Origin of the sequence: Nonomuraea africana (genome assembly GCF_014873535.1) — a bacterium.
In the GTDB taxonomy this organism is placed as follows: domain Bacteria; phylum Actinomycetota; class Actinomycetes; order Streptosporangiales; family Streptosporangiaceae; genus Nonomuraea; species Nonomuraea africana.
On sequence record NZ_JADBEF010000001.1, the window covers coordinates 1,596,291 to 1,652,971 of the forward strand.

Annotated in this window: 48 protein-coding genes (2 of these 48 cut by a window edge); 30 read left to right on the top strand and 18 right to left on the bottom strand. The window is 71.4% G+C overall.

What is annotated here, in order from left to right; genetic code table 11:
- The 13 genes from H4W81_RS07265 to H4W81_RS07325 form a co-directional block, all read left to right on the top strand.
- Window positions 1-1,464, top strand: partial view of an immune inhibitor A domain-containing protein gene (locus H4W81_RS07265; protein WP_318781581.1) — the 3' portion only. Its footprint begins 1,215 nt before the window's first position; the window shows 1,464 of its 2,679 coding nt (coding positions 1,216-2,679); its start codon lies beyond the left edge, outside the window; it ends in the stop codon at window positions 1,462-1,464.
- A 47-nt stretch (window positions 1,465-1,511) separates the two neighbouring features.
- On the top strand, window positions 1,512-2,450 hold the full coding sequence (locus tag H4W81_RS07270; RefSeq protein WP_192774074.1) for a diacylglycerol/lipid kinase family protein: 939 nt from the start codon (window positions 1,512-1,514) through the stop codon (window positions 2,448-2,450).
- A 108-nt stretch (window positions 2,451-2,558) separates the two neighbouring features.
- Window positions 2,559-3,296, top strand: coding sequence for a class I SAM-dependent methyltransferase (locus H4W81_RS07275; protein ID WP_192774075.1), 738 nt, complete (start codon window positions 2,559-2,561; stop codon window positions 3,294-3,296).
- Complete coding sequence (locus tag H4W81_RS07280) at window positions 3,293-3,439, top strand: hypothetical protein (RefSeq protein WP_192774076.1); 147 nt, start codon at window positions 3,293-3,295, stop codon at window positions 3,437-3,439. The genes H4W81_RS07275 and H4W81_RS07280 overlap by 4 nt, the downstream gene beginning before the upstream one ends.
- A 36-nt stretch (window positions 3,440-3,475) precedes the next feature.
- Window positions 3,476-3,871, top strand: a complete 396-nt coding sequence (locus H4W81_RS07285; protein ID WP_192774077.1) for a phage holin family protein — start codon at window positions 3,476-3,478, stop codon at window positions 3,869-3,871.
- The gene (locus H4W81_RS07290; protein ID WP_192774078.1) at window positions 3,868-4,578 is read left to right on the top strand and encodes a DUF3618 domain-containing protein; all 711 of its coding nucleotides are present in this window, start codon (window positions 3,868-3,870) and stop codon (window positions 4,576-4,578) included. Before H4W81_RS07285 ends, H4W81_RS07290 begins: the two co-directional genes overlap by 4 nt.
- Window positions 4,579-4,582: 4 nt before the next feature.
- On the top strand, window positions 4,583-5,476 hold the full coding sequence (locus H4W81_RS07295) for a YihY/virulence factor BrkB family protein (RefSeq protein WP_192774079.1): 894 nt from the start codon (window positions 4,583-4,585) through the stop codon (window positions 5,474-5,476).
- Window positions 5,473-5,817, top strand: coding sequence for a hypothetical protein (locus H4W81_RS07300; RefSeq protein ID WP_192774080.1), 345 nt, complete (start codon window positions 5,473-5,475; stop codon window positions 5,815-5,817). The genes H4W81_RS07295 and H4W81_RS07300 overlap by 4 nt, the downstream gene beginning before the upstream one ends.
- A gap of 34 nt (window positions 5,818-5,851) precedes the next feature.
- Window positions 5,852-6,565 (top strand): DUF1838 family protein, encoded by a 714-nt coding sequence (locus H4W81_RS07305; RefSeq protein ID WP_192774081.1) that lies wholly within the window; start codon window positions 5,852-5,854, stop codon window positions 6,563-6,565.
- A gap of 17 nt (window positions 6,566-6,582) precedes the next feature.
- On the top strand, window positions 6,583-7,083 hold the full coding sequence (locus H4W81_RS07310) for a MaoC family dehydratase (RefSeq protein ID WP_318781582.1): 501 nt from the start codon (window positions 6,583-6,585) through the stop codon (window positions 7,081-7,083).
- A gap of 426 nt (window positions 7,084-7,509) precedes the next feature.
- Window positions 7,510-8,658, top strand: coding sequence for an acyl-CoA dehydrogenase family protein (locus tag H4W81_RS07315; protein WP_192774082.1), 1,149 nt, complete (start codon window positions 7,510-7,512; stop codon window positions 8,656-8,658).
- Window positions 8,655-9,056, top strand: a complete 402-nt coding sequence (locus tag H4W81_RS07320; protein ID WP_318781583.1) for an HIT family protein — start codon at window positions 8,655-8,657, stop codon at window positions 9,054-9,056. The genes H4W81_RS07315 and H4W81_RS07320 overlap by 4 nt, the downstream gene beginning before the upstream one ends.
- Before the next feature lie 245 nt (window positions 9,057-9,301).
- Window positions 9,302-10,480 carry a sensor histidine kinase gene (locus H4W81_RS07325; protein ID WP_192774084.1) on the top strand — a complete coding sequence of 393 codons (1,179 nt, stop codon included), beginning with the start codon at window positions 9,302-9,304 and terminating at the stop codon, window positions 10,478-10,480.
- Here H4W81_RS07325 and H4W81_RS07330 read toward each other — a convergent pair.
- Genes H4W81_RS07330 through H4W81_RS07345 form a run of 4 tightly spaced genes read right to left on the bottom strand, consistent with a single transcriptional unit; the run spans window position 10,440 to window position 19,892 of the window.
- Window positions 10,440-11,441 carry a hypothetical protein gene (locus tag H4W81_RS07330; protein ID WP_192774085.1) on the bottom strand — a complete coding sequence of 334 codons (1,002 nt, stop codon included), beginning with the start codon at window positions 11,439-11,441 and terminating at the stop codon, window positions 10,440-10,442. The two genes, H4W81_RS07325 and H4W81_RS07330, sit on opposite strands and share 41 nt — an antisense overlap.
- Complete coding sequence (locus H4W81_RS07335; protein ID WP_192774086.1) at window positions 11,438-16,828, bottom strand: hypothetical protein; 5,391 nt, start codon at window positions 16,826-16,828, stop codon at window positions 11,438-11,440. The genes H4W81_RS07330 and H4W81_RS07335 overlap by 4 nt, the downstream gene beginning before the upstream one ends.
- Window positions 16,825-18,801: a CHAT domain-containing protein gene (locus tag H4W81_RS07340; RefSeq protein ID WP_192774087.1), complete on the bottom strand. Its 1,977-nt coding sequence runs from the start codon at window positions 18,799-18,801 to the stop codon at window positions 16,825-16,827. The genes H4W81_RS07335 and H4W81_RS07340 overlap by 4 nt, the downstream gene beginning before the upstream one ends.
- Window positions 18,798-19,892: a M48 family metalloprotease gene (locus tag H4W81_RS07345; RefSeq protein WP_192774088.1), complete on the bottom strand. Its 1,095-nt coding sequence runs from the start codon at window positions 19,890-19,892 to the stop codon at window positions 18,798-18,800. Before H4W81_RS07345 ends, H4W81_RS07340 begins: the two co-directional genes overlap by 4 nt.
- Window positions 19,893-19,981: 89 nt before the next feature.
- Between H4W81_RS07345 and H4W81_RS07350 the strand changes: the two genes are divergently transcribed.
- The 5 genes from H4W81_RS07350 (at window position 19,982) to H4W81_RS07370 (ending at window position 24,676) form a co-directional block, all read left to right on the top strand.
- On the top strand, window positions 19,982-20,719 hold the full coding sequence (locus tag H4W81_RS07350) for a LytR/AlgR family response regulator transcription factor (protein ID WP_192774089.1): 738 nt from the start codon (window positions 19,982-19,984) through the stop codon (window positions 20,717-20,719).
- Window positions 20,720-20,750: 31 nt separating this feature from the next.
- The gene (locus H4W81_RS07355; protein WP_225958497.1) at window positions 20,751-21,092 is read left to right on the top strand and encodes a hypothetical protein; all 342 of its coding nucleotides are present in this window, start codon (window positions 20,751-20,753) and stop codon (window positions 21,090-21,092) included.
- Window positions 21,089-22,579: a sodium/solute symporter gene (locus tag H4W81_RS07360; protein ID WP_192774091.1), complete on the top strand. Its 1,491-nt coding sequence runs from the start codon at window positions 21,089-21,091 to the stop codon at window positions 22,577-22,579. The genes H4W81_RS07355 and H4W81_RS07360 overlap by 4 nt, the downstream gene beginning before the upstream one ends.
- A gap of 208 nt (window positions 22,580-22,787) precedes the next feature.
- Window positions 22,788-23,078, top strand: coding sequence for a DUF485 domain-containing protein (locus H4W81_RS07365; RefSeq protein WP_192774092.1), 291 nt, complete (start codon window positions 22,788-22,790; stop codon window positions 23,076-23,078).
- Window positions 23,075-24,676, top strand: coding sequence for a solute symporter family protein (locus H4W81_RS07370; RefSeq protein ID WP_318781585.1), 1,602 nt, complete (start codon window positions 23,075-23,077; stop codon window positions 24,674-24,676). The genes H4W81_RS07365 and H4W81_RS07370 overlap by 4 nt, the downstream gene beginning before the upstream one ends.
- Window positions 24,677-24,728: 52 nt before the next feature.
- Here H4W81_RS07370 and H4W81_RS07375 read toward each other — a convergent pair whose 3' ends face one another.
- Window positions 24,729-25,655 carry an aldo/keto reductase gene (locus H4W81_RS07375; RefSeq protein WP_192774094.1) on the bottom strand — a complete coding sequence of 309 codons (927 nt, stop codon included), beginning with the start codon at window positions 25,653-25,655 and terminating at the stop codon, window positions 24,729-24,731.
- 35 nt (window positions 25,656-25,690) lie between these two features.
- Between H4W81_RS07375 and H4W81_RS07380 the strand changes: the two genes are divergently transcribed.
- The gene (locus tag H4W81_RS07380; protein WP_192774095.1) at window positions 25,691-26,650 is read left to right on the top strand and encodes an alpha/beta hydrolase; all 960 of its coding nucleotides are present in this window, start codon (window positions 25,691-25,693) and stop codon (window positions 26,648-26,650) included.
- Here H4W81_RS07380 and H4W81_RS07385 read toward each other — a convergent pair.
- On the bottom strand, window positions 26,634-28,136 hold the full coding sequence (locus H4W81_RS07385; protein WP_192774096.1) for an MFS transporter: 1,503 nt from the start codon (window positions 28,134-28,136) through the stop codon (window positions 26,634-26,636). The two genes, H4W81_RS07380 and H4W81_RS07385, sit on opposite strands and share 17 nt — an antisense overlap.
- A complete protein-coding gene (locus H4W81_RS07390; protein WP_192774097.1) occupies window positions 28,133-28,693 on the bottom strand; it encodes a TetR/AcrR family transcriptional regulator in 561 nt (186 codons plus the stop codon). The genes H4W81_RS07385 and H4W81_RS07390 overlap by 4 nt, the downstream gene beginning before the upstream one ends.
- 121 nt (window positions 28,694-28,814) lie before the next feature.
- On the opposite strand from H4W81_RS07390, the gene H4W81_RS07395 reads away from it, so the two are divergent.
- Window positions 28,815-29,417, top strand: coding sequence for a TetR/AcrR family transcriptional regulator (locus H4W81_RS07395; RefSeq protein ID WP_192774098.1), 603 nt, complete (start codon window positions 28,815-28,817; stop codon window positions 29,415-29,417).
- A gap of 21 nt (window positions 29,418-29,438) precedes the next feature.
- On the opposite strand, the gene H4W81_RS07400 is transcribed toward H4W81_RS07395, so the two are convergent.
- Window positions 29,439-30,227 (bottom strand): SDR family NAD(P)-dependent oxidoreductase, encoded by a 789-nt coding sequence (locus H4W81_RS07400; RefSeq protein ID WP_192774099.1) that lies wholly within the window; start codon window positions 30,225-30,227, stop codon window positions 29,439-29,441.
- Between the two features lie 95 nt (window positions 30,228-30,322).
- Here H4W81_RS07400 and H4W81_RS07405 point away from each other — a divergent pair, with 95 nt between their 5' ends.
- A complete protein-coding gene (locus H4W81_RS07405; RefSeq protein ID WP_192774100.1) occupies window positions 30,323-30,832 on the top strand; it encodes a MarR family winged helix-turn-helix transcriptional regulator in 510 nt (169 codons plus the stop codon).
- Here H4W81_RS07405 and H4W81_RS07410 read toward each other — a convergent pair.
- The 4 genes from H4W81_RS07410 to polX all read right to left on the bottom strand — a co-directional run bounded on the left by H4W81_RS07410 (window position 30,829) and on the right by polX (window position 35,980).
- Window positions 30,829-32,280 (bottom strand): WS/DGAT/MGAT family O-acyltransferase, encoded by a 1,452-nt coding sequence (locus H4W81_RS07410; protein WP_192774101.1) that lies wholly within the window; start codon window positions 32,278-32,280, stop codon window positions 30,829-30,831. The genes H4W81_RS07405 and H4W81_RS07410 overlap by 4 nt on opposite strands.
- 151 nt (window positions 32,281-32,431) lie before the next feature.
- A complete protein-coding gene (locus H4W81_RS07415) occupies window positions 32,432-33,487 on the bottom strand; it encodes a sulfite oxidase (protein WP_192774102.1) in 1,056 nt (351 codons plus the stop codon).
- A gap of 36 nt (window positions 33,488-33,523) precedes the next feature.
- Window positions 33,524-34,252 (bottom strand): class I SAM-dependent methyltransferase, encoded by a 729-nt coding sequence (locus tag H4W81_RS07420; protein WP_225958498.1) that lies wholly within the window; start codon window positions 34,250-34,252, stop codon window positions 33,524-33,526.
- 45 nt (window positions 34,253-34,297) lie between these two features.
- On the bottom strand, window positions 34,298-35,980 hold the full coding sequence (gene polX / locus H4W81_RS07425; RefSeq protein WP_192774104.1) for a DNA polymerase/3'-5' exonuclease PolX: 1,683 nt from the start codon (window positions 35,978-35,980) through the stop codon (window positions 34,298-34,300).
- A gap of 124 nt (window positions 35,981-36,104) precedes the next feature.
- Between polX and H4W81_RS07430 the strand changes: the two genes are divergently transcribed.
- On the top strand, window positions 36,105-38,624 hold the full coding sequence (locus tag H4W81_RS07430) for a M14 family zinc carboxypeptidase (protein WP_318781586.1): 2,520 nt from the start codon (window positions 36,105-36,107) through the stop codon (window positions 38,622-38,624).
- Between the two features lie 89 nt (window positions 38,625-38,713).
- On the opposite strand, the gene H4W81_RS07435 is transcribed toward H4W81_RS07430, so the two are convergent.
- Window positions 38,714-39,685 (bottom strand): aldo/keto reductase, encoded by a 972-nt coding sequence (locus H4W81_RS07435; RefSeq protein WP_192774105.1) that lies wholly within the window; start codon window positions 39,683-39,685, stop codon window positions 38,714-38,716.
- 67 nt (window positions 39,686-39,752) lie between these two features.
- Here H4W81_RS07435 and H4W81_RS07440 point away from each other — a divergent pair, with 67 nt between their 5' ends.
- Window positions 39,753-40,823, top strand: coding sequence for a class I SAM-dependent methyltransferase (locus H4W81_RS07440; RefSeq protein ID WP_192774106.1), 1,071 nt, complete (start codon window positions 39,753-39,755; stop codon window positions 40,821-40,823).
- Window positions 40,824-40,832: 9 nt separating this feature from the next.
- Here H4W81_RS07440 and H4W81_RS07445 read toward each other — a convergent pair whose 3' ends face one another.
- A complete protein-coding gene (locus H4W81_RS07445) occupies window positions 40,833-41,858 on the bottom strand; it encodes a zinc-dependent alcohol dehydrogenase family protein (protein WP_192774107.1) in 1,026 nt (341 codons plus the stop codon).
- A gap of 1 nt (window position 41,859) precedes the next feature.
- Window positions 41,860-42,690: a helix-turn-helix transcriptional regulator gene (locus tag H4W81_RS07450; protein WP_192774108.1), complete on the bottom strand. Its 831-nt coding sequence runs from the start codon at window positions 42,688-42,690 to the stop codon at window positions 41,860-41,862.
- Window positions 42,691-42,792: 102 nt separating this feature from the next.
- Here H4W81_RS07450 and H4W81_RS07455 point away from each other — a divergent pair, with 102 nt between their 5' ends.
- From H4W81_RS07455 to H4W81_RS07465, 3 genes are all read left to right on the top strand, one after another.
- Window positions 42,793-43,500, top strand: coding sequence for an SDR family oxidoreductase (locus tag H4W81_RS07455; RefSeq protein WP_192774109.1), 708 nt, complete (start codon window positions 42,793-42,795; stop codon window positions 43,498-43,500).
- Between the two features lie 36 nt (window positions 43,501-43,536).
- Complete coding sequence (locus H4W81_RS07460) at window positions 43,537-44,916, top strand: glutamate-cysteine ligase family protein (RefSeq protein ID WP_192774110.1); 1,380 nt, start codon at window positions 43,537-43,539, stop codon at window positions 44,914-44,916.
- A 63-nt stretch (window positions 44,917-44,979) separates the two neighbouring features.
- A complete protein-coding gene (locus H4W81_RS07465; RefSeq protein WP_192774111.1) occupies window positions 44,980-46,002 on the top strand; it encodes a hypothetical protein in 1,023 nt (340 codons plus the stop codon).
- 146 nt (window positions 46,003-46,148) lie between these two features.
- Here the strand turns inward: H4W81_RS07465 and H4W81_RS07470 are convergent, their stop codons facing one another.
- Complete coding sequence (locus H4W81_RS07470; RefSeq protein WP_192774112.1) at window positions 46,149-46,865, bottom strand: PaaX family transcriptional regulator C-terminal domain-containing protein; 717 nt, start codon at window positions 46,863-46,865, stop codon at window positions 46,149-46,151.
- Window positions 46,866-46,895: 30 nt separating this feature from the next.
- On the opposite strand from H4W81_RS07470, the gene H4W81_RS07475 reads away from it, so the two are divergent.
- From H4W81_RS07475 to H4W81_RS07485, 3 genes are all read left to right on the top strand, one after another.
- Window positions 46,896-48,596, top strand: a complete 1,701-nt coding sequence (locus tag H4W81_RS07475) for an acyl-CoA dehydrogenase family protein (RefSeq protein ID WP_192774113.1) — start codon at window positions 46,896-46,898, stop codon at window positions 48,594-48,596.
- Between the two features lie 118 nt (window positions 48,597-48,714).
- Window positions 48,715-49,236: an RNA-guided endonuclease InsQ/TnpB family protein gene (locus H4W81_RS48395; RefSeq protein ID WP_318782493.1), complete on the top strand. Its 522-nt coding sequence runs from the start codon at window positions 48,715-48,717 to the stop codon at window positions 49,234-49,236.
- Between the two features lie 112 nt (window positions 49,237-49,348).
- A complete protein-coding gene (locus H4W81_RS07485; protein ID WP_318781587.1) occupies window positions 49,349-51,439 on the top strand; it encodes a TerD family protein in 2,091 nt (696 codons plus the stop codon).
- A 292-nt stretch (window positions 51,440-51,731) separates the two neighbouring features.
- Here the strand turns inward: H4W81_RS07485 and H4W81_RS07490 are convergent, their stop codons facing one another.
- Window positions 51,732-54,239, bottom strand: coding sequence for a polysaccharide lyase family 8 super-sandwich domain-containing protein (locus H4W81_RS07490; RefSeq protein ID WP_192774114.1), 2,508 nt, complete (start codon window positions 54,237-54,239; stop codon window positions 51,732-51,734).
- 313 nt (window positions 54,240-54,552) lie between these two features.
- Here H4W81_RS07490 and H4W81_RS07495 point away from each other — a divergent pair, with 313 nt between their 5' ends.
- On the top strand, window positions 54,553-54,813 hold the full coding sequence (locus tag H4W81_RS07495; RefSeq protein WP_192774115.1) for a hypothetical protein: 261 nt from the start codon (window positions 54,553-54,555) through the stop codon (window positions 54,811-54,813).
- Between the two features lie 361 nt (window positions 54,814-55,174).
- Here H4W81_RS07495 and H4W81_RS07500 read toward each other — a convergent pair whose 3' ends face one another.
- Window positions 55,175-56,681, bottom strand: the 3' portion of a protein-coding gene (locus H4W81_RS07500) for a 3-keto-alpha-glucoside-1,2-lyase-like domain-containing protein (RefSeq protein ID WP_192774116.1). 959 nt of this gene lie beyond the right edge of the window; only the last 1,507 of its 2,466 coding nucleotides appear in the window; the start codon falls outside the window, past its right edge; it ends in the stop codon at window positions 55,175-55,177.

The window sequence follows — 56,681 nt, forward strand, 5'->3', positions numbered from 1 at the left end:
CTCTACCAGTCGATGCCTGCCCACCTGGGCCTCTGGGCCAAGTGGGTGCTCGGCTGGGCCGACCCCGAGATCCTCGACCCCGGCGACAGGACCAGGCACGTGGCGGTCGGGCAGTCCTCGCGCACGCCCCGCCTGACCGAGGACGGCGTCCGGGTCAACCTGACCAGCTCGCCGCTGAAGATGCTCGACCCGCACGGCGGCACGAAGATGTGGTGGTCGGGCATGGACCAGGAGTGGGCGAACGTCACGGTCACCAGGGACCTCACGGTGCCGGCCGGCGGCGACGTGCGGTTCTGGATGTGGAACAGCTACGACATCGAGCCCGGCTACGACTACGGCTTCGTCGAGGTCTCCATCGACGGCGGCGTCACCTGGACCCAGCGCCGGGTGTTCGCCGCGTCGGGCGCCGAGGTCAGCACCCCCGACGGCTACCCCGACCCGCACAAGGCGCTGCGCGGCAGGCGCCACGGACTGACCGGCGCCACCAGCGGCTGGCGGCACGACTACGTCGATCTCACGCCCTTCGCCGGCACCACGGTCAAGCTGCGCCTGCTCTACACCACCGACGCAAGCACCACCGCGCGCGGCTGGTTCGCCGACGACTTCGCCCTCACCAGCGGCGGCGCGACCGTGTGGAGCGACGGCGCGGAACAGGGCGCGGGCGGATGGACGGCCACGGGCGGCACCTTCACCAACACCAGCGGGCAGGGCTGGACGGTCAGCACCGGCTCCCGCGAGATCTCCCGCTTCTACCTGGCCGAATGGCGCAACCTCGACGGCTTCGACAGGGGGCTGGCCCACGCCTACGACACCAGCTACCTGCGCGGCGGCTCGTGGAAGGTGGAACGGCTGCGGTACAACGCGCCGGGGCTGCTGGTGTGGCTGCGCGACTCCACCTACACCAACAACGTGCTGGCCCCGACGCTCATGGAGGGGCCGAGCCTCGGCGTGAAGGGCGGGCTGCTGCTCGTCGACTCGCACTACGAGCCGCTGCGCCGGACGGGGCAGGCGGCGGCCGTGGACCCGAGGGAGCGCAAGAACCTCGACGGGCGGGTGCAGAGCTCGAACGCGGCCTTCTCCTTCGGCAGGACACCACCGTTCAGGGAGTGCCTGGAGGGCGAGCCGTTCACCGAGCACTGCGCCACCTACCCCGCGCTGAAGGGGGTGCCCGCCTTCACCGACGCGAAGACCTGGTACCCGGGGCTGGACCTCGTCGACGGCGCGCTCGACTACCGCGACTTCGACGCCTCGGTGGTGATCCCCGCCAAGGGGCCCTACTCCACCAGGGTCGTCGGCGCCGACGGCAGGCCCGCCACCGACCTGTACGGCACCGAGCTGGGCGGCGGTCACGTCCTCGGCTCGGGCGACCCCGGCGACCAGGCGCTCGGCGTGCGGTTCGGGCTGGTCACCCCGCTGCCGGGCAACGTGGGGGCCATCGTGCGGGTGACCCCGCCGAAGAAGTGATCATGCGCCGCCGGGGCGACCGTCCCGGCGGCCCTACGATGTCATCCATGACCGAGCTCCGCAGCAAGGCCGAGCACACCGAGGCCATTCGCAGGGACCGGCGGATCGCCGTCGTGATCAACACGCGTTCCCGCCGTGGCCGCCGCCACTACTTCGAGGTGCTGGACCAGATCCACGCGCTGGGCTTCGAGCCCTTGGCGGAGTACTCCGTCGTCAACCCCAAGCGGCTGCGCGCCCACCTGGACAAGGCCCTGGAGACCAAGCCCGACCTGCTGGTCGTGGGCGGTGGCGACGGCACGCTGTCCTCGGCGGTGCGCCACGTCGCCCACCGCGACGTGGCGCTGGGCGTGCTGCCGCTCGGCACCACCAACAACTTCGCCCGCAGCCTCGGCCTGCCGCTCGACCTGGCCGGCGCGATCAGGGTCTTCGACACGGGCAAGGTCGCCGACATCGACCTCGGCATGGCGGAGGACCGGCCCTTCGCCAACCTGGCCAGCTTCGGCGTCTCCGTCGAGGTCGCCGGCACCGTCAAGCCGTGGCTCAAGCGCGTCCTCGGCCGCCCCGCCTACCCCCTGACCGCCCTGACGATCCTGCCGGGGCACAAGCCGTTCCGCGCGATCCTCACCGTCGACGGCAAGCGCCACGAGCTCCTCACCGACCAGCTCAACATCGCCAACGGCCGCTTCCACGGCGGCTGGCAGGTGGCCAGGGACATCAGCATCGACAACGGCCTGCTCGTGGCCTACCAGCTCGGCTCCGGCAAGAAGCTGCGGCTGCTCGGCGAGACGCTCGTGCGCGCGACCACCGGCAGGTGGCGCAGCCTGGCGGGCGGGCCGTTCGTGATGGGCCGCGAGATGCTGCTCGAGACCGAGCCGCCGATGGCGGCCGACGTCGACGGCGAGGTACGGCTGCGCACCCCCATCAGGCTGCGCGTGGTGCCGAACGGGCTGCGCGTGATGGTCCCTGCGGACTTCCACGACAGCTGACCGGCCGTCACGCGTGGTCGCGGTACCAGGCGTAGGTTCGGCGGACGCCCTCGAACAGCGGAGTTTCACTTCGGTTCCTCCGCGGTTTCCCGCGGATAGGCTCCGATCATGAGATTCGAGGGCGCCGAGGGGCGGTGGCGCGCCGGGCTCGGGGCGCTGCGGAACGTGGTCAGGCAGGAGCTGGTCACCAGGCAGCTCGACCGTCACCTGCCCAAGGCCCCCGCCCGTGTGCTGGACGCCGGATGCGGTCAGGGCACCCAGGCGCTGCGGATGGCCGAGCGCGGTCACGACGTCACCGGGGTCGACGCCTCGGGCGAGCTGCTCGACCTGATCGAGCCCGGCCGGATCCGCACGATCCGCTCCGACCTGTCGGAGCTGTCGTCGCTGTTCGAGCCCGCCTCCTTCGACGTGGTGCTGTGCCACGGCGTCCTGATGTACCTCGACGACCCGGGCCCGCTCCTCACCGACCTCGCGGCGCTGGTCAGGCCGGGCGGCTTCCTGTCGCTGCTGGTGCGCAACGGCGACGCGCTGGCCATGCGGCCCGGCCTGATGGGCGACTGGCAGGCCGCCCTGCGGGCCTTCGAGGGCACCGGCTACACCAACCGCCTGGGCGTGCGCGCGCGGGCCGACCGCCGCCTCGACCTCACCGCGGCCCTGTCCGCCCGCGGCCTGGAGGTCACCGACTGGTACGGCGTGCGCGTCTTCACCGACCTCGACCAGGGCGGCGCACCCCCTCCCGCCGACCTCGACGCGCTGCTCGCCTGCGAGGAGCGCGCGGGGAGTACGGATCCCTATCGTTCGGTGGCCGCGCTGACCCATCTCATCGGTGGTAGACAGGAGAGATGAAACGTCCCGGCTCCTGGTGCGAAACGCCGCGCCCGCCCCAGCCGTGGTGCGAGCGCCCGTCCCCTCCCGCCCCCTGGTGCGAGAGCGCGGAGTCTCCCGTGCTCAACGTGCTCGACAGGCTGCTGAAGGCCGCCAAGCGCTGAGGTTTCCGTGCCGTGGGGTGGGTAGTCGCCATACCCATGAACTCCAAGCAGGGCCTGTCCACGGCTGAGCTCGTCAGCGATCTGTCCGCACAGCTCTCGCAGCTCGTGCGCAGCGAGATGCGCCTGGCTCGCCTGGAACTGGCCGAGAAGGGCAAGCGGGCAGGGTTCGGGGCCGGCCTGTTCGGCGGCGCGGGCGTCGTGGCCTTCTACGGCGGCGCGGCTCTGGTGGCCGCCGTCATCCTGCTGTTGTCATCCGTGCTGCCGGCCTGGGCCGCGGCCGGAATCGTGGCAGGCGTCTTGCTCGTGCTTGCCGCCGTTCTTGGTCTCATCGGTAAGAAGCAGGTCAAAAAGGCGACGCCACCGACACCCGAAGCGGCGATCGAGAGCGTCAAGACCGACATCGACGTGGTGAAAGAGAGGGCACGACGATGACCGAGAGCGATCCTGGCTTCAGTCAGTCACACGCGGGCGACGTGGGGTCGCGCCGGGCCACCGTGGGCGAGCCGACCGATCACGAGTCCATCAACGTCCCGCCGACCCTGGCGGGCGCGGTGCAGAACGCGCGAGACGCGCAGGAGGCCCGCGCACCGCACGAGGAGTTCGTGCCCGAGGGACCGGTGCCCGACGAGCGGGTCGGCTCCGGTGAGGTCCACCAGCCGCCGGAGATCCCCGGCTCGGGGAAGACCCACCGCCCTGGCCGTACTCCGGGCCGGACGGCCGCCTCGCAGGAGGCCGAGGACCCGCGGGAGACGGCGGGCTTCGTGGAGGGCGCGGGACGCGGCGCCCCCCGCCCGGTGACCAGGCGCTCACACGGCGCCGCGGGTTCGACGTCGGCAGGGACCACAGCGGCTTTCGAGGAGGAGCAGGTGCGCAAGGACATCACCGAGACCCGCAAGGAGATCGGCGACACGGTCGAGGCCATGGTGAACAAGGCGGATGTGAAGGGCAGGGCCACCGAGGTCGCGGGCGCGGCCAAGGACAAGGTCGCCGCCGTCGCCGAGAAGATGCCCGACCAGGTGAAGGAGGCGGCCGACAAGGTCGGCGCCGAGGCGAAGCGCAGGCCCGCGCTCATGATCGCGGCCGCTGGGGCGGTGGCGCTGCTCGTGATCCGCAGGATGATGAGGCGGAGCCGGAAGTAGGCGCATGTGGTGGGGCGCGCTCAGCAGGGCGTTCGCCGAGTTCAGGCATGACAGCGTGCAGGACTGGGCGGCCGCCCTCACGTACTACGGGGTTCTGTCGATCTTCCCCGCGCTCATCGTGCTGGTGTCCCTGCTGGGTATGGTCGGGCGTGACGACGCGGCGGCGGTCATCGGCAGCATCGCGGTGCTCGCTCCGGCGGAGGTGCGCGACCTGCTGGTCCAGGGGCTGGCAGGGGTGCGCAGCACCGGCGCGGGCGTGCTGGCGATCGTCGGCCTGCTCGTCGCGCTCTGGTCGGCCTCCGGCTACATCGCGGCCTTCGTCCGCGCCGCCAACGCGATCTACGACATCGAGGAGGGGCGGCCGTTCTGGAAGCTGACCCCGCTCAGGCTCGGCCTGACCCTGCTGGTCATGGTGCTGCTGGCCGCGGGGGCGATCGCGGTCACCCTCACGGGCAGGGTGGCCGAGGTCGCGGGCAGCAGGCTGAGCCTCAGCGACCCCCTCGTCACGCTCTGGGACATCGTCAAGTGGCCGGTCCTCGCCCTCATCGCCGCCGGGCTGATCATGGTTCTCTACTGGGCGGCGCCGAACGTGCGGCAGCCGGGCCTGCGCTGGATCACGCCGGGAGGGCTGCTGGCGGTGGTGCTGTGGGTGCTGGTCTCCGCCGGCTTCGCGCTGTACGTCGCCAATTTCGGCTCCTACAACAAGACGTATGGCACGCTCGCCGCGGTCGTGGTGTTCCTCGTGTGGCTGTGGCTGTCGAACATGGCCCTGCTGTTCGGCGCCGAGTTCGACGCCGAGCTGATCAGGGGCAAGCGCATGGCCGAGGGCCACCCCGCCGACGTCGAGCCGTACGCGGTGCCGAGAGATCCACCCAAGCCCGATACGCTGCTGGGATGACTCGTCGCGCGATGGTGACCCCGATGCTGGCACTGGGCCTGGCCCTGGCCGGCTGCGGAGGGGGCACGGCCGTCAGCGACCTCGGCAAGGTCGTCGAGGGCGCCCCCGGCGCTACCACTCCTGTCGAGGTCGGCAAGGGGCAGCGCTTCTCGCTGTCGCTCACCGAGGGCGAGTGGGACCTCAAGGCGGTGCCCGACGCCAAGGTGGCCTCCTTCATCAGCGAGGAGCACCTCGACGGCCGCACCTACTTCGTCTTCAACGCCAAGCACCCGGGCACCACGCGCGTCGACGTCACGGGCAGGGGAGAGGCGAGTTTCTCGATCACGGTGAAGAACTCCTAGCGACGGGCGGGCCCGTCATGAGTAGGGTGCGCCCATGAGCGATCTCCGAGACTTCATGCGAGTGCGGGCCAGCGCCGACGGCGCCGAGACGGTGACCTGGTGGACGGGCGACGTCTACGCCTACGGGCTCGACGAAGGACCGCACCACCTGTTCGGGTTCGAGGGCGTCAACGTGGCGAGGGCGCTCGAGCGCGACGGCGGCTGGGAGCTGCTGACCAAAGAGGCGGCGGCCTACCTCGACCCGGCCTCGCGCGACCCCCTCGACACTTGGGACAACCCCTTCACCGGCCGGCGCGTGGACGTTCAGCACGTCTACAACGACCCCGTCAACCAGCGGCTGCGCGGCTTCCAGGTGCCTGCCACCCGCATGGGCGACACGGTCGTGCTCAACACCGACATCCTGCTCGCCTACCCCTCCCCGCTGAAGGTGGCCGACTACCCAGAGAACTCCTTCAGCGACACCTACCGGGCGATGGAGCTGTTCCAGTTCTTCGCATCCGCCGCCGCGCTCGAGGGCGACGCGCCGTCGGTGCCGAGCACGCTGTCGTGGTGCAGGGTCTCGCCCTGGCTGCCGTGGATGGCGATGGGCCAGCGGCCCGGCGCGCTGGTCTACCACTGCAGGGGCGCCAAGGTCGGCGAGGTGCCCGGCAACCTGGAGGCGCTGTTCGGGCCGCTCAACGCGCCTGCCGAGTGGAGCGCGCCCAACCAGACGAGCTGGACGACGTTCGTTGACCGAAGAAAGTTCTGATAGTTAGCCTTGCCCAGGTGACGCTTGGCAGGTACTACGAGGACTTCACCGTCGGCGACGTCTACCAGCACCCGCTGGGCAGGACGATCAGCGAGGCGGACAACACCTGGTTCACGTTGCTGACGATGAACACCAACCAGAACCACTTCAACGCGCACTTCGCGGCCAGAGCCCCGGCCGGGAAGATCATCGTGAACTCCGGCCTCTCGGTGGCGATCGTGCTCGGCCTCTCGGTGATCGACGTCAGCCAGAACGCGATGATGAACCTCGGCTGGGAGGAGATCAGGCTCACCCACCCGGTCTTCATCGGCGACACCCTCTACGCCGAGTCGAAGGTGCTCGCCAAGCGCGAGTCGGGGTCGCGGCCGTACGCGGGCATCGTCACCTGCGCCACCCGCGGCCTCAACCAGGACGGCGACGAGGTCATGTCCTGGCGCAGGACCGTCATGGTCTACAAGCGCGACGCGCCGCACGACAAGGGTTACTTTCCCGCCGCGAAGAACGGACCCATGTGGTGACTCCTCCGCTCCCTGAAGAGAGCGGCTTCTCGCTAAGCCGCTTCCGCAGCGTCGCGAAGGGCAAGCCCTGCCCTGAGGATGTTGATCGCCGCGTTCACGTCGGCGTGCGGAACTTGAACGACCTACGCACGGATCTGCCGGCCGTGCTCGCTTGCCTTGGCACGATCTGGTTCCTCAAGGATGTTCTTCGCCCGCTCGACGAGGACCGGACGGCGATACTTCGGGCTCCACACGAGGTGGTATGCCGCGCCAGGGGAGGTGCGCACCCGAGGAGTCACACCATCATCATGACGCTGGCATGTGTCCAGCGCACAGAAAACGGAGACCTCTGATGTGCAGACCGGCCAGGTCACTGCAGGCTCGGGACTTGACGGTCCTCCCGATTCCCCCGTCGCCCCACGGCGACGGTCCCCTCGGGAGGAACTGATGGACTTCGAGCTCAACGAGGACCAGCAGCTGTTCCGCGCCACCCTGCGGGAGTTCGTCGACAAGGAGATCGTGCCCGTCGCCGCCGAGTGGGAGCGCTCGGGGCGCTATCCCACGGAGATCGTCGAACGGTTCAAGGAGCTCGGGCTCTTCGGCATGACGATCCCCGCCCAGTACGGCGGGCTCGACCTCGACCGCGTCTCCTACGCGCTGGTCTTCGAGGAGATCGCGCGCGGCTGGATGGGCGTGGCGGGGGTGCTCGGCTCCCACTCGCTGTCGGCCTGGATGATCAACCAGTACGGCACGCAGGACCAGAAGGAGCGCTACCTGCCCGAGCTGGCCAGCGGCGCCCGCCGTACCGGCATCGCGCTGACCGAGCCGGGGGCGGGCACCGACCTGCAGGGCATCCAGACTCGCGCCGAGCGCGACGGCGACCACTACGTGATCAACGGCACCAAGACGTGGATCACCAACGCCCGCCACGCCGACCCCATGCCGGTGCTGGTGAAGACCTCCGACGAGACGCCCGCCCACAGGGGCCTGTCGATGCTGCTGGTCGAGGCGGGCACGCCCGGCTACACCGTCAGCCGCGACCTGCCCAAGCTGGGCTACAAGGGCACCGAGACCTGCGAGATCGCCCTGCAGGACGTGCGCGTGCACAGGGACCAGCTGCTCGGCGGCGTCGAGGGGCGCGGCATGCAGCAGGCGCTGTCGGCGCTCGAGCTGGGCAGGGTCAACATCGCCGCCAGGGCGGTCGGCGTCTCGCAGTGCGCCTTCGACGCCGCGCTCGCCTACGCCGGGCAGCGCGAGGCGTTCGGCAGGCCGATCGGCGACTTCCAGGCCATCCAGCTCAAGCTCGCCGACATGGCCACCGAGATCCAGGCGGCCAGGCTCATGACGTACTGGGCGGCGTCCAGGTCGGCCAAGGCGGAGGCGGCCATGGCCAAGTACTTCGCCTCGGAGGTCGCGCTGCGGGTGACGATGGAGGCCATGCGGGTACACGGCGGCTACGGCTACTCGCAGGAGTTCGTGCTGGAACGGCTCTACCGCGACGCGCCGCTCATGGCGATCGGCGAGGGCACCAACGACGTGCAGCGCATGGTGATCGCCAGAGACCTGCTGAAGGGAGCGGTTAAGGTCGGGTGGTGAGCTGTCTGTTCTGCGAGATCGTGTCAGGGGAGCGACCCGCCTTCGTGGTCACCTCCGACGAGGTGGCGCTCTCCTTCCTCGACGCCAGGCCGGTGTTCAAGGGCCACCTCCTGGTCGTGCCGCGCGCGCACGTGGAGACGCTGACCGACCTCGACGGCGTCGGCCCGTTCTTCGAGCGCGTCCAGCACCTGGCGGGAGCGGTCGAGAAGGGGCTGGAGGCGGCGGGCACGTTCGTGGCGATGAACAACCGCGTCAGCCAGAGCGTCCCGCACCTGCACGTCCACATCGTGCCGCGCAACAAGAAGGACGGGCTGCGTGGCTTCTTCTGGCCACGCACCAGATACGACTCCGACGAGGAGGCCGAGGCGTACGCCGCGGCGATCAGGCGAACCAGCTGAGCCACTGGCCGTGCGGCCCGGCGAAGGCCAGCGGCCTGCCGTCCAGGACCAGCGCCATCACCGCCCGGTCGGCGGGCGGCGGGTACGGCAGGCGCACCCACGGCTGCCGGTCGGGCCCCTCGTTGGCCCACCGTGCGGGCCGACAAACCGCTCAACTGGCGGCTGGCGTCCTCGACCGCTACGCGAACCGCTCGTAGCGCCGTGCGAGATCGTTCACGCCCGCAGCATAGGGGTAGGCTCCGCCCGTGGAACCCGTGGTCGTCGTGCTGCTCCTGGCCCTCATCGTCGGCGGCCCCGCGCTCGTGCTGTGGCGCGTGCTGCGGGGCAGGCGCGAGCTGGGCGCGGGCCCCGCGGAGCGGGCGACGTTCGAGACCCTGCACACCGCCTCGCTGGCGGCGCCTCCGCTACGGGCAGGGCTGAGCGAGGAGGGCGCGCAGAAGGCCTCGCGGCACCTGCGCGAGCTGCTCGGCTCGCCCGCCATCGCGATCACCGACGGCGAGCGGCTGCTGGTCTACGACGGCGCGGGCGAGCACCACGCGGCCGAGGCGTTCGGGCACGCGGCGGGCACCCTCAAGGACGGCCGCACCCAGGTCCTGAACCTCGACTGCGACCTGCTCGAATGCCCGATCAGGCACGCCGTGGTGGTGCCGCTCACCACCGACGACAGGGTGGTCGGCTCGCTGGCCGCCTACGGGCAGGAGACCTCCGCCGGGCTCGTCAGGGCCGCCCAGGAGGTGGCCCGCTGGGTCGACTCCCAGCTGGAGCTGGCCGAGCTCGACCGCAGCCGCACCCTGCTGATGGAGGCCGAGGTGCGGGCGCTGCGCGCGCAGATCTCCCCTCACTTCATCTACAACTCGCTGACCACCATCGCCAGCTTCGTCCGCACCGACCCCGAGCGGGCCCGCGAGCTGCTGCTGGAGTTCGCCGACTTCACCCGCTACAGCTTCCGCAGGCACGGCGACTTCACCACCCTGGCCGAGGAGCTGCGCTCCATCGACCGCTACCTGATCCTGGAGCGGGCCCGCTTCGGCGACCACCTGCGGGTCACGCTGCGCATCGCGCCGGAGGTGCTGCCCGTCGCGGTGCCGTTCCTGTGCCTGCAACCCCTGGTCGAGAACGCGGTACGGCACGGCCTCGAATCCAAGAACGGCGTCGGCCGCATCGCGATCGTCGCCGAGGACGCCGGCGCCGAATGCCACATCAGCGTCGAGGACGACGGCCTCGGCATGGACCCCGAGCACCTGCGCCGCATCCTCGCCGGAGACGTCTCCACCGAGAGCGGCGTGGGCCTGGCCAACGTCGACGAGCGGCTGCGCCAGGTCTACGGCGACGAGTACGGCCTGGTCGTGGAGACCGCGGAGGGCGCCGGCACCAAGGTCAACATCAGGGTGCCGAAGTACCACCCCGGCGTCTCGGCCCGCTGACCAGGTCCTCCAGCCGCAGCCCCTTCAGCTCGGGCGAGTCGCGGGAGACCATCCTGGCCGCCAGCCGCTCCACCGGCACGACGCCGAGCGGCCTGGCCGCGTCGATCTCGTCACGGATCAGCATCGCCACCCGCCGCTGGTCCTTGGGCACCAGGTCGGGCGAGGTCCACGCCTTCACGATCGCCTCGGTCCTGATCGCGTTCATCGACTCGGCGTTGCCGTGCAGGCCGTCCTCGACCGCCCGCCTGATCAGGTGCTCCAGCTCGGGCGTGATCGGGTCGTCGCGCTCCTCGCGGCACTCCACGCGCAGGACCAGGTAGTCGAGGAGCACCGGCCGGCCGTCCGCGCGGAGCCGGCCGTCGACGATCTCCAGCTTTCCCGGCGGCGCTGGGGCATCGAGCACCACCAGATGCCCCGCCTGCACGGGCCTGCCGCCGCCGCCCGGAGCCACCATGCTCCAGTGCACGCCCAGCCTCGGCTGGTCGCCCGTCGCCTCCAGCACCGCCTCCAGTCCCTCGGACATCTTCTCCGCGATGGTGGCCGCGGTCGCCAGCGGCGGGCCCACCAGGCCCGCCAGCTTCCCCAGCACCTGGACGGCGGCGCCCAGCGGCCCCTGCTGCGTGGCCTGGTAGAGGCCCGCCTCGACGGTCACGACCCCTCCGTTGTACGGCACCAGCGGCGACACCTGCAGGTCGAGGTGGACGCCCGGCGTGGACCACGCGGGAGTGCTGACCGCCTTGAACCCGACGGGCTGGGTGCCGAGGAAGTTGAGGGTGAGCCCGCCGTGCACCGCGGGGAAGTGGTCGTTCCCCCACGACCTGCGCTGCGCGAGGAACCCCTCGGCCAGCCACAGCCGCACGTACCCTTCGCGGGGGAGCAGCGGCCTGGACCCCGGGTCGGGGATGAACTCCAGGTGCGTGTGGTCGGCTCTGGCGCTGAACCACTGGGAGAGACGGCTCATCGAACCTCCGCGTCGTCGGTGGGCAGGAACAGGATCAGATCGCACAGCACCTCGGGACCGGCATTGATGATCTCACGCAGGTGCCCTTGCAACGCGAGCAGCCTCCTGGCGTCGATCACGTCGCCCTTGCGGAGGATCGGCCAGGTCGCGCACGCGCCGATCACCCGGGCCGCGACGTCGTCGGGCAGGGGCGGCACGACGAGCGCGGCGGGCGTGCCGCTCTCGCAGACGGTCCTGGCCATGGCCACGAACCCGGCCCGCTGGTCGCCGAGCGGCTCGGGCGGTCCGTCGACGGGCTCGGCCTGGAAGACCTGGAAGACCGGGTACGGCTCCGCCCCGACCAGCCGCTCGCGCGCCTTCGACATGGACGGATGCTGCTCGGTGAGGCGCAGGCGGGGTCCGTCGGCGGTGCCCACGAGCGCGCCGACCCAGAGCAGCCGGTGCGGAGACACGGCCTGCCCCGAGGGCTCGAGATGCCTGGGACCCTCGTAGCGGCCCGTCGTCGCCCGCGCGACCGACGCCGCCCGGTGGACCGAGCGGAACAGCGCGGGAAGCTGATCGGCGGGGAGATGTCCGAACAGCCGGAACTCCAGGCCGTCCGCGTCGAGGTCGCGTCCCGACCTGAGCCTGACGGCCTTCACCCTCGCGCTGATCCGCGCCTCGCCCGCCGCCGTCCGCACGGTGGAGGCCCGCGACGGCGCCGGCCACCTCGGGACGCCCCGCCCCCACGCCGGGCCCCGCCATGCCCCTGACCCGTGCCGGAGGAGGACGGTGGAGGTCTCGCCGACGTCGGCGGTCATCGCGGTGGCCGGCACGCCGCTCCAGTAGAGCGCGCAGGCCCCCGCGACCAGGGCGGCTCCGGCCAGGACGGCGGCCGCGCCGAGGCCGCTCATGGCCTGGGGGACGAGCACGAAGGCCGCGACCGTGGCCACCGCGACGATCGCCGTCACCACTCCGGCCCCGACGAGGCCCGATGCCTGCCCGGCCGGGGCCGCTTCCGCCTGTTGCGGGCTCCCATGGACCTGCGGCCACGGCTTGTAGGGCTGCGGCTGCAATGGCGGCGGCTGCTCGGAAGGCCACGGGGGGAGATCCCACTGCGGGGTTTGCGGCTGTGGAGATGGCGGTTGCGGGGATTGCCGCTGCGGGCTTTGGCGCTGTGGAGACGGCTCCCTGGAGCTGGGGAGGGTGAGCTCGGGCAGCTCCGCGTCCTCGGACGTCCAGGGCAGGCGGCTCAGCGCGGCCGTTCGCACCGTCCAGCCGCCCGGCAGGGGATGTGACGGCACCCCGCCGCTCGCCTCCAGTGTCCGACCCGAGCGGATCGCGGCCATCGTGGCGAGCAGCTCGGCCTGCCGTCCGAGCACCGAGTCGCGGCCGAGCAGCAGGGCCGCCTCGGTCAGTAGCCGCGCCGCCTGCCCGGGGAAGCGCAGCGCCAGCACCTCGGCCCGGGTCAGCAGCGCGCGCCCGCGCACCCAGCCGAGGCGGGGCTCGAGCGGATCCGGCGGCTCTGTGGGCGCGTCGAGACCCAGGGTCAGGTGGTCGGCCTCCTCCGCGACCCTGCGCAGGAGCGCGGGCGGAATGCCTTCCTCTGAGCGCGGCGGGGGCCGGAAGCCGTCCCGGAGCGAATTCAGATCCTGGCAGCGCCACCAGCCGTACCAGGAGCCGGCCTCGGTGATCGAGTGGGGCTGCTCGCCCTCCACCAGCGTCAGTGTCAGCCACGCCGCCGCCCGGCACACCGGCGAGCCGCGCAGCGCCAACTCCCTGATGCCCGGGTAGTGGCGCAGATCCCGGTCCCTGCGGCAGACCATGAGCAGCGCGAGCTGGCACTCCTCCACCGTCGAGGGATCGTCTCCGGCGGTCAGCGCCTCCTGGAGGCGGGCGTGCAGAACGGCCGTCGCCTCGTCGTACTGCCCGAGCCACACCCAGCTCTCGGCCAGTCCGACCGCCAGCGGCCGGACGTGCCCGTGCACCCACGCGCTCCGGCCCCGCCACAGCGGGTACCTGGCGGCGGTCAGAGTCCTCAGCTGCTCCTCGCTCATCCTGCCGCGCGCCTGGAGGACGAGCAGAGCGAGAGAGAGCCACCTGTCACCATCCACGGACGTGGGCGCCCCCGCCGCTTCCAGCATCGGAAGCGCAACCCCATCACCCTTCGACCCGCTCTCTCGACGCCCGCTCGCTGCCTCGCTCTCCCGGCGCCCGCCCGCTGCCTCGCTCTCGTGTCGCTCGCTGGATGGTGTGCTTTCGCGTTGCCTGTCCGCTGGCTCGGGCTCGTGTGGCTCATCGGCCGGTGTGCTGTGGCGCCGATCGTCGGTCGGCCCGTCCCCTGGGGTGGTGAGGTCGATGAGGAGGCTGATCAGCTGGGCGCGCGCTCGGGCGTCGCAGCCCGGCGGGTAGTCGGCGGACACGGGGGAGGGGCTCGGCTGCTCCACGCCCTGGACCGCCTCCACGGCAAGGGCGGCCAGCGCTGGAGGGTCGAAGGCCGCTTCGGGACCGGCCTGGGCGAGGAGAGCGGCCTGACCGTAGGCGAGGGACCGGACGGCGGGGTCCGCGCTCGCCCCGGCGACAATGACGAGATCCTGGACGCGCAGCTCACGCCAGGACTCGTCGAGCATCCACCGATCCACCGCGGCGACGATCGATCCCGCGAGGGCCCCGATCGACCCCGCCAAGGTCGCGGTCGAGCTCCCGACATCCGCACTCGACCCCGCGAAGTTCTCGGTCGACCCCGAAGAGGGCGCGGTCGGCTCTGCGAGGTTCGGGTTCGGGGGTGGTGAGGCGGTGGCTGGCCTCGCGATCGGGCTTGTGGTGTGGGCCGTCACGATCCTGTGCAGCTCGGCGGGGAAGTCGATGTCCTGTTCGCCGGCGGACACCAGGCCGAGCAGGGCGCGGTCGCGCTGGGCGGGGTTGCCGAAGCGCAGGACGTGCCGCCACAGCGCTGCCACGCCCCCGCCACCGGTCTGGACGCGGGTGGCCGCCTGGGTGGACAGCACCGCCGCCAGAACCTCCCGCAGCCCAGCGAGCACACTCCCGCGTGACTCGGCGCCATCCTCTTGGCCGATCCGGTCCCCTCGCCCGGTGTGGTCGTCCCGCTCGGCGGCGCTCTCTCGCCTGTCATCCTCCCGTCGCCCCGTGGGGCCTCTTCGTTCGGTGGCGCTCCATCTGGAGGTTCGGGTGCGCACGGGCTCGGCGGGGGTCGTTTGGGTGGGCAGCGCCTGCGTCGCCTCGAAGTCCGATGGCGAGCCCGCACCCTCGGATGGCGAGCCCGCACCTTCGGACGGGTCACTCTCGCCCGCTTCGCCCCTGCGCGGGTCGTTGTCGCCCGCGACGTCCCCACGAGAGACGGTGGTGCGGCGGTCGTCCCCTGGTGAGCTGGGTGAGCGGTCGCCGGCGGAGCGGCCGGCTTCCGCAGGGGCGTCGACTGCGCCGGGGGCGGCCGATCGGCGGTCATGGGTGCGTGGGTCGTTCAGGTGGTCAGGTGTGCGGCGATCGGGCAGGTCGGTGCCGGCGGAGGGGCTGCGGGCGAGGAGGCGGTCGGCGGTGTCGGTGAGGTCGGCGGCGGCGCGGGCCGTGACGTGCTCGGCCCACCCCCACGCCTGCTCGGCCACCACCCGGTCCTCCACCTCCCGCCACAGCACGATCGCCTCGGCCGCGGGCAGCAGGCGGAGCGCCGGCAGCAGCGTCGCGAGCGGCACCTCGGCGACCGATTCCGCGCCGGTGACGAGCCCGGCGGCGGTACGGCCCAGGCGCCGGCCGTCCACCGGAAAACGATCGGGGTCGGCGGCGGTCACGGCGCGCAGGCGGGCGCACAGGTGCTCCTCCAGCTCCACCACGGCAGGACGCCCGTCGGGCGTGTGGGCGCGCACGCGAGCCCACTCCTGGGCGGCCAGCCCGCTCAGGACGGCGTCGGCGTCCACGCCGAGGGCGGCGAACTCCGCCCCCGCCAGCGTCCTGTCGAGGGTGCCGAGCTCGGCGGCCACGCCCAGGCAGCGCACCAGCGCCGGGTCGTGGAGCCGGCCGATCACGCGGCGCTCGACGTAGGGATCGCCGACGTCGGTGACCAGCGCCGAAGGGTCGAGTGACGGCTCAGCGAGCACCCAGTCGGTGTAGACCGCCAGGTCGAACGGGTTGTAGCCCTCGTCGCCCGCCGCGCGCGCCAGCACCGCGGAGGTGAAGCGCCGCGGCAGGTCCCGGGCGGTCAGGTAGCGCTCGGCCTCGGCCCTGGTGAACCCGCCGACGGGCAGCACCCGCAGGTACGGCCGCGGCCGCAGCAGCGGACCCGACGGCGCGTCCAGGGGCGGCGGCACCAGCCACCGCCGCCCGGCCAGCACCACGCGCACGGACGGCACCAGCGCGTGCAGCCGTTCCAGCAGCGAGAACGTCATGTCGATGCCCGGCGCGGGCTCGCCGGACGGGTAGAGCTTGGCCAGTTCCTCGCAGGTGTCGAGCACCAGCGTGACGTCCAGGTCGAGTGTGGTCAGCAGGTCGGCGAAGGCGGCCACCATCCGCTCCAGCAGCGGCCGCGCCCGTGTCTCCAGCCGGTACGGCCTGGCCAGCTCCTCGTGCAGCTCCTCCACCGCGTCGAGGAAGCGCCGGTAGGCCGCCTCGCCCGCCCTGCTGCCCACCCAGCCGAGCAGGTCGACGGCGAGCGCCGTGAACATCTCGCCGGGACGGGTCTCGGGATAGCGGGGGTCGAGATGGTCGAAGTCGACCCTGGCCGTGGTGATCCTGGTGGCCAGGTGCCTGATGAGCATGGTCTTGCCCGCGCCGCCCGCGCCGAGCAGGTGCACCGCCCAGTCGGGCCCGCCCACGACCTGCTCCTCGAGCTCACTCCTGGGCTGGTAGTGGCGCAGGTGGTGGGCGTCCTCGGCCTCGCGGGTGGCCCGTGCGAGGCGCCAGGCCGCCCGGCGCGCCGACCCGGCGAGATGGCCGCCCAGCACCTCGGCCAGCGCCTCGGCGGTCGCCACAAGAGTCGCCGCCGCGGGCAGCCGTCCCGCCTCGACGCGGTCGGAGACCTCGCGCAGCAGCCGCAGGCCCGTGGGGTCCTCCGCGTAGACGGCGGCGACGGCGAACCATTCGTGATCTACCCTGTAAAGGCGCTTGGTCAGGTACCGCAGCTCGCGCCGGAGGATGCCGCCGTGCTCACGGCGAAGGTAGCCGCCGAGCTCGGCCCTGACGCTTTCGCGCACCCAGAAGGCCCGCTCCTGGCCGCCGTCGCCGAGGAGCAGCATGGTGCTCTCGACCAGCTCGTCGGGGACGTCTCCCAGTCCGGCCCGCCTGGCGAGCGACTCCGTCCACTGCGGCACCAGCGCCAGCCTGGCCAGCGTCTCGGCCGGGTAGGCGGCGAAGCGCTGGGCGCGCAGCCGTTCGAGCTCCTCGCGCAGCCCGGTCACGGCGCGAGCCTGTTCAGCTCGGCGTAGGCGCGCCAGGCGGCCTCGTCGTCGTGGGAGAGGAAGATCTTCGCCGAGGCCAGCGCGTGCGCGACGAGGTAGAGCTCGTAGTCGACCATCGCGGGCCGCCCCTCCAGCGTGCTGAACGCCTCGCGCAGCATCTCCCTGTCGTGGCCGGGGGCCGCGACCCACACCTTCTTGTAGCGGTCCTGCTCGTGCCAGGGCTGCAGCAGGACCCACTGGTAGCCGAGCGTGGCCTCGTCCTCGGGCAGCGCGGCGAGCGGGACGAACCGGTAGGCGGCCATGCCCGCCCGCTCGGCCTTGAACAGGCCCAGCTCGACGCTCTCGGCGGTCGTGGCGATCACGGGGGCGGGCCGTTCGGGCGGGCCGAGGCCGCTGGGCGTGAGCAGGTCGAGCAGGCCGGGCGGCCGGCCCGAGATCCAGCCCAGCGCGCCGTCCCACAGGTGCAGGCCCTCGGCCAGGACGACGGCGCGGGTGTGCGGGCCGAACGGCTCGCCCAGCGCCTGCGCCGCCCGCGCGAACGACGACAGGTCCTCGGCGAGCGACTCGCGCAGGTCGTCCACGTCGAGAGGGTCGGGGGAGGTGGAGAACGCGGCGATCGCCTTGCGCAGGCCGCGCCGTACGGCCGACTGGGGGGCGTCGGCGGGTAGGGCGGCGTGGACGGTCTCCAGCGGGGGAGCGGGCAGCGACAGGCGCTCGCAGGTGTCGACCACGGCCTGCAGCACCTGGGCGGCGACCTGCCGTAAGGAGTGCGGCGCCGTGGGGTGGGCACGCGGGGCCAGCAGCAGCGGGACGTGACCGTCGTGCAGCAGCCTGAAGCCGATCTCGCGCAGCAGCCTGGTGGCGCCGAGCCTGCGGAAGTCGCCCTCGGCGCAGGCGACCAGCAGCGCCCTGCGCGCGCTGAACAGCGCGTCCACCTCGTCGAAGAGGCTGCGGCGGCCGATGTAGAGGGGCTGCTGGGCCAGTTCGAGCTGCTCGGCCATCCGCAGCAGCGCGCGGGCGGGGGCCGGGTCGACGGGCCGGAAGGCCGGGGGCAGCGAGGCGGCGGTGTAGACGGTCGGCCTGGCCCAGTCGTCGCCGTCGGCGGGATCCCGCTCGCCCATCAGCGCGGCCCTGCGGCCGTGGGCTGCGGCCTCGGCGACGCCGTCGCCGTTGAGCAGCGCCCGCACCAGGCGTTTGGAGAACAGGCGGCAGGCGGGCTCGGCGATCTCGCCGTCCATCGCCACCACGATCGGCACGCCCGCCGCGATCAGTGAGGCGGCCAGCGACGCGGGTGACAGGCGGGCGGTGTGGCAGACGCTCAGCACGACGGCGATCGGCGGGCGTCCTCCCGCCAGCAGCGCGCCGACCAGCTGGTCGGGCGCGGCCATGGCGCCCGCCAGCTCGACCAGCACCCTGCCGTCCTCGTCGGGCCTGCCGTGGGCGACCAGGTGGACGAGATCGGGCTCGAAGGCGGCGCAGCGGCGGGCCAGTCCGTCGAGGGTCAGCCCGTCGGCGACCCTGGCCAGCGCCAGCCCCGCGGACTCGCACTCGCGCAGCAGCCCGAGGAACATCGCGCCGGGCAGGATGACCTGCTCGGTCAGCTTGGCCCCCGAGGCGAACAGCACCCTGGGCGCCCCTCTGACCTCGGGTGGCGGGCCGGCGCCCGAGGGCACCAGCCTGGTGACGGCGACGAGCAGGCCGGGGTTGGCGCCGAGGGGGTGCGCGCCGTCGTGCATCGCCTCCCACATGTGGTCCTGCAGTTCGGCGGGCAGGTCGAGGGCCAGCTCGACGCCTCTTCCCGCGTTGGCCGCCAGCACGCGCGGCCACAGCGGGCCGAGGAGCGCGGCGAACAGCGCCTTGCCGTACTCGTGCGGCGGCGCGCCGAGCGCGGGGAGCGGGCCGAGCGGGCGGGCGCCCACGGGGGTGGTGACCAGGCCGTCGGCCACTCTGACGACCACGCGGGGCAGCGTCACAGCAGCCTCCTGGTGAGTTCGCCGGTCAGCTCGCGAAGGGAGGGGGCGGAGGGGGCGGCGCCCATCGTGCCGTCGGGGCCGCACCGCGGCAGCTTCTCCAGCAGCCTGGCGTGCACGCCGGCCGGGTCCGAGGGGAAGGCGGCCACCCCCGCGGCGACCAGTGTCCTGGCGGCGGCGCGCGAGCGCACCTTGGTGATGGCGGCGTCGTCCGCGGCCAGCGCGGCGGTCCAGCGACGGGCGAGGTCCTCGTTGAAGCCCTGCCCGAGCTCGCGCAGCGGGCGGCCGTCGACCTGGAGGTCGAGCATCCCCGAGGACGAGGGGTCGGCGAGCAGGGTCAGGCGCTCGGCGGGCGGCGGGTAGTAGAGCGTGTCGACGCTCAGCCCGTGCTGCAGCTCCTCCACCATCCACGTGGCCGCGCCGCCGACCATCAGCACCGAGTAGGCGTCGGCGAACATCTCGTCGGCCCAGTCGCCCGCCAGGAGCCTGGCGTCGTAGGTCAGGCCCAGGTCGTGCAGGACGAGGTGGCCGGTCTCGTGCGCGGCCACCACCAGCCACCACGCCTCCGTCGCCGCCCAGGCGGGCAGCGAGATCACCGGGATCGGCAGTTCCCGCACCAGCTCGTCGACCAGATCCCTCGGCACGTCCCCGCGGGGTGTGGCGAAGGCGTCGAACATCGGGTCGAGGTACGGCAGCGGGCCGGCGGGCGGGCGCCTGCCCAGCACGTCGAACGGCTGCCACCAGCAGCTGCGCACCACCTCGTCGGCCGCCGCGAGCACGGGGCCGCGCAGCGGGTCGAGCCGCTGGTCGTATTTGGGGACGTACCACTCGAACAGCCGCTTGACGGTCGACAGGCTCGCGTCCAGATGGAAGCAGCGCGCGTAGGCCGCCTCCGAGGTCGTGCCCGTCACGGCGAGCAGTTGCTCCCTGATGCCGGTGAGCATGCCGTCCAGGATCTCCCGAAGCACCTCGAAGTGGTGGCCGAACCGGCGGAATCGCCCGTCGGCGGCGCGGGCGGCCAGCCACCGGGAGATCTCTTCGCGCAGCAGGTCGGCGGCGGTGAGGGAGCGATCCACTCGGTTCTGCACGCGCACGCAGAAACCATACTCGGCTGTGATCCGGGCGTGACAGGCTTGACGCCTCATGTCTGTTTCATCACTCTCAACGATGGAAGGGGAGAGCCGTGAACGGGCTGCGGGTGCTTGCGGTGGACGACGAGCTTCCCGCGCTCGAAGACCTGTCGTACCTGCTTCGAGCCGACCCGCGGATAGGCGAGGTGTCCACCGCCCGGGACGGCGCCGCCGCGCTGCGGCTGCTCGACCGGGCCATCGCCGAGGGACGGCCGATCGACGCGGTCTTCCTCGACATCAGGATGCGCGGGCTCGACGGCGTCGTGCTCGGCCGGCTGCTGTCGCAGTTCGCCAACCCGCCCCGGGTCGTCTTCGTGACCGCCTACGAGGAGCACGCGGTCGACGCCTTCGAGATCAAGGCCGAGGACTACCTGCTCAAGCCGGTACGGCCGGAACGGCTCGCCGAGGCGATCAGGCGGGTGTGCGTCTCGGCCGACGTGCCCGTCGAGAGCGCGGAGTCCGACACGATCCCGGTCGAGCTGGGCGGCGTGACCCGGTTCGTCTCCACCGCCGACGTGATCTACGTGGAGGCGCAGGGCGACTACGCCCGCCTGCACACCGCCGCGGGCAGCCACCTGGTCCGCATCCCGCTGGCCACGCTGGAGGAGCGTTGGGCCTCCTCGGGCTTCGTGCGCGTGCACCGAAGCCATCTGGTCGCGGTCAGGCACATCGAGGAGCTGCACATCGACTCGGGGCGCTGCACGGTCAGGGTCGGCGACACCGAGATCCCGGTCAGCCGCCGCCACACCCGCGAGCTTCGCGACCTGCTGTTGCGCAGGGAGAGGCGGTGAACGCCGGATGACCAGGCGCAGAGTCACTGTCATGAGCCCGCGCACCGCCGCCGCGCGCCGGCCCCGCTACCCGGTCAGCAGGGAGATCGACGAGCAGACCCGCCTCGGCGAGGTCTACATGCGCTCGCTGCTGCGCACCCAGTTCCGGCTGGCGTTGTTCGTGTGCACCGTGCTGGCCTGCGTGGTGCTCGGCCTTCCGCTGCTGTTCCTGCTCGTGCCCGAGCTGCGCGCGGTGGAGCTGGCCGGGGTGCCGCTGCCGTGGGCGGTGCTGGCGGGGCTGATCTACCCGCTGTTCGTGGCCGGGGCCTGGCTCTACGTACGGCAGGCCGAGCGCAACGAGCGCCACTTCGAGGACCTGGTCGAGCGGCAATGAGCGTGGCCGCCGTCGTCATCGTGGTGGTCGCGGCGATCCTGATCGGCGCGTTCGGCCTGCGCCTGTCGCGCACGACCTCCGACTTCTACGTGGCCTCCCGTACGGTCACCCCGCTGTGGAACGCCTCGGCCATCGGCGGTGAGTACCTGTCGGCCGCCTCCTTCCTCGGCATCGCGGGCCTCATCCTCACCCACGGCGCCGACATGCTGTGGTTGCCCGTCGGCTGGACCGGCGGCTACCTGGTGCTGCTGGTGCTGGTCTCGGCGCCGCTGCGCCGCTCAGGCGCCTACACGCTGCCCGACTTCGCCGAGTCGCGCCTGGAGTCGATGGCCGTGCGCAGGACGGCCAGCGTGCTCGTGGTGCTCATCGGCTGGTTCTACCTGATGCCGCAGTTCCAGAGCGCGGGCATCGTGCTGCGGGCGATCACGGGGGCGCCCGGCTGGGTGGGCGGGCTGCTCGTCGCCGTGGTGGTCGCGGTCAACGTGCTGTCGGGCGGGATGCGGTCGATCACGTTCGTGCAGGCCTTCCAGTACTGGCTCAAGCTCACCGCGCTCGCCGTCCCGCTGGTCTTCCTGCTGATGGCCTGGCGGTCGGGCGGCGCGCCGGGGCTGTCGGAGCACGACATGACGCACTGGCAGCTGCCGCTGTCCAGCGCGAAGGAGTACGGCCTCTACTCCACCTACTCGCTGATCCTTGCCACCTTTCTCGGCACGATGGGCCTGCCGCACGTGCTGGTGCGCTTCTACACCAACCCCGACGGGCGGGCCGCGCGCCGTACGACGCTGGTGGTGCTGTCGCTGCTGGGCGCTTTCTACCTGCTGCCGGCGATCTACGGCTGGCTGGGCCGGATCTACGCGCCGGACGTGGCGGGCACCGACGCGGTCGTGCTGACGCTGCCCGGCAGGGTGATCGGCGGCACCCTCGGCGACGTGCTCACCGCCCTGGTCACCGCGGGCGCGTTCGCCGCGTTCCTGTCGACCTCCTCGGGGCTGACGGTCTCGGTGGCGGGCGTGATCGCGCAGGACCTGTTCGGCGGCGGCGCGGTGCGCGCCTTCCGCCTGGCGACGCTGCTGGCCGTGGCCGTGCCGCTGGGGCTGGCGGTGTGGGCCAGGTCGCTGCCGGTCGCCGACGTGGTCGGCCTCGCCTTCGCCGTGGCCGCCTCGTCGTTCTGCCCGCTGCTCGTGCTGGGCATCTGGTGGCGCAGGCTGTCGTCTGCGGGGGCGCTCGCGGGGCTGTTCGTGGGCGGAGGGCTGGCGTGCGCGGCGGTGATGGCGCAGATCACCGGCGGGCCGTACGGCGGGCTCGTGGGCGCGCTCCTGGCCCAGCCAGCGGCCTGGACGGTGCCGATCGCCTTCTTCGTCATGGTCGTGGCGTCCTTCCTGACCCCGCACCGCGTGCCCGCGGGGGTGGCGAGGACGATGGTCCGCCTGCACACTCCCGAGACGCTCAACCTCGACCGGGGCGACTGGCGCTCCCGCTCGTCCTGAAGGGCGGGGACCGCTCACCGCGCAAATCGGACCTTTCATCGCACGTTCTCTTCAGCTGACCGCCACGCCGAGGCGGCTCACCGAACCGGCGGACCGACCCCCTCCACGGAGGGTAGTTTGCGCTCTTACCTTGTGCGTGATCCGCATCACATCCCGGAGGGCTTGAGCTGTGACTACCAGAGAACATGACTCTTCTGTCTACGAACAGATGCAGGCCAGCAGTGAGTTCCAGGAGCTCAGGCGGCGCTTCAGGGCGTGGACGTTCCCGATGACCGCGGCCTTCCTCGGCTGGTACCTGCTGTACGTGGTCTTGTCCGGCTGGGCGCGCGACTTCATGGGCATCAAGGTCCTTGGCAACATCAACATCGCGCTCATCCTCGGGCTGCTGCAGTTCGTCTCGACCTTCTGGATCGCATGGGCCTACGCCAGGCACATGGAGAAGAAGCTCGACCCCATCGCCGACAAGCTCCGCCACGAGGTCGAGGAGCAGGCCAAGTGACTCTCTCCGCCGTCCTCTTCCTCGTCTTCGTCGTCGCCACGCTCGGCATCACCTTCTGGGCCAGCCGTCAGACCAAGACCGCCGCCGACTACTACGCGGGCGGCCGCTCCTTCACCGGTTTCCAGAACGGCCTGGCCATCGGCGGCGACTACATGTCGGCCGCCTCGTTCCTGGGCATCGCCGGCATCATCGCGCTGTCGGGCTACGACGGCTTCCTCTACTCCATCGGCTTCCTGGTGGCCTGGCTGGTCGCGCTGCTGCTGGTGGCTGAGCTCATGCGCAACTCCGGCAAGTTCACGATGGCCGACGTGCTGGCCTTCAGGATGAGCCCGCGTCCCGTCCGCACCGCCGCGGGCGTCTCGACGATCGTCGTCAGCATTTTCTACCTGCTGGCCCAGATGGTCGGCGCGGGCGCGCTGGTCGGCCTGCTGCTCGGCGTCACCGACCCCGCCCAGAAGAACCTGGTCATCGTGGGCGTCGGCGTCCTCATGATCATCTATGTGGTCGTGGGCGGCATGAAGGGCACCACCTGGGTGCAGATCGTCAAGGCGGTCCTGCTGATGGGCGGCGCGGCCCTGGTCACGCTGCTGGTGCTGGGCAAGTTCGGCTTCAACCTGTCGGCCCTGCTCGGCGACGCCGCCGCGCAGAGCGGCAAGGGCGAGGCCTTCCTCAAGCCGGGCCAGAAGTACGGCACCGAGGCGCAGGGCCTGGCCGGCAAGCTCGACCTGATCAGCCTCGGCCTCGCGCTCGTCCTCGGCACCGCGGGCCTGCCGCACATCCTGATCCGCTTCTACACCGTCCCGACCGCCAAGGACGCCCGCAAGTCGGTGCTGTGGGGGATCGGCATCATCGGCACCTTCTACCTGCTGACCCTCGTCCTCGGCTTCGGCGCCGCCGCCGTGGTCGGGACGAAGGCCATCACCGCGGGGGACAAGGCGGGCAACACCGCGGCCCCCATGCTGGCCCAGCGGATCGGCGAGGACATCTTCGGCCCCGTCGGCGGCACGATCCTGCTCGCCCTCATCGGCGCCGTGGCCTTCGCCACGATCCTCGCGGTGGTGGCGGGTCTCACCCTCGCCTCCTCCTCCAGCTTCGCCCACGACCTGTACGCCCACGTGTTCAGGCGCGGCACCGCCACCGAGCGGCAGGAGGTCGTGGTCGCCAGGGTGTCGGCGTTCGTCATCGGCGCGGCCTCCATCGGCCTCGGCATCCTGGCCCAGGGGCAGAACGTCGCCTTCCTGGTGGCGCTGGCCTTCGCGGTGGCCGCCTCGGGCAACCTGCCGGCGATCCTCTACAGCCTGTTCTGGAAGAGGTTCAACACCGCGGGCGCGGTGTCGGCCATCTACGGCGGTCTGGTCTCCGCCCTCATCCTGGTGATCTTCTCGCCGGTGGTGTCGGGCTCGGCGACCGCGCTGTTCAAGGACGCGAACTTCGCCTGGTTCCCGCTGTCGAACCCGGGCCTGATCTCCATCCCGCTCGGCTTCTTCTTCGGCTGGCTCGGCACCGTGCTGAGCAAGGAGTACAACGCGGAGAAGTACGCCGAGATCGAGGTCCGCTCGCTGACCGGCGTCGGCGCCGAGCAGGCCACCAAGCACTGATCCCGCGCGACCCGAAGGGCCAGGCTCGCAGAGCCTGGCCCTTCGCCGTGTCTCAGCGGGAGGCCCGGTCGAGCAGCGCCAGCTCGTCGGCCCCGAGCTTCAGGTGGACGGCGTCGAGCAGCGGCTTGAGCTGCTCGGCGTTGCGGGCGCTGGAGATCGGCGCGGCGACGGTCGGCTGGGCCAGCAGCCAGGACAGCGCGACCGTGGCCTGCTCCACGCCCCTGCCCGAGGCGACCGTGGCCAGCGCCTCGAGGACGCGGGGACCCCGCTCGGTCTGCAGGTACTCCGCCGCCTTGCCCGCGCGCGGGCTGTCGACGGTGGCGCCGCCGGCGTACTTGCCGGTCAGGAAGCCGCGGGCGAGGCCGAAGTACGGCGTGCTCGACAGCCCCTCGCGGGCCACGACCTCGCGCAGGTCGCCCTCGTAGCCGCGCTCGACGAGGTTGTAGGGCTGCTGGAGCGCCACGTAGCGGGCCATGCCCTCCTCGTCGGAGATGCGCAGCGCCTCGGCCAGCCGGGGCGCGCCGTAGTTGGAGGCGCCGAGATAGCGCACCTTGCCCTCGCGCACCAGCGCGTCGAAGGCGGCCAGCGAGTCGGCCAGCGGCGTGTCCCGGTCGTCGACGTGCGCCCAGTACAGGTCGATGCGGTCGGTGCGCAGGCGGCGAAGGGAGTTCTCCACCGCGGTGCGGATCGTGGCAGGCGACAGGCCCTCGAGCCCGGCCAGCATGCCCACCTTGGTGGCCAGGACGATCGAGTCGCGGTTGCCGCGCTCGGCCATCCACTCGCCGATGATGATCTCCGAGGTGGACTCGCCCGTCGCCCAGCTCGGGTACACGTCGGCGGTGTCGATGAAGTTGCCGCCCGCCTCGGCGTAGGCGTCGAGGACGGCGAAGGAGGCCGCCCGGTCGGCGGTCCAGCCGAAGGTGTTGGTGCCGAGGCACAAAGGGAACACGGACAGCGCCGTGGTGCTGATCGATCTCATCCGGCTATTATGCGCGGGTCTCATAGGGAGGCCGGATGGCGGCCAGGGTCTTGGTGGCGGGCGGCCTGCTCGTGCTGCTGGTCGCGGTCGCCGCCGCCGTGCTGGTCAACCGCGACGGGCCGGTCCAGGAACATCGGCCGCCGGTCCAGGAGGACCGGCTCGCGGTCACCGAGCGGCGGCTCGACGATCGCCGCATGGAGCTCACGATCGACTCGGCGGCCCTCGGGGCCACCACCAGGGTCCGGCTGCTGCTGCCCAAGGGCTGGTCGCGCGAGGCCGGCCGGACCTGGCCGGTGCTGTGGCTGCTGCACGGCGGATTCGACGGCTACACCTCGTGGACCTCCAGGACCGACGTCGACCGCCTCACCGAGGACACCGGCGTCATCGTGGTCATGCCCGACGGCGGCAGGTGCGGCAGCTACTCCGACTGGTGGAACGGCGGAAACGGCGGGCCGCCCCGGTGGGCTACCTACCACCTCAAGGAGCTGCTTCCGCTGCTGGAGGCCCGCTATCGGGCGAGCGGGCGGCGGGCCGTCGCCGGATACTCGATGGGCGGGCAGGGCGCGATGCTCTACGCGGCCGAGGGCTACTTCCAGGCCGCCGCCTCCTTCAGCGGGGCGGTCCACATCCTGGCTCCGGGAGTGCCGCAGGCGGTCATGGCCGGCACCACGTTCGGCTGCCTCGGCACCGACTGGAAGCGCGTCTGGGGCGACCCCGACGACCAGCGCGCGGTCTGGCGCGCGCACAACCCCTACCACCAGGCCGAACGGCTCAGGGGGGTGCGCCTGGTGGTGGCCTCGGGCACGGCGGAGCTGTGGGATGACCCCGCCGAGCACCTGGCGGGCAAGGCGGGCAGGGCCTTCGCCGCCAGGCTCGACGAGCTCGGCATCGCCGTACAGACGCACTTCTACCGGGGCAGGCACGATCACGCCTACTGGCAGCGGGAGCTGCACCGCGCCTATCCCACGCTGATGCGCGCTATCGGTGCTCGCTGAGGCTCAGCGCCCTGGGTGTCAGCCACCAGACGGCGAGACCCGCGACCAGCATCAACGCCGCTCCGGCCGCTCCCGTGACCGCGAGCGACTCGGTGAAGGCGGCCTGCGCCTGCCTGGCCAGCTCGGCCCCCGCCGCGCCCGCCTCCCGCGCGGCCTCCAGGGCTCCGCCGAGAGACTCCTCCACGGCCTGCGCGGGCATGCCTTCAGGGACCGTCAGCCGGGCCCGGTAGAAGGCCGCGGCGAGGCTGCCGAGCACCGCCACGCCCAGCGTGCCGCCGAGCTCGTAGCTCGTCTCCTCGATGGCGGCCGCGCTGCCCGCCTTCTCCGGTGGCGAGCCCGCCATGATCACCGCGGAGGCGATCGCCAGGGAGCCCATGCCCGCGCCGACCAGGAGCAGAGATAGGGCGACGGGGCCGTAACCGAGCGGGCTCGGCGCGGCGAACAGCACCAGGAAGCCCGCTCCGGCCACCAGCAGGCCGCCCGCCAGCACGGTGCGCGCGCCGATCCTGGCCGCCAGCGCCGGCGCCAGCGGCGACAGCACGAACGCGCCGAGCGCGGTCGGCAGCATCCGCACGCCCGTCTCCAGCGGCGAGTAGCCCTGCACCAGCTGCATCCACTGCGCCAGCAGCAGCATCATCGCGGCCATGGCGATCGAGGTGGTCAGTGCGGCGACCGTGCCCGCGCTGAAGGCGGGGCTGCCGAACAGCCTGATCTCCAGTAGCGGGTCCTTCCTGGTCAGGCAGCGCCTGACGAACCAGCCCAGCAGGACGGCGGCCGCGGCCAGCGCGACCCAGCCGCCCGCGTCGCCGGCGTGCTTGATGCCGTAGACGAGGGCGACCATGCCGGCGATCGACAGCAGGGTGCCGAGGGCGTCCCACCGGCCAGGATTCGGGTTGCGCGACTCGGGCAGCAGCATCAGCCCCGCCACGATCGCGACGGCCATCACCGGCACGTTCACCAGGAACGCGGCGTGCCAGCTGAACGCCTCCAGCAGCAGCCCGCCCAGGATCGGGCCGAGCGCGGCGCCGAGGGCGGCCATCGCCGACCAGATCCCGAGCGCGGTGGCCCGCTCCCTCGGGTCGGTGAACAGGGTGCGGATCATGGACAGCGTGGACGGCATGATCATCGCGCCGCCCACGCCGAGCAGCGCCCTCAGCGCGACGAGGGCGGCCGGGTCCTTCGCCCACACCACCGCGACCGACGCCGCGCCGAACAGCGCGAAGCCGCTGATCAGCATCTTCCTGCGGCCCCAGCGGTCGCCCAGGGCGCTGATCGTGACGAGCAGTCCCGAGACGGCCAGCGAGTAGGCGTCGACCATCCACAGCAGCTCGATGGCGTCCGGCCGCAGATCCTCGGAGATGGCGGGCAGCGCCACGTTGAGGATCGTCATGTCCATGACGACGAGCAGCAGGCTCGCCGACAGGACGGCCAGGGCCGCCCACCGCCGTCCGCGGCTCAACCGGCCGCTCTCCTGCACCTGGGTCATCGGCCCATGCCCCTCAGGAAGGTGTCGACGAGCAGCCCCGCGGCGTCCCTTCTGGCCACGTCGCCTCGGCGCAGGCTCTCCCTCACCGCGACGAGCAGGCCGTACACCGCGTTGCTCACCCACCGCACCGGCAGGTCGGCGCGCAGCACCCCGGCCCGCTGAGCGGCACCGAACAGCGCCATCTCCCGCCCTTCCAGCTCCTCCAACTTGCGCAGCAGGCCGGGGTCGACCTCCATGGCCGGGTCGGTCAGCGCGAACCCGTGCTCGTCGGCCATGTCGACCAGGCTGACGAGGAGATCGCGCAGGGTGGCGGTCAGCCGCGCGGGGTCGCTCTCCTGGGCGGCGGCCGCGAGGTCGACCGTGTCCTGCACCTGCTCCCAGCGCTCCAGCGCCCGCCGCCCGAGGGCGATGAGCAGGTCGTCGCGGCTGGAGAAGTGGCGGTGCAGGGTGGCCCTGCTGACCCCCGCCGCCTCGGCCAGCTCGGCCATGGAGGCGGTGGGGTGGGCGTTGAGGTGGTGGATCGCCGCCGTGACGATCTGCTCCTCGGTCACTGCCATCAAGACATCCCCGTCTCACTTGCGACATAAATGTCTCAAACGATACCTGATTCTCTCACGTACGGTGATCTCCCCTTGACGGCAGGTCCTGCGCGGCGAGGCCCCGGCTATCGTTCGGGCTGTGGACCAGACGTCACCGCGCCCCGACGAGGCCCGCTCCGGCCCCACCGTCAAGGACTTCCCCGACGGCGACTCACGCACCCGGATCCTCGACGCGGCGGAGGAGCTGTTCGCGGGAGGGGGCTACGCCGCGACGCCGACCTCGCTGATCGCCAAGCTGGCGAAGGTCCCCAAGGGCCTGCTGTTCCACTACTTCCCCCGCAAGATCGACGTCCTGGTGGCCCTGGTCGACGAGCGGACGCTGGTGGAGGAGGGGCGCGAGGTCGAAGCGGTGCCCGGCGACGCGGCCGGCACGCTGTCCAGGCTCGCCCGGCGGCTGCCGCTGCGGGCCTCGCCGGCGATGCGGCGCATCCTGTTCAGGGAGGCCGACACCCACGGCTCGGTGCGCGAGCGGCTGGGGCGGCTGAACGGAGAGCTGATCGGGCGTTCCAGGTTCGCGCTGGAGCTGGCGCTGCCGGGGGCGAGGGGTGACCGGGCGCGGCTCGAGGTGGCCGCGGCGACGTTCGCCGCGGTGCTGCTCTACCAGGAGAACCTGTGCCAGCTCACCGGGCACCAGATCGATCCCGACGCCGTGGCCGACCTCATCGCCCACTCCCTCGCCTGACCCCGCCCGGCCGCGGGCCCGCTATCCGCCGATGTGCGGGGCGCGCGCGGCCGACGAACCGTCCCTGATCAGCTCGCCGGTGAGGTTGCCGTTGGCGGCCGAGCCGAGGAACGCCACGATCCTGGCCACGTCGTCGGCGTCGGAGAGCCTGCGGGTGGGCGTGGCGGCGGCGAGGGCGTCGAGGATGGACGACGGGATGGGCGGGCGGCTGTCGGTCAGGGTGAGGCCGGGGGCCACGACGTTGACCAGGATCCCGTCCCTGCCGCCGTTCCACGCGAGGCTGCGGGCCAGGCCGTACAGGCCGGACTTGGCGGTCCCGTAGGGGCCGGGTCCCGGCAGTCCGTCCTCCGCGACGCCCGAGGAGATCAGCACGATGCGGCCCCATCCCTTGGCGCGCATGCCGGGAAGGACCGCGCTGACCGCCGCCGCCGCTCCGACGAGATTGGCGTTGATCATCGCCTCCCACTCCGCCAGCGGCACGTCCTCGAACCGGACGCTGGGGTCGGGCGGGCCGTCCCCGCCCCAGCGGACGGCGTTGGCGACCAGGACGTCGATCGCGCCCCAGTGCGCCTCGACCGCCTCGACGGCCAGGCCGACGCTCGGCAGGTCCTCGAGGTCGAGCCGCACGACGTACGCCTGCCCGCCCGCGGCCTCGACGTCCGCCGCCACCTTCTCAGCCTTGTCCCTGTTGGCCCGGTAGGTGATCGCCACTCTGGCGCGCTCGCGGCCGTAGGCGCGAGCGGTCGCCGCGCCGATCCCGGTCGAGCCGCCCGTGACGAGGACCACGCGGTCCCTGAGCTCGGTGTCCATGATTTCCTCTCAACTTCAAACGATTGGAGATTGAAATCAATATAGGTCCAGATGATTTGAAGTCAAGAAGATTGGTCCTTGCTACCATGGAGGCCATGACCGCCTCCTCCGCCTCCGAAGACTCGACCGGCAGCTGGCTGCACGAGGACCTGCACTGGCTGTTCGCCCGGTTGAAGCAGGGCCTGGCCACAGCCGAGAGCGCGGTGGTCAGGGAGCACGGCATGAGCCTCTGGGGCTACACCGTGCTGATGGCGATCGTCGAGGCCCCCGCCCGCACGCAGCTCGCCCTCGCCCAGGCGGTGTCGGTCGACAAGAGCAAGCTGGTGGCCATCCTCGACGAGCTCGAAGGCGCGGGGCTGGTGGCGCGCCGGCCGGACCCGGCGGACCGCAGGGCGCGCATCATCGAGGTCACGCCCCAGGGCGGCCGCGCGCTCAAGGCCGCCCGCGGCGACATCGAGGCCATCGAGGACCGGCTGCTGGCCGGCCTCGACGCCGGAGAGGGCGCCGTGGTGCGGAAGGCGCTGCGCCGGCTCGTCGGCGCGCCCCTCCTGGCGATCGAGGACGGCCGGCCGGCCGAGACCGGCTGCCCGCCCGCGGGCCCCTAGACGGGCGCGAGATCCCTCGTCAGGAGGGTGAGGTCGTCCATCGCGGCACGCAGGTGGTGCATCAGCCGCCACACGTCGTCCACGTGCTCGGGGCAGGCCACGACGCCGAAGTCGAGCGCGCCGTCGTAGGAGAAGCAGGTGATGTTGACCCCGCCGCTCAGGTCCGTCAGCACCGACATCGGGTAGTACGACAGCACCCGCCCGCCGCACAGGTACAGCGGGAACTGCGGCCCCGGCACGTTGCTGATGATCAGGTTGATCGGCGGGAACGCCACGGAGGCCAGCCTGAACACCGCGGGGGTGAGCGCGGAGATCGGCGCGGGCAGCATCGCGCACAGCTCGTGGAGCCAGGTGGCGGGCGACATCGCGAACCTGCGCTTGGCGGCGCTCGTCGCCTCGGCCGTCGCCCGCAGCCGCTCGCGCGTGTCGGCGACGTGTGTGGGCATTGGGATGATCATGGTGGAGATCTGGTTGCGCGCGCAGTCCTTCGCGCCCGCCGCGCGCACCGCCACCGGCACCGCGGCGATCAGCGGCTGGTCCGGCAGCGCGTCGCGCTCGTCGAGCCAGGCCCGCAGCGCCGACGCGCACAAGGCCATGACGATGTCGTTGACGCTCATGCCGTAGCACTTGGCGGCGTGCTTGACCTCCTTCAGCGGCACCGAGCCGTAGGCGAACCTGCGCTCGCCGCTGATGGGCCCGTTCAGCGGGGTGCGCGGGACGGCCAGCGAGGGCAGGTCGGGGCGGGGCCGCTCGTCGCCGCTGACGAGGCGGGCCGCCCTGGCGATCAGCTTGGAACCGGGCAGCGTGGCGACCACAGGGATCGCGTCGAGGTCACCGGCCGCCCTCACCAGCGAACGCATCGCCTGCACGGGCTGGGTCACCGTGCGGACGGCGGCGCCCGCCAGCATGTCCAGCAGGTGTGGCGGCTGCGGCGGCGGGCACGAGGGCGGCGCGACCGACCGCGGCTCGGGAGAGAGGTCGAGCAGCGTGGCCAGCGTCTCCGCGCCCGAGACCCCGTCGATGGCCGCGTGATGGACCTTGGTGTAGACCGCGACCCTGCCGCCGGACAGCCCGGTGATCAGGTGCATCTCCCACAGCGGATGATCGCGGTCGAGATGGCGGGCGTGGAGGCGGGCGACGGTCTCGGCCAGCTGCCGGTCGCCGCCCGGCGCGTCGAGCTCCGTCTCGAACAGGTGGTGGTCGATGGAGAAGGCGGGGTCGGGCGCCCAGTAGGGGCGGTCGAGGCCGAACGGCACTTCGGCCACGCGCAGGCTCAGCGCGGGCGACAGGTGCATCCGCTCCAGCAGCAGGGCCGCCAGCCGCTCGCGCGTGATCGTGCCCGACGGTGCGCAGCTGGGGTCGAGGACGGCCACCCCCGCGACGTGCGCGGCGGTCGTGGCGGACTCGGCACTCAGGAACTGCGCGTCGAGCGCGGTCAACTGCGACATCGGGCCTCCCCTTCCGCGGTGGTGCCATCGTGACCCGCCAGGATTGCGAGTACGTTTCTGCGAGAGTCTTTCAGATGAATTCCAGGGCGCTTCCCAAGATTCTGGATGGCTTTTATGACCGTGCAGCTCAGCCGCCCGAAGTGATAATTCCCTATCCTCTGGTAACCAGAACCGGGTGCCGGACGACGGCGTCGAAGTGGTATCCGAAGGGGTGTCTCGCGCGGCGCGGAGGCTGTCCCGCGCCGCTCTCGTCGACGGCTCTGGCGAGCAGGACGTGCGCACCCTCCTCGCGCGGCGTCCAGGCGATTCCCCAGGTCAGCCACGCGTCGCGCCGGGGACCACGGCGGCCGGCCGGGTGCCAGGTGGCGCCGTTGTCGGCGCTCACCTCGACGTGCGCGACGCGTCCGTTGCCCGACCACGACCTGCCGCGCAGCTCGTGCCGCCGCCCCGCTTCGAGCGTGGCCGGCCACGGCAGTTCGAAAGCGCTTTTCACCGTCATGGTGGTCACGCCCGGGTAAAACAGCGTGTTCCATGGCGTGCGCAACTCCGTGGTCGAAACCTCGAGGTCGCCGAGCCATTTCACCGAGGCGATTCCGGCCCAGCCGGGAACGATGAGACGGGCGGGAAATCCGTGGTCCATGGGAAGGGGCTCGCCGTTCATCTCGTACGCCACGAGCACGTCGTCCAGCGCCTTGCGCACCGGGATCGGGCGGCGCACGTGGCCGAGGTTCTCGCCCTCGTGCACGTACGGCGCGTCGAGCCCGGTGGCCAGGACGTCGACCGCGCCGTCCCTGAGCCCTGCCATGGTCAGCAGGTCACGGAGCGGCACGCCGCGCCAGCGCGCCACTCCGACCGCGCCCAGCCCCCACGGGATGCCGGGGACGGCCTCGTGCTGCTGGCTGTCGTAGAAGCGGCGCCCGTTGCCCGCGCACTCCAGAGTGACGTCCGCGGTGCGGGCCGGCAGCGCGCGCAGCTGGTCGTAGCCGAGCTCGATGTCGCGCCGCAGGCCCCGGCCGTGCAGGCGCAGCCGCCAGGTGGCCGCGTCGAGGCGCGGGGTCGCGGTGTGGTTGCGGACGAAGAAGCGGTCGATGGGGGTGTGGTAGCCCTGCCCCGCCATCGCCTCCCAGCGGGTCTCGGCGTTGCCTTCGTGGCGGGTGAACAGGTGGGAGGGCAGGGGTTTGACGATGGTCTCCGTGGCCGGCCTCATATAGCCGGTATTCCCTACCAATTAAATGGCTAATCCTCAGCGCACGGCCACCAGGATGACGTCGTCGCCCGTCTGCCACACGGTGCCCGCCTCGCTGAACCCGGCGTTCCACAGCAGCTCGCGGTGCGTCCGCAGCGGCAGGTGGTGGTCGCCGCCATGGGAGCCGAGCCGGCGCCTGCGCTCGGCGACCAGATCGGCCAGCGCGGGCTCGGCCTCGATCGCCCGCCACCAGCCCGACCAGTCTTCCCCCTCGGCTGTCCTGGTGCGGCGCAGCGCCGCGGCCAGCGTGGCGACGGTGGGCTGCTCCTCCAGGACGTTGTCGGCGTTGACCAGCACCCCGCCCGGCCGCAGCAGGCCCGCCAGCTCCGCGTAGAGGGCGCCGAGCTGCTCCTTCGGCAGGTAGTGCAACGCGGTCGTCGACACCACCGCGTCGACCTTGCGGTCGAGCCCGAGCGCGGCCGGCCAGCCGGGCGCGCGCAGGTCGGCGTCGACGAGGCGGGAGATCTCCGGGTAGCCCGCCGTGCCGAGGGCCAGCAGCAGCGGGTCGACGTCCACACCGACGACCTCGGCGGACGGCAGGCGCCGCGCCAGCCGTACCGACAGGGAGCCAGGGCCGCAGCCGAGGTCGAGTACCAGGGGAGAGCCGGGCACCGCCTGCGCCACCACCTCCCCGATCGCGGCGAACCGCGCCTCCCTGTCGGCGACGTAGCGCTCCTGCTGGGCGTCCCAGCGCTCCAGCCACACCTGGGCGAGCTCGGGCGTCATGGCCATCCCCTCAAGTGGAAATGATTTTCACTTTTGGGGAGGAGTCTAGCGGCCGAAGAAGGCTAGGAGGCGCTCGATCGGCCAGGTGTTGATCACGTCGTCCTGGGTCAGCCACGCCCGCTGGGCGATGCCGATGCCGAAACGCTGGTGGCGCAGGTGCGGGATGGCGTGGGAGTCGCTGTCGACGGAGAACTTCACCCCGTGGTGCTTGGCCAGCCTGACCAGGTCGGACGGCAGGTCGGAGCGGTCGGGATAGGAGTCGATCTCCATCGCGGTGCCGGTGCGGGCCGCGGCGCGGAAGACGGCCTCCCAGTCGGCGTCGACGGACGGACGCTTGCCGATCTTGCGAGTGGTGGGGTGGCCGATGATGTCGACGTAGGGGTTCTCGCAGGCGGCGATGAAGCGCCGCGTCATCTCCTCGCGCGACTGGGTGAAGTGCGAGTGGACGGAGGCCACGCACACATCGAACCCCTTCAGCACCTCGCCGGGCCAGTCGACCGATCCGTCGGGGGCGATGTTGAGCTCGGTGCCGTGCAGCAGCCGCATGCCGGGATACCTGCGCTGCAGCTCCATCAGCGCCCCGCGCTGGTCGAGGGCCTTGTCGAGGGTCATCCGCTGCATGGCCAGATCGGGCGCGTGGTCGGTGACCGCGTAGTAGGCGTAGCCGAGCGCGTGGCCGGCCGCCACCATCTCCTCCAGCGAGGCGATGCCGTCGGTCAGGTTGGTGTGGGTGTGGAGATCGCCGCGCAGGTCTTCGAGCCGGACCAGCTCGGGCAGCTCGCCGCGCAACGCGGCCCGCACCTCGCCGCCGTCCTCGCGCATCGTGGGCGGCACCCACTGCATGCCGAGCGCGGCGTAGATCTCCTCCTCGGTCCGTGAGGCGATCACCCGCTCGCCCTCGAACAGGCCGTACTCCGACAGCTTCCAGCCCTTCTTCACCGCCATCTCGCGGATGGTGACGTTGTGCTCCTTGGAGCCGGTGAAGTAGATCTGCGCCGCGCCCCACGACTCGGCGGGCACCCTGCGCAGGTCGACCTGCATGCCGCTGGTCGTGCGGATCGAGGTCTTCTTCTCGCCCGCCGCGATCACCTCGGCGACGTACGGCTGCGCCCTGAACTCCTCCATGATCGACTCAGGCGCCACGGCGAGGATGTCGATGTCGCCGATCGTGTCCTTCATCCTCCGCAGCGACCCCGCGTAGGCCAGCCGCTCGGCGCTCAGCGATGCCATGACGGTCTCGGCCAGCGACATCGCCACCCCGATGTGGACCCTGCGCCCGGACTGCTCGAGCTGCTCGACGCCCTTCACCAGGTTGGCCAGCGTCTTGGGCCCCAGCCCCTTGACGCCCTCGAGCCTGCCCTCGGCGATCGCCTCGGCCAGCGCGGCAGGGGAGTCGATGCCGAACTCCTCGAACAGCATGATCGCCGTCTTCGGCCCCAGCGACGGCACGCGGGTCAGCCGGCGCACGCCCTCGGGCACCTTGCCGCGCAGCGCGTCGAGCTGGCGGAAGCTCCCGCGCTGGAGGAACTCCTCCATCTTCAGCGCGATCGCCTCGCCCACCCCGGGCACGCTGCGCACGTCGACCTGCGAGATGTCCTCGGGGAACCCGGCGATCGCCTTGGCCGCCTTCTGGTAGCTGCGCACTCTGAAGGCGTCACCGCCGGTGAGCGCGAACAACTCTGAGTATTCCTGGAGAGCGGCAGCCGCCTCGTCGTTAGCCCGTGCCATGGGGCCAGCGTAGGGGAAGGCTCCGACACTTCCAGATCACGGATCGGCGTGGATTGGATGTCACCCCTTGTGCTGTGTCAGGTGCTATCAGTACGAACGGATCTGAACCTTCTGGAGGAATTCCGTGCGCTTACGTGTCCTGATCCCTCTGCTGTCCGTCCTGCTCGTGCCCGCGGGCACGGCCACCGCCGATCCCACACCGCCGGTGCGCGACTTCGGCAACGGCGCCGACCGCAACGAAGAGGCCGCGGGGGTCGGTGAGTCCGCCGCCAAGATCCTGCGCGAGGCCGCCCCCGAGCTGTCGTGGCGCCCCGACCACACGCGCGGCTACCCGCGCAGGACCACGCTTCCCGTCCCGCAGGAGAACCCCGCCGACGCCTCCATCAAGCTCGGTCTCGTCCCGCACCACGCCATCGCGGCCAGGCTCAACCAGCTGCAGGCCGTGGGCGACCGGGTCAGCGCCGAGGTGATCGGCCGCTCGGCGGGCGGGCGCGACATGTACCTCGTCACCGTCACCGCACCTGAGAGCGCCTCGGAGACGCGCAGGCAGGAGCAGCTGCGCCGGCGGATCGAGAGCGGTCACCCGATCCCGGTCGAGACGTACAAGGCGCCCGTCTTCATCAACGGCAACATCCACGGCAACGAGTGGGAGGGGACCGACGCCAACCTGCGCGTCATCGAGGAGCTGGCCACCAGCACCTCTCCCCAGATCAAGGACCTGCTCGCCAAGACGCGGCTGTACTTCAACATCACCGCCAACCCCGACGGCAGGGTGCTCGGCCAGCGGCCCAACGGCAACGGCTTCGACCTCAACCGCGACTTCGTCACCGCCTCGCAGCCCGAGACGCGCGCGATGCGCCAGATCATGATCGACAACCAGCCGGTGGTCATGATCGACCTGCACGGCTACGTCAACGGCACCCTGGTCGAGCCGACCACCCCGCCGCACGGCGCCAACTACGAGTACGACCTGTTCATCAAGAACGCCTACGCCAACGCGCTCGGCATCGAGCAGGCCATCCTCGCGCTCGGCTACACCCCGGAGAAGGACGGCACCTTCCCGCCGCAGATCCCCTTCCGCGACTCGGAAGAGGGCTGGGACGACTGGCCGCCGATCTTCACCCCGCAGTACGCCCCCTTCCACGGCGCGGTCGCCTCGCACACCATCGAGTTCCCGATGCGGGTCAACGGCCGCGACTACACCGAGCAGCCCCCCGCCGAGCTGCAGCGGCGCAGCCGCATCAACGTCGACATCGCCTCGGCCGCCATCAGGGCCACCTACACCTTCGTCCAGAACAACAGGGACAAGCTGGTCGCCGACCAGATCGAGGTGTTCAGGCGGGGCGCGGCGGGCGAGCCGTCCAAGGAGGTGCCGCTCGGCATCGTGCCAGGCTTCGGGCCCGAGGACGTCTACACCACCACCTACCCGCGCGCCTACGCCATCCCGTCGGGCACCCCCTCGGCCGCCACCCTGGTGGACTTCCTCGTCGCCAACGACGTGGCGGTCGAGCGGGCGCTGCTGCCGTTCAGGGCCGGGGGCAGGACCTACCCGCAGGGCACCTACGTCGTGGACATGCGCCAGCCCAAGCGCGGCCTGGCCAACGTCATGCTGGAGCCGGGCGCGGACATCAGCCCGAGGGTCGACGCGATGTACGACATCTCCGGTTGGAGCCACGGCCTGCTGTGGGGCGCGACGGTCGAGCCGATCACCGAGCGGCGCTTCCACGTGGCGTCCCAGCCCGTGAAGGTCGCCTCGCCCACCGGCTCGGTCCCGCGCGGAGACGGCCCGCTCTCGCTGAGGATCGACGACGCCAAGGCGGTGCGGGCGCTCAACGACCTGCTCGGACAGGGCGTGGCCGTCACCCTCGCGGCCGACGGCGGCGCCGTCGTGCCGGCCTCCGCGCGGGAGGCGGCCAAGACCGTGGCCGACAGGTACGGCGTGCCGTTCACCAGGGCCGCCTCGACCACGGGCACCCCGCTGTCCAGCGTCAGGATCGCCGCCGCCGTCTCGGCCGACGAGCTGTTCACGCTGCGCGAGCTGGGCTTCGCCGTCACGCCGGTCTCGACCGCCGTGCTCAACGCCGGGTTCGACTGGAGCGGCACCGACGTGCTGTTCGTCTCCAGCGGCCTGTCCTACGGCGCGCTCAACCCCGCGGCGAGGACGGCGCTCGACGCCTTCCTGGCCAGGGGTGGCGTGGTCACCCGCGGCGGCACCGGCGCCGCCTTCAACGCCGCGGCGGGACTGCTGACCGCCACCGCGGTCGCGGGCAGGGGCGACGCCAACGGCGTGGTCAAGGTCGCCTCCACCACGGGCCCGGTCGGCTCCGGCTCGCCCGCGCACTCGTTCGTCTTCTCCCCGCGCTGGTTCACCGCGCTCGGGCCCGAGGTGAAGGTCGAGCAGGCCTACGCCACCGAGGGGCCGCTCGTGTCGGGCCACTGGAGGGCCGAGCCCCGCGACGGCAGCGGCGGTCCCGAGGCGGCCAGAGGCCAGGCCGCGGTGGTCAGCGGCAGGGACGAGCGCGGCGCCTCCGTGGTGCTCTTCGGCACCGAGCCGATGTTCCGCAACCACCCCAAGGGCCTGTTCCCGCAGGTCGCCAGGGCGCTGTTCTGGACCTCGTCCTCGGCGAAGGTCCGCACCCCGTAGACGGGCTGCGTGGGCGTCCCCCCTCGCCCACGCCGCCAGCTCCGCGAGCCGGGCCGCTCACGAGCGGCCCGGCTCGCGCCGTCCATCGGTCAGAAGCGCACCTCACGCGGGCGGTACGGCTCGGCGAGGTAGGCGCGCTCCTTCTCGGTGAGCGCGACCGAGACCGCGGCCACCGCGTCGTCGATGTGCCGGTCCTTGGTCGCGCCCACGATCGGGGCCGTCACACCCGGCTGGCCGAGCAGCCACGCCAGCGCCACCTGGGCGGCGGGCAGTTCCCGCTCGCGCGCCACCTCGGCCACCCTGTCCAGGATGAGCGCGTCGTTCTCCGGGTCGTACAGGTAGTCGATCCTGCCGTCGGAGCCGCTGCGGGCGGTGCCCTCGCCCGACCGGCCCGCGCGGGCCAGCGTGCCGCGCGCCAGCGGGCTCCACGGGATCACTCCGACGCCCTGGTCCGCGCAGAGCGGCAGCATTTCCCTCTCCTCCTCCCTGTAGAGGAGGTTGTAGTGCGGCTGCATCGAGACGAAGCGGGTCCAGCCGTTCGCCGCGGCCACGTGCTGGGCCTTGGCGAACTGCCACGCCCACATCGAGGAGGCGCCGATGTAGCGGGCCTTGCCGGCCTTCACCACCTCGTGCAGCGCCTCCATGGTCTCCTCGATGGGCGTCTCGTCGTCCCACCGGTGGATCTGGTACAGGTCCACGTAGTCGGTGCCGAGCCGCTCCAGGGAGGCGTCGATGGCGGCATGGATGTGCTTGCGCGACAGGCCCCTGTCGTTCACCGCCGTGCCGACGGGGAAGTACACCTTCGTGGCCAGGACGTAGTCCTCGCGCCGGGGAAAGATCTTCCTGAGCAGCCGGCCGGTCACGACCTCGCTGGCGCCCGCGGTATAGACGTCGGCGGTGTCGAAGAAGGTGACGCCGGCCTCGGCCGCCCTCCGCACGATGGGCTCGGCCGTCTCCTCCGGGAGCACCCAGTCCAATTCCTTCGGATCGCCGTAACTCATCATGCCAAGGCAGATCCTGGAAACTTTCAGTCCGGTGTTGCCAAGCCGTGTGTAGTCCATGAATGTCACTTTATGGGTGCCTGGTAGGCGTTCAAAGAGGATCAGAACGAACCCAAGTGAGGTGTCGATGGTCTCGGTCAAGCGCACAGCCGCCAGGTTGCTGTTCGGATCTCGTTACAACAAGGTGCCGTGGGGACAGCGGGTCTATGTCCGGCCCGGCGAGCGCCTGATGCGTGAGGCGCAGTGGCGCCTGAAGCTCAAAGGGGCGCGCGTGATGTCCCTGGAGGAGTACGAACGCACGGTCCCGCTCGGCGAGATCGAGGAGTTCGTCTCCTGCATGATGTGCGGGGATTCGCGCCAGCAACCCCTGTACGAGCCGACAGGAGGCGGCGGCTGGCGCTACCACGTCGTGCGCTGCCCCTCGTGCGGCTTCCTCTACCGCAACCCCAACATCAGGCCCGAACGGCTCGGCGACCTGTACGCCCACTCCTACAGCAGCTTCCTGACCGGCAGCTACGCCGCCAACAGGCAGCGCCGCTACCGGCTCACCATGGACGCCTTCGCGCCGGTGTTCGAGCAAGGCGAGGGACGGCGGCTGCTCGACTTCGGCTGTGGCGCGGGCCTGTTCCTGGAGCTGGCCGAGGAGCGCGGCTTCGACGCGGTGGGCGTGGACCTCTCACCCGACTCCGTCGAGCAGGCCAACGCCAGGCTGACGAAGGCCAGAGCCTACTTCGGCGCGCCCGAGGACGTGCCCGAGATCGCCGCGGGCGGGTTCGACGTGATCACGCTGTGGTCGGTGCTGGCGCACCTGCCGAGGCCGCTCGAGGACTTCGAGCGGTTCAGGAGGCTGCTCGCGCCCGGCGGGGTGCTGCTGATACTCACCGTGAACGCGGGATCGCTGCTGCTCAAGGCCTACGAGTCGGCGTGGAGCGGGTTCACCAAGAACCACCTGATGTTCTACTCCTCCAGCACGCTGCCCACGCTGCTCGGCCGTACCGGGTTCAGAGGGGTGGCCTACGCGCCGCACTACGGCGACACGATCGAGGCGGGCACCTCGCAGTTGCCCGGACCGCTGCGCGCCAGGCTCCGGCGCGCGGTGGAGAGCACCGACGGCGGCAACATGATGCGCGCGCTCGCCTTCGCCGACGACGAGGCGATCAGCCGGTGGGGAGGGCGGATGCGGGTACGCGAGCTGTGACCTGAACACTCAGGGCACGATCATCGTCACGCCCGGCACCGAGCCGATCGAGGCGAGCGCCTTGCCCGCGTCGGCCAGGCCGATCGTGCGGGTGACGAGCTGGTCGGGGTGGAGCGTGCCGGCCCTGATCAGCTCCAGCATCGGCCCGTAGGCGTGCGCGGCCATGCCGTGGCTGCCCAGCAGGCTCAGCTCGTGCGCGATCACCCTGCCCATCGGCAGCGGCGTGTTCTCGCCCGGCAGCAGGCCCACCTGCACGTGGCGGCCCCTGCGGCGCAGGCTCTCGATCGAGGCGGCCGCGGTCTGCGGGCTGCCCAGCGCGTCGAGGGAGACGTGGGCGCCGCCCCTGGTCAGCTCCCTGACCTGGTCGGCCGCGTCACCCGACGAGGCGTTGACGAAGTGGGTGGCGCCCGCGCGCTCGGCCAGCTGCAGCGCGTCGCCGCTGACGTCGACGGCCACGACGCGGGCGCCCGCGGCAGTGGTGATCATGACAGCGGACAGCCCGACACCGCCGCACCCGTGCACCGCCACCCACTCGCCCGGCCGCACCGCGCCGACGTGGGCGACCGCCCTGAACGCGGTGGCGAAGCGGCAGCCGAGGCCGGCGGCCGTGGTGAAGTCCATCTCCTCGGGCAGCGCGATGAGGTTGACGTCGGCGTGGTCGATCGCGACGGAGTCGGCGAAGGAGCCCCAGTGGGTGAAGCCCGGCTGCGTCTGCCGTTCGCACACCTGCTGCTCTCCCGCCGCGCAGGCGGCGCAGGAGCCGCAGGCGCAGATGAAGGGGACGGTCACCCTGTCGCCCTCGCGCCACCGGCGCACGTCGGCGCCGACGGCCGCCACCACGCCGGCCAGCTCGTGGCCGGGCACGTGTGGCAGCGCCTTGATGTCGGGGTCGTGGCCCTGCCACCCGTGCCAGTCGCTCCGGCACAGGCCCGTGGCGGCCACCCTGATCACGACGCCATGGGATGCGGGAGAGGGATCGGGCAGCTCTCGCAGGTCGAGCTCGCCGCCGAACAGGTCAAACGTCACCGCGCGCATCTCATGAGCTTAGAGTCACCTCCCGCAACCTGCGCAAGGCCTGGTGGGAGGGGGAGCCAGGTTCGGTGGTGTAGAGGACGAGCCGCAGGTCCTCCCTGTCGGGCACCGGCAGGACCTGGCAGATCGCGTCGATCACCCCGACGGCGGGGTGGGTGATCTGCTTGCGCTGTTCCCTGCGCGGCTTCACCTCGTGCTCGGCCCACAGCGCGGCGAACTCGGGACTGAGCGCCAGCATCTCGGCGACCAGCGCCTGGATGCCGGCGTCGTCCGGGTAGCGGCCCGCCGCCCAGCGCAGGTCGGCGACCGAGGCGCGGGCGAAGCGGCCCTTCTCCTCGTCACTCAGGTGCTCGGCCAGGTCGGGGGAGCGGAAGACCCAGCGGATGACGTTCAGGTCTTCGGGGGGCCGGGTGTCCAGGCCGCCCATGAGGGCGCCGGCCAGGGGGTTCCACGCCAGGATGTCGTACTTCGCGTCGAGCACGTAGGCGGGCACCTCCTCCAGGAAGGCGATCAGGTGCAGGATCGAGGGCGGCACGTCGGCGCGCAGCCGCGCCGGCTCCAGCGCCTGTCCCGCCAGGTGGAACAGGTGGGCGCGCTCGTCGGCCGACAGCATCAGCGCCCTGGCCAGCGCGTTGAGCACCTGCCGCGAGGGGTACGGGCCCCTGCCCTGCTCCAGGCGGATGTAGTAGTCGATCGACATGCCCGCCAGCTGGGCGACCTCCTGGCGGCGCAGTCCCGGGGTACGGCGGCGCTCCCCCTCGGGCAGGCCCACCTCGCGGGGTGTCACCCGCGCGCGGCGGCTGCGCAGGAATCCGGCCAGCTCGTCACGGTTCATGACGCCAGTCTCGCCCACCTCGCCGAGCCGTGGGTGGTACCGCCGATCCCAGCCTCACGGGGTCTCTCCCGCCCGCCCGGCGGCCGGACCAGCGTTGACCCCATGACGACAGCTCTCATCACCGGCGCCAACAAGGGAATCGGCTTCGAGATCGCCAGGCAGCTCGGCGAGCGCGGGATCACCGCGATCGTCGGCGCGCGCGACGAGGAGCGTGGCAGGGCCGCCGCCGAACGACTCGGCCTGCCGTACGTGCGGGTCGACGTCACCGACCCCGGCAGCGCGCAGGCCGCCGCCAAATGGATCGAGCAGGAGTACGGCGCGCTCGACATCCTCGTGAACAACGCGGGCATCGCTGTCTGGCAGGAGGACGCCAGTCCCAGCGCCACCTCCGCCGACGTGCTCAGGCAGGTCTACGAGGTCAACGTGTTCGGCGTCATGACCGTCACCAACGCCATGCTGCCGCTGCTGCGGCGCGCGCCGGCGGGGCGGATCGTGAACATGTCCAGCGAGCTCGGCTCCATCGCCATGGCGATCGATCCCGAGAGCCCCTTCTGGCCCCTCAACCTGGTGGCCTACAACTCCTCCAAGGCCGCGCTCAACATGATCACCGTCTCGTACGCCAAGGAGCTGTGGCACACCCCGATCAAGGTCAACGCCGCCAACCCCGGCTACTGCGCCACCGACCTCAACGGCCACACCGGCTTCCGCACGGCCGAGCAGGGCGCGGCGATCGCCGTTCGCCTGGCCACCCTGGACGACGACGGCCCGAGCGGCGCCTACCTGCAGGACGAGGGGACACTTCCCTGGTGAGGTGTGGACACCTGCTGACCGGACAGTAACCGGGGCATGGGACAAGATGTGGACAAAGAGCGCTTTTCCGAGGCGGACTACCTCCGCTTCGGGGAGCGCCTCACCGAGCAGCTGGCCGAGCTACGCGAGCTGCTCGATAGACCCGGCTTCGGCGAAGGCGTCACCACGGTGGGCGCCGAGCTGGAACTCTTCCTGATCGACGAGCGCGGCAGGCCGCTGCCGCGCAACGCCGAGGTGCTCGACAAACTGGGGGACAAGCGCCTGACCGTGGAGCTCGGCCGCTACAACGTGGAGGCCAACCTCACCCCGCTGCCGCTGGCGGGACGGCCGTTCACGGCCCTCGCGACCGAGATGCAGGAGCTGTTCAAGGCCGTCGACGGCGCGGTCGTCGACGGGGGAGCGTTGCCCATCGGCATCCTGCCCACGCTCGGAACCGGCGACTTCACCCAGGCCGCGATCAGCGACGAGGCCCGCTACCGCGCGATGGGCAGGGGCATGCGGCGGCTGCGGCTCGAGCCGTTCACCGTGCGGATCGACGAGCTCGAGCTGGAGGTGCAGGACATCATCCTGGAGGCGGCCAACACCTCGTGGCAGGTGCACCTGCGCACGCCCGCCGCCGCCTTCGCCAGGCTCTACAACGGGGCCCAGCTCGCCATCGGTCCCGTGCTGGCCGCCTGCGGCAACTCGCCCCTCTTCCTCGGCAGGCAGCTGTGGGAGGAGACCAGGATCGCGCTGTTCGAGGAGTCCTCCGACGACCGTGACGTCGGCCGCCGCTTCCGCAGGGACGGCCGGGTCACCTTCGGCTCCGACTGGGTGCGTGAGGGGGCCATCGAGCTGTTCGAGCGGTACGTGCGCGACTACGAGCCGATCATCCCCGCGCTGTCCGACAAGGGCGAACTGCCCGAGCTCCGGCTCCACCTGGGCACCATCTGGCAGTGGAACAGGCCCGTCTACGACCCCGCCGCAGGCGGCCACCTCCGCATCGAGTTCCGCGCCCTGCCGGCCGGCCCCACCTGCGCCGACATGGCCGCCAACACCGCCTTCCTGCTCGGCCTCACGCTGGCGCTGGCCGAGCGGGACCTGACGGGGCGGCCGTTCGGCGACGCCTACCAGAACTTCTACCGCGCCGCCATGCGCGGGCTCCAGGCCAAGCTCACCTGGGACGGGAAGGAGGTGCTCGCCGCCGACCTCGTGCTGTCGCTGCTGCCCGAGGCCAAGGCGGCGTTGCTGCGCGCGGGCGTCGACCCGGCCGACGCCGCCGACCTCGACATCATCGCCCAGCGCGTACGGCTGGGCCGTACGGGAGCGGTCTGGCAGCGGGAGACGCTGGCCGAGCTGGGAGGAGACACCGAGGCGCTGGTGCGCAGGTATCACGAGAACGCGTTGACGGGATTGCCCGTGCACATGTGGCGATAACCGAACCACTTGCCCCTTTCGCCCGTCAAACTAACCCAAAGACGGGATAAAGCGAGGGGAAAGATGATGGTTCCTGCGGACAAGGCCGCTTTCACGCTACGACGGGCGACGGGGACGCTGGCCGAGGGCGCCGACAAGCTCGCCGCCGACCTCGGGGCCACGCCCGTGGAGGCGGTACTGGCCCAGGCCAACAGGAAGGCGGTGCGCAACGGGGCGGCCGGCGCGTTCGGCACCATGCGGCCGAGGCCCGGCGAGTGGTACGCCTTCGACGAGAAGGACAACGACACGCCCGATTGGTACCCGCAGGGCCTGACCTGCGCCGAGGACTCCGGCTCCGTCGGCGTCCCGGTCTTCGTCGCCAGCTGGTACTTCAAGCCCGAACCCCCCGCGGTGGAGCGGGGGATCAGGGTGACGTTCCTGAGCCCGCAGACGCTGCGGTACCAGCACGCCCTGCTCGTGGAGGCCAAGCCCGACGGCTCCTACGGGCCGATCAACATCCACGCGGGCGGGGTCGCGTGGTACGGCGAGCACCTGTACGTCGCCGACACCAAGCGCGGCCTCCGGGTCTTCGACCTCGGCAAGATCCTCGACCTGCGGACCGGCCAGAACGACCTGGGCGACGGGGCGCGCATCGGGCGGTCGGACGGCAGGTACCACGCCTTCGGCTACCGGTACGTGATCCCGCAGACCGACTTCTGGCGGGTCGCCACGCCGGGGGTGCACTTCTCCTTCGTCGCGATCGACCGCAGCACCAGCCCGCACACGCTGATCTCGGGCGAGTACGTCGCCGAAGTGCCCACCGGGAAGGTCGCCAGGTGGGCCCTCGACCTGACCGACGGCGTGCCGCTCGACGCGTTCACGATGGGACAGCCCAAGATTCAGGGCGCGGTGTCCTACCGCGGGAAGTGGTACCTCAGCCAGACCGTGGACGCCCGTTCCAACGGCAGACTGGTCGTCGACTCGGGCGGCCAGGTGGCGGTCCGGCCGTTCCCTGTGGGACCCGAGGACCTGACGGTCTCGGATCGGCGGTTGTGGAGCGTCACCGAGTTCAGGAACCGCAGAGTCATCTTCGGCGTCGACCTCTGACCCTCTGATGGCTCGTGTCCCACTCGGGCGGCCTGGCGTCTGCTCGGCCCGGCACTCCCGCTCCTGGTTTCTCCGCTTGCCCGATCCGGCTCGCCTGGCCGTTCTCTCGAAGAAGCCTGTGCCCGTGACCGCGGGAAGGGCCGGAGTCAGCCGTTGAGGTGCTCGTGGAGCGCCCGCCGGTAGTCGCGGTCGAAGTCGTCGTAGCGGGCCCGCAGCCGCGTTCCCGGCCAGTCGGCGGGCAGCAGCTCGGCGGGCAGCAGCGGGTCGGCCAGCAGGTGGCGCAGCACCGCCGCCGACACGAGGAACCCCTCGGCCAGCCCTTTCGCCTGGCCGAGGACCCGTTCGAGCCGGCGCGCCTCGGCCGCCCACCCGTCCAGGTCCCACAGCAGCGCCGTCGGATCCTCCCGCGGCCGTCCGTCGACGAGCGTGCACTGGGCGGTGACGATCTCGGGCCACCGCCTGATCAGGTTGGCGGGACGCAGCCAGGTGCCCTCCCGCAGCTCGGCCAGGCGGAGCGCCGTCATCGTGTGCCGCAGCGCCGCCCGGTCCGAGGGCGCGCGCCGCTCGGCGGTCACGATCGCGATCTCCCAGGTGCCGTCCCACGGCCTGGTGTGCGGGGAGCGGCTCTCGTCCTGCCTGGCCTGCCGCTCGCGCAGCCGTTCGGACAGCTCGTAGCGCCCGTCGTCCTGCACCAGGTCGCCGGCGGCGACCATCCGCGACAGCGCCACCCGCACGGTGCCCTCCGCGATGCCGAACACCTCCCCGACGCGCACGAGCGCCCTGCTCGGCAGGCGCGGAGGGTGGCTGCCGAGCAGCGCGCTCAGGACGGCGGAGCGGGCGGTGAGAGTATTACGGTCTTCCATCGCGTGTCGATTATATGTAACACTCCGAGAATGGCGAGCTATCTGATCGAACCCGTGGACGGCTCAAGCGGCCGTTACGACACCGCCCGCTACCAGGGGGCGACCGGCCGCAACTGGTGGACGAGCGATCCCTCGCTGCGGCTGCTGATGCGCCGTCACCTCGGAGAGGGCTACGGCTGGGCCGAACCCCACCTGTCCCGCCTCGGCGCGCTCATGAGCGGACCGATCGCCGCCTACGCGGAGGAGACCGACCGTAACCCGCCCCGCCTGGAGAAGTACGACAAGTGGGGCCGCGACGTCAGCCAGGTCGTCATGCCGCCGTCGTTCACGTCGGCGCGCGAGGCGCTGATGGCCGACAACTTCACCTCTCCCGAGTTCGCCGCGACCGCGGAGCGGAACGGCGCGAACCCCGCCGCGCTGTCCGTCGCCTGGACGTACCTGCTCGACCAGGCCGACATCGGGATGGGCTGCGCACTCGGCACGGGCGGCGACATGGTGGTCTCCCTCGCCGAGAAGCACGCGCCCGCGGACGTCCTCGAACGAGTCCGCACGATCTTCGCCAACGGCTTCTACTCCGGCGAGGCCGCTCAGATGTTCACCGAGCGGACCGGCGGCTCCGACCTCGCCGCGCTGGAGGCCGCGGCCACCCCCGACGGGGAGGCCTGGAGCCTGACGGGTCTCAAGTGGTTCGCCTCCAACGCCAACGGATCCGCGTTCGTGGTGCTCGCCAGACTCCCCGCGGGGGACGTGGCGCCCTTCCTCGTGCTGTGGGAGCGCAGGGACGGCACGCGCAACGGCGTGCGGATCAGGAGGCTCAAGGACAAGCTCGGCACCAGGTCCGTCGCCTCGGCCGAGGTCGAGTTCACCGGGGCCGAGGCCTTCCTGCTCGCCGGCTCGGGCTCGGGTTCCGGGCTCGGCACGATGATGAAGCTCACCAACGCCTCCAGGCTCGGCGTCGCGATGATGGGTGTGGGCGTCGCCCGCCGAGCGCTGGTCGAATCGCTGTGCTACGCCTCGGCGCGTGAGGCGTTCGGCAAGCGGCTGATCGACCAGCCGCTCATGCGGCGCAAGCTGGCCGAGCTCATCGTCGAGGTCGAGGCCGCCCAGGCGCTCGTCTTCGACGGACACCTCGGCCCGCGCCTGCGCCTGGCTCCCGCGCTGGTGAAGCTGCGCGCCGCCAGGCTGGGGGTGACCGCCGCCAGCGACGCGATCGAGATCCACGGCGGCAACGGCTACATCGAGCAGTGGCCGGTCGCCCGCCTGCTGCGCGACGCCCAGGTCAACCCGATCTGGGAGGGCGGCGACAACATCCTCTGCCTGGACGTACGGCGGGCCATGCTCCGCGAGAACGCTCACGAGCCGTTCCTCGACCGGTTGGAGGCCGCTGCCTCGGCGGCTCCTTCGAGCGATCCCGCGACCGTCGATCTTGTGCGATCCAGGATCGGTGATCTCCGCAAGGCGATCACCGTGTGGTCATCGCTTGACCAGGTGGCGGCGGAGGCGAGGCTGTTCCCTCTGGCCCAGCTCATGGCGGACGTCTACGCGGCGGCTCTCCTGCTGGAGCAGGCGGGCTGGGAAGAACGCTCCGGGTTCGGTGACCGCAAGGCCTTGATCGCCCGCCTCTACGCCGACGCCCACCTCGTCGAGCACGGTCCGCTCCGCGGAATCGATCGTCCTGCGGAGGACCTGGACCGCTTCGACGATCTGGCTTCGGGTGCGCTCGAATTCTGATGCGGATCTGCGGAACAGGGCCTTTCGTGGCTCTGTTCCGCCGGAGAACACCGGGCGATGCGCTGATCGCTCTGTGGCCCAGACGACTGTCGAGGCGGGCTCTTCCGCTCTCTCGAAGGTGCCGAGCGCGAGCACAGGACGAACGCCTTCCCGTCGTGTTCGTTGTCACCGACCTCGCGCCAGTACCCGTCGCTCGTGCCGCCGGCGCACCGACCACGCGCACCAGACCGCCTTGGCCTTGGTCCGCGCGGCGGATGTGATCACGGTCGAAGATCTACGCATCGCCAACATGACCAAGAGCCCGGCACCGAAGCCGGACCCCGACCAGGCGGGCGTGTTCCTCTCGAACGGGTCGGCGGCAAAGGCTGGGCTGAACAAGAACATTCTGGACGCGGGTTGGGGGGTGTTCCTCGCGATCCTCACCAACAAGGCTGAAAGCGCCGGTCGGGAAGTGATCTCGGTGAACCCCCGCGACACCTCCCGCACCTGCCCCACCTGTGGGCACGTGTCAGGCGAGAACCGCAAAACCCAAGCCGACTTCGTCTGCGTGGTCTGTGGTCATGCCGCCAACGCCGACGTTGTCGCGGCGAGCAACATTCTCAGGGCCGGGCTGGTCCTGCGCGACGCCCGCGCGGCGTAGCGAGAAGCCACCCGGTTTACGGGGTGGAGGGAGGAGTCACGAAGAGCACGACCGGATCGCCCAGGCCCGCGCGGGTGGCGATCCACGCATATCCACGCTATATCGTGCCTACGTGGATGATCTCATCATTGCCCGGCGTCTGCGCGTTCCCGTCGACGCGGCGGGGGACGGCACGCCCGGCTGGGGTGAGGTGGCCGCCCGGCAGCTCGACGCGGCGCTGCTCAGCGTCGGCTTCACCTGCTCGGCGGCGTTGATCGACCGCCTGTCCGGGCTGCCCGGCGAGCAGGTGGTCGATCTGGGCGTGCGTGTCCTGGCCGCGGTCCGCCGCCTGGTCGGCGACCACGTCGAGCACAACGCCTACTTCATCGACTTCCCCCGGAATGTTCCGGACACCCTGGAGTTCTGGGCGGGGCTGCTGCGCGGGGCCATGCTCGACCCGGTCGCCGCCGCCGGGCTCCAGCCTGGCCCGCTCAACCTGCTTGACCTGCCGCGATACGGCGGCTACCAGCACAGTTACGCCGACCTGGTGGCCGCGCACACCGAGCTGATCTCCCAGGCCGGTGACCGGGTGACCGTGCTGGAGCTGGGCGGGAGCCTGCGGGACGAGGCGCGAGAGCTGTACTTCTCGCTCGCCGGTTCCGAGGTGCCGCTCGCCGCCGAGGACCTGTCCGCCCTGCGTGCACTGGCGGCCTTCTGCGACGACCAGCCCGAGCGCGTTCCGGTGCGCGAGAACCGGGCCGTCATCAACGAGGTACGGCTGGCCGCCGGACAGCCGTTGCTCGTCGACACCGTGACAGATGTGCTCCGGCTGGCGCACGCCTGCTCCGGCGGCGACGTCACGCTGGCCACCCCCACTCGCCTGCGGTCCTTCCGCCGTGCCGAGCGCCGCGTCCTGCTGGCCGCCCTGGACACGGTGCCCCCTGCCAAGCACGGCGACGTGCTGCGCCACCGGGAGCAGTGGAAGCGGCTCGGCGAGCGGCTGCATCCGCACGAGTATCCGCAGTTCCCGCAGGCCGCCCAGGTCTTCGAGGTGGCCAGGGGCGTGCGTAAGGCGACGAGCTTCGACAGCCGGGTCGAGGCCGCCCTGGCCGCGGGCCGTACCGAGGAAGCCGTCTCGCTGCTGGAGAACACCCCCGGCGCGTTGCTGCGCCGGGTCGACCAGCTGCTGCGCACGGGCGGTCCGGCCGTACTGGAGGCGGCGGAGAAGTCCGCCGCGCGCGCCTCCGGCCGGGTGTTGCTCTCTCTGCGCGAGCACCTGCAGAACCGGCGGACCACCGCGGACCGGGTCTTCACCAACCGGTACGGCAGGGCCTGGACGACGCCCGACGTCCGCTCGCCGCTCGGGGAGGAGGTTCTCGGCCGGATGCTCGCCATCCTGGACGCGGAGATCACTCGCCGCCTGCCCGACCTCGGCGAGCTGATCGTCGACCCCGCGGTGCTCGACGTGGCCCTGCCCCTGTCGGGCAAGGCCGTCGCGCCCGGCCTCGGCATGCTGCCCCGCGGCTCGCTGTCGCCCGTGGACGGTGAGCTGCTCAGGTTCTTCGTGCACTGGCGCCAGGCCGAGCAGCGCACCGACTACGACCTGTCCGCGCTCATGCTCGACCCCACGTACGACAATCCGACGCACATCTCGTGGACGGCCTACGCCAACGGCTTCGCGACCTACTCGGGCGACCTCACCGACGCGGCCGACGGTGCCTCGGAGTTCATCGACATCCGCCTCTCCGACGCCACTCAGCCGATCATCATTCCCCAGGTCAACATCTACGCCGGAGAGCGCTTCGACGAGGCCGCCGAGGCGTTCTTCGGCTACATGACCAGGGACGCCGCACAGGAGGGCAGGCCGTTCGAGCCGCGCACCGTGCGGATGAAGTCCGACCTGCGCGGCTACGGCCGCATCGCGCTGCCACTCGTCTTCCTGCGCGGAGACGAGGGTGTCTGGCAGGTGAAGTGGCTGCACCTCTACCTGTCAGGCCACCCGTCGTTCAACCAGGTGGAGGGCAATCGGCTCACCGCGTCACTGCTCGTGCGCTCGATCGTGGAGCGGGACTATCTCAGAGTCGGCTACCTGACCGACCTGCTGCGGGTCAAGGCCACCCCGGCGGGGCGCACCACGTACATCGGGCTGCAGGCGCCCGCCGATCTCCCGGAGGGGACGCGGATCTACACGCCCGCCACCCTGCACGAGCTCATTCCGGCCTGATACCGTGGCAGCCGCAAGGCCATGGGAGAGCTTCCTTCTCACCTCATTGGAGCCGGTCTGCCCGCAAGGGCGCCGGCCTGGATCCAGCGCTCCCGCTTTCCTTGCGTTCCGGCGGGTGAGGCCATTCGCGGGCTTCCTTCTATCCTGGTTCGATTCCAGGTAGGCCCGTAAGGGCCTGCTGGCACATCTAGCTCCCGAGCCTTCCTCACCTGCCGGTCAGCGACAGCCAGGTCGGCTGATGCCTCGGGTCGTGGCCGTCCGGATGGCTCACCTCAGATCCGGCCGAAGGGGATCACGATGAGGTTCGGCGCAGGGTGGCGGTGAAGGTGCGGCCGTAAGCCTGGCGGGTTTCCGCCTGGATCAGGGTGCCGCCCGGCACGCGCCGTACCGTCACCCCCTCATCCGCCGAGGCGAGGCTGAGGGGCGCGCCGCGCAGGACGACGGAGACGCGGTCCCGTTTCATCGTGGGATCGGACAATGCGATCACCGTCTGGTCGCGGGACTGGACGAGCACCGAGGCGGGGCCGTCGATGACGAGGCGTTCGGCGTGGCGCGGGCCCGCGTCGAAGACGTTGGCGGCGACGATCCCGAGGGCCTCGTGCTTGATCGCCTGCACGTGCCGGTTGTTGGCGAGGACGGTCAGGGGGCCGTCCGCGTAACCGCGCAGGCCGGTCTCGGTGGCGTTCGGGACCAGCGCGTAGGCGAGGGCGGCGAGGTCGCCGCTGGCGGGGTGGGTGACGGAGGCGGTGAAGACGTTCTTGGTCACGCTGGTGTCGGGGTTGGCGGTGCGGACGACTCTGCGGCTGCGCGTCACCACCTCCAGCCCGGCCGCGACGGCCTGCCTGGTGAGGAAGGCGTAGCCGATCGCGGTGCGGCGGGTGCCGTTGGCGTAGCGCAGCCAGCGCGGCGGCATGGTGTCACCCGACCGCCAGGCTCCGCCCTCCCAGAGCTCGCCGGTGAGCGCGACCTCGTCGGTGGGGGCGGCGATGCGGCTGTCCACGGTGGTCACCGCGTCGCGCCCGCTCTCACCGGAGACGCCCGCGACCAGCACCACGATCTCGTCGTCGAGCATGAACCAGGACTTGGTGGCGCGGGCGTTCCGGTAGGCGACGAAGTCGCCGGGCAGGCTGCCCGCCTGCTTGGCGGTGTAGGCCACGTCGTCAGACTGGATCAGGCCGGCCGCGCCGTACGCGCCGAGAGTCGCACCGCCGGAGAAGGCGTTCTCACCGCGCGGGAAGTACACGTAGGTGTTCTGGGACTCCGACGAGGAGGTGAAGTTCAGCGGATGACCGGGGTTCTCGTACCAGAAGCGGCCGTACAGCTCGGGCACCGTCCGCCGGTCCTCGACCGGCGCGGTGACCCCGGCCAGCCGGTACGGCGAGACGGTCGTGTAGTAGTCGACGCCGAAGACCTCGCGCTGGTCCTCGCCCGCGAGGTAGAGGTAGTACGCGCCGTCGCCCTGGAACCACGGCATGAGGTTCTCGCCGTTCATGTACTCGTACTTGCTGATCCGGTCGGAGCTGCGCGCCAGCGCGAAGGCGTAGCCGGGGCGCCGGTGGACGGTCCTGTCCATGGCGTTGAACGCCACGCTGCGCGCGGCCGGATTCAGGTCGGCGGCCGGGATGGCGGCGTCGGCGCGGATCGCCGCGTAGCGGGCGATGCTGACCGGGGAGACGAAGGCGGCCGTGTCGGCGGCGGGGATGAACTTGGCGTACTTCTTCAGGGCGAGGGCGTCCGCGCTCCTGGCGTGGTCGGCCAGGTCGGCGATGGCCTCCACGATCACTCCGACGTCGGCGTAGCCGGTGGTGGTGCGCGAGACCGCCCGGCCCTTGACGATCTCCATCATCCACCCCTCGAAGATGAGCGGGGCGAAGCCGTCGGCGATCCAGCGGTACACCACGTCGGCCAGGCCGGACTCGCCGCTGCTCGTCGCGCCCTCGAGCATCTTGATGGTCTGCACGACGCGGGTCAGCAGGATGCGCCCGTAGGAGCCGGTGTAGGCGACCGAGTGGTGCTGGATGAAGGAGCCGTCGCGGTAGTAGCCGTCGGTGACGCCATGCTGGAGGTGGTACGGGTCGATCGTCGTGAAGACGGTGGCCTGGTCGGAGATGGCCTTGCCGATACGGGGGTCGTCGCCGGTGAGCGCGCCCTGCAGGATCCGGTTGGCGGTGATGTCGGCCAGGTTCGCCCCGGTGTGGAAGCGGGAGTCGAGGTCGACGTCGCCGTTCCTGCCGTTGCGCAGGTAGGCGTCCATCGAGGCGATGTAGGTCGCCGCCAGGTCGGGCCGGTCCTCCCGCAACCGTTCGGCCAGCAGCACCAGCGTCCTGCTCACGTGGGTGGGGATGCCGATCTCCCAGTTGTGCCAGTTGCCGTAGTAGCCCTTCGACTGGTCGCCGTAGTAGCGCTCGTGCAGCCACAGGAGACCGTCGATGACCCGCCGCTGGACGGCGACGTCACCGGCGAGCGCACTGCCCGGTGTCCGGGTCGCGAGCGCGATCTCGTACAGGTACTGGAAGGCCAGTCGCAGGTTGGCGTCGTCGGTGCCGAGCCGTAGCCCCGCGAACAGCTCGCCCTCGCCGGCGTTGTCGAGGGCGGCCAGTCGCTGCCTGGCCGCCCTGAGGATCGCCGCCAGCTTGCCGGCGACCTCGGGCCGGGCGTTGACGTCGGGGGTCCCGGCGAAGATCGCCACGGTGTTGGTCAGCAGCCGCGCGTGATCGATCTTCACCGCGGCACGAGCGGGGGACGCCATGGCGAGCAGACCGGCGGCGGGGAGCAGAGCGAGAACCTGGCGACGAGACATCTGTGGCACGGCGAACTCCAGGCATTGGGGGGATATGCCGCGTTTACCTTACCTGCCCGATCTTCGCCCGCCCGGGAATTCACGCGTCTCGCGGCCCGTGGTCTTTGGCGGCACGTCCGGTGGGCGTCGGCGACGCGGGCGGGGTGCGGCGTCAGAGCCCCCACCACGAGGTCAACGGTCACTCGCCCGCGTGCGGGTCCGGGCGCGGTCGGCAGCTTGCAAGGGGCGTGAAAGCGGGATGAAAGGGACTATCAACCAGCAACAGCTAGAAATAGCCCACAGCACGACAAACCAGGCATAAGGGGCTATATCAGTGAACATCCTCAAGTCCGCGCTCGCCGCCAGCGCTATCGTCGCCTCCGCTCTCGCAGTCCCGATGACGATGCCCGCCCAGGCTTCCACGATCAGCACTGCGGCGGTCCACGCCCCGCAGGCGTCCTGCCGCGCGGACATCCCGAACAACAACAACAATAACAACAACAACAACGGAGGTGGCGGCAACAACAATAACAACAACAATAACAACAACGGCGGCCGCGGTAACAACAACAACAACAATAACAACAACAACTAGGATTACGTGCTCTTGGGGTGAGCGCGCTTCGCCGCCAGACCGCAGAACCTGTCGAAAATATAGTCGTCATCGATTGACGAAAGGAAAGTCTCGCATCCTGCCTCGGCTGCGGGACTTTCTGCTGCGTATCTCCCTCACGCCCCTGGTTGCGGCCCTTCTTCGGGCCCGTTCAGCGCCAGATGCTCACGCAGGCAGTCGAGCGCTCACCCTGGGATCCAGCGCCAGATCACGGTCCTGCCCGTGCACCCGCAACCGGATCCGCACGAGGCCATCACGGTCGTCGTCCATTGCCCGTCCTCCGATATTTCGTACAGGTGTGTACGAAATATCTCGGGACGAGCGTAGCCCCCGGGGCGGTTGCTCAGATCACGCTGATGCGTACGTTGCGGAAGCAGACTCGTCCGGTGTGGGCCTGCAGGCCGAGGTAGGCGGGCGCTTCAGGGGTGGTCGGCAGCCCACGGCCAGGATCGGTGTTGGTGAAGCTCGTGACCTGCTGGCCGTTGAGGATCACGGTGTAGTCCTGTGCGCGAACGCGGATCTCGTAGTCGTTCCATTCGCCGGGCGGCCGTACCGCTACAGGTGTGTAGGTCTGGGCGTCGGCTCCGTAGACGGCGCCGGTACGGTGCATGTCGGCGCCGTCGGGCCGGGCCAGATCGTCGATCTGGATCTCGAAGCCGAAGTGCGCCGCGACCCAGGCGGGGTTGTCGTAGCCCTTGCCGGCCGGATCGGGGAAGCGGACGTACACCCCCGAGTTGTCGTCGGGCCGAGTCGCGCGGTACTGCAACCGCAACGAGAAATCGGTAGGCGTGGGGCGGGTGCACCACAGCAGCCCAAGGCCGTCGCCGGGGACGGCCTGCAGCGCGCCGTCCACGATCTGGAACCGGCCGGCGCCGGTCATCCGCCAGGCGCTCATGTCGGTGCCGTCGAACAGCACCTCGTGGTTGTCGGTGGCGACGAAGCGGCGGGCGGGAGTGAGATGCTCGGCCAGCCGCCGGGCGAGCGCGACGCCCGTCAGCATCGGGTTGGGCGAGCCCAGCCGCGGGAACAGGGCCGGGCCGGCCGCGTAGGCGTTGTCCACGCCGTGCAGGCGGCAGTCGGCGTTGGTGACGGAATCGGCCGGATCGTCGCCGAGCCGCAGGGTTCCGCCCTCGTGATGCGTGGTGCCCAGCCCGTCACGGCGGCGCCCGAAGGGCACCACGTGGGAGGGCGACTGCCCGGCGGGCACCGGGCGGAACGTCCCGCGGTCGAGGACCTCGAACGGTGACCCATTGGCGAAGGCCAGCGCGGCGGCGTCGGCACAGGCGTCCATGTCGTCCCACAGCCGCCTGTCGGCCTCGCTGGGTGACAGGTGCACGAGCGCGCGAGGAACGCCGTACTCGTCGAGTTCGGAGTCCAGCCGGATCCGGCTGGCCGGGTTGCCGGGGTCCATCTCGCCGATGCCGCGCAGTGTGATCACCACGTGCGTGTCGTTGGCGGAGCGGAACCGGTCGAACAGGTCGATGTCAGGCAGCTTCTTGAACAGCTCCGCCTCGGAGTCGCCGCCTCTGGAGCCGAGCCCGGCGGCCGTGATCTGCAGGTGGAAGAAGCGCTCGCGCTCGTCCGCGGCCATTGAATGCCCCTTGAGGAACAGGGCCGCGGCCATGAGCTCGCGTTCGGCGATGTGGCCCAGGGCCTCCCGTGGAATCCGGATGGTGAGGTTGGAGCGCAGGTGCGCCATCAGGCCGCTGCCGATGGGGCCGGTACCCGGCAGGGAGCCGAAGGCGTCCTGCACCAGCCTGGTGCTCTCGATCGTGCCCAGCGCGATCACCACCGAACCGCCGGGAGGCAACGGCACGTAGCCCTGACCGGTCTGCACGCCGATGACCTGG

What these genes read in the sequence shown, in the direction of transcription:
- H4W81_RS07270 (WP_192774074.1), top strand. Translation starts at nt 1,512, where the DNA reads ATGACCGAGCTCCGCAGCAAGGCCGAGCACACCGAGGCCATTCGCAGG.
- H4W81_RS07275 (WP_192774075.1), top strand. Translation starts at nt 2,559, where the DNA reads ATGAGATTCGAGGGCGCCGAGGGGCGGTGGCGCGCCGGGCTCGGGGCG.
- H4W81_RS07280 (WP_192774076.1), top strand. Translation starts at nt 3,293, where the DNA reads ATGAAACGTCCCGGCTCCTGGTGCGAAACGCCGCGCCCGCCCCAGCCG.
- H4W81_RS07285 (WP_192774077.1), top strand. Translation starts at nt 3,476, where the DNA reads ATGAACTCCAAGCAGGGCCTGTCCACGGCTGAGCTCGTCAGCGATCTG.
- H4W81_RS07290 (WP_192774078.1), top strand. Translation starts at nt 3,868, where the DNA reads ATGACCGAGAGCGATCCTGGCTTCAGTCAGTCACACGCGGGCGACGTG.
- H4W81_RS07295 (WP_192774079.1), top strand. Translation starts at nt 4,583, where the DNA reads ATGTGGTGGGGCGCGCTCAGCAGGGCGTTCGCCGAGTTCAGGCATGAC.
- H4W81_RS07300 (WP_192774080.1), top strand. Translation starts at nt 5,473, where the DNA reads ATGACTCGTCGCGCGATGGTGACCCCGATGCTGGCACTGGGCCTGGCC.
- H4W81_RS07305 (WP_192774081.1), top strand. Translation starts at nt 5,852, where the DNA reads ATGAGCGATCTCCGAGACTTCATGCGAGTGCGGGCCAGCGCCGACGGC.
- H4W81_RS07315 (WP_192774082.1), top strand. Translation starts at nt 7,510, where the DNA reads ATGGACTTCGAGCTCAACGAGGACCAGCAGCTGTTCCGCGCCACCCTG.
- H4W81_RS07330 (WP_192774085.1), bottom strand. Translation starts at nt 11,441, where the DNA reads ATGAGCCGTCTCTCCCAGTGGTTCAGCGCCAGAGCCGACCACACGCAC.
- H4W81_RS07355 (WP_225958497.1), top strand. Translation starts at nt 20,751, where the DNA reads ATGAGCCCGCGCACCGCCGCCGCGCGCCGGCCCCGCTACCCGGTCAGC.
- H4W81_RS07360 (WP_192774091.1), top strand. Translation starts at nt 21,089, where the DNA reads ATGAGCGTGGCCGCCGTCGTCATCGTGGTGGTCGCGGCGATCCTGATC.
- H4W81_RS07365 (WP_192774092.1), top strand. Translation starts at nt 22,788, where the DNA reads ATGCAGGCCAGCAGTGAGTTCCAGGAGCTCAGGCGGCGCTTCAGGGCG.
- H4W81_RS07375 (WP_192774094.1), bottom strand. Translation starts at nt 25,655, where the DNA reads ATGAGATCGATCAGCACCACGGCGCTGTCCGTGTTCCCTTTGTGCCTC.
- H4W81_RS07380 (WP_192774095.1), top strand. Translation starts at nt 25,691, where the DNA reads ATGGCGGCCAGGGTCTTGGTGGCGGGCGGCCTGCTCGTGCTGCTGGTC.
- H4W81_RS07385 (WP_192774096.1), bottom strand. Translation starts at nt 28,136, where the DNA reads ATGACCCAGGTGCAGGAGAGCGGCCGGTTGAGCCGCGGACGGCGGTGG.
- H4W81_RS07390 (WP_192774097.1), bottom strand. Translation starts at nt 28,693, where the DNA reads ATGGCAGTGACCGAGGAGCAGATCGTCACGGCGGCGATCCACCACCTC.
- H4W81_RS07400 (WP_192774099.1), bottom strand. Translation starts at nt 30,227, where the DNA reads ATGGACACCGAGCTCAGGGACCGCGTGGTCCTCGTCACGGGCGGCTCG.
- H4W81_RS07405 (WP_192774100.1), top strand. Translation starts at nt 30,323, where the DNA reads ATGACCGCCTCCTCCGCCTCCGAAGACTCGACCGGCAGCTGGCTGCAC.
- H4W81_RS07410 (WP_192774101.1), bottom strand. Translation starts at nt 32,280, where the DNA reads ATGTCGCAGTTGACCGCGCTCGACGCGCAGTTCCTGAGTGCCGAGTCC.
- H4W81_RS07415 (WP_192774102.1), bottom strand. Translation starts at nt 33,487, where the DNA reads ATGAGGCCGGCCACGGAGACCATCGTCAAACCCCTGCCCTCCCACCTG.
- H4W81_RS07420 (WP_225958498.1), bottom strand. Translation starts at nt 34,252, where the DNA reads ATGACGCCCGAGCTCGCCCAGGTGTGGCTGGAGCGCTGGGACGCCCAG.
- polX (WP_192774104.1), bottom strand. Translation starts at nt 35,980, where the DNA reads ATGGCACGGGCTAACGACGAGGCGGCTGCCGCTCTCCAGGAATACTCA.
- H4W81_RS07435 (WP_192774105.1), bottom strand. Translation starts at nt 39,685, where the DNA reads ATGGACTACACACGGCTTGGCAACACCGGACTGAAAGTTTCCAGGATC.
- H4W81_RS07440 (WP_192774106.1), top strand. Translation starts at nt 39,753, where the DNA reads ATGGTCTCGGTCAAGCGCACAGCCGCCAGGTTGCTGTTCGGATCTCGT.
- H4W81_RS07445 (WP_192774107.1), bottom strand. Translation starts at nt 41,858, where the DNA reads ATGCGCGCGGTGACGTTTGACCTGTTCGGCGGCGAGCTCGACCTGCGA.
- H4W81_RS07450 (WP_192774108.1), bottom strand. Translation starts at nt 42,690, where the DNA reads ATGAACCGTGACGAGCTGGCCGGATTCCTGCGCAGCCGCCGCGCGCGG.
- H4W81_RS07455 (WP_192774109.1), top strand. Translation starts at nt 42,793, where the DNA reads ATGACGACAGCTCTCATCACCGGCGCCAACAAGGGAATCGGCTTCGAG.
- H4W81_RS07460 (WP_192774110.1), top strand. Translation starts at nt 43,537, where the DNA reads ATGGGACAAGATGTGGACAAAGAGCGCTTTTCCGAGGCGGACTACCTC.
- H4W81_RS07465 (WP_192774111.1), top strand. Translation starts at nt 44,980, where the DNA reads ATGATGGTTCCTGCGGACAAGGCCGCTTTCACGCTACGACGGGCGACG.
- H4W81_RS07470 (WP_192774112.1), bottom strand. Translation starts at nt 46,865, where the DNA reads ATGGAAGACCGTAATACTCTCACCGCCCGCTCCGCCGTCCTGAGCGCG.
- H4W81_RS07475 (WP_192774113.1), top strand. Translation starts at nt 46,896, where the DNA reads ATGGCGAGCTATCTGATCGAACCCGTGGACGGCTCAAGCGGCCGTTAC.
- H4W81_RS07490 (WP_192774114.1), bottom strand. Translation starts at nt 54,239, where the DNA reads ATGTCTCGTCGCCAGGTTCTCGCTCTGCTCCCCGCCGCCGGTCTGCTC.